A 57671-nucleotide genomic window follows, 5' to 3' on the forward strand; every position below is an offset into this window, starting at 1 on the left:
CACGTAAACTAAAAACTCCCACCATATCTGGTGTTATGGATTTTGGAATTTGAGGAGAACTTCCGGTAGCAAGGATTAGTTTGTTATACGAATGAGAATTGCCATTTGCATCTTTAACAATCTTTGCTTCCGGTAAAATCTCAGTCACAGAGGTAGAGGTATGAAGATTGATATTCCAAGAGACCACTTCTTCAGAGTCAGCACTTGAGAGTTCAAAAAATTCTTTTTCACCGCTAATAAAATCAGGAAGAAGGATTCGATTGTATAAAGGATTTTCTTCCTTACAAATTACGGTAATTTCATCATCGGGAGCTAGTTCTTTATAATTTTTGATAAAAGCGTGTGTACTATTTCCTCCACCAATGATAAGAATGCTTTCCTTTTCCTTGGCATAAGGTTTTACCTGCACCGCAGAAATTTTAAATCCCGGTTGTTTGGAAAAGGGATCAAAAGATTTACTTGTTAGGTTATTTGCCCGAGACTCATCGTTTTTATTTTTTTTCCCCCAATGCATGGGTAAAAAAACTGTCCCTTGTTTGATGGTATCAGTAATTTTTGCTCGAACACGAACCACACCTCTATCATTCGATACTTCCGCAATCGCTCCATCAATGAGATCCATTCGTTTTGCATCCTCTGGATGAATCTCCAAATACGGTTCCGATTTGTGTTCCATGAGTTTTTGTACTTTGCCCGTTCGGGTCATAGTATGCCACTGGTCACGAATTCGACCTGTAGTTAGTATGAAGGGGTATGCATCGGATGTTTTTTCCGAAGTATCTTCGGGGGAAACATCAAAGATCTTTGCCTTTCCATTCGCACGATAGAAGATATGATCCGAAAATAATCTCGGAGTTCCTCCGTGGTCTTTCTGAGGATAAGGCCACTGCACAGATCGTTTTTCTTTTAGAATTGAATAATCCAGTCCACTGATATCAATTTTAGTATTTTTTGTTAAGGCACAATGTTCTAGAAATACATCTTCTTCCGATTGATAAGTAAAAGAAGAACTAAAACCCATCTTCTCTGCAAACTTTTGAATGATCAGAGTATCTGCGAGCGCCTCACCAGGTGGTTCAAGAATTTTAGAAAGATAAGTCACGCGCCGATCGGAATTGGTCATGGTTCCTTGTTTTTCAGCCCAACCTGCTGCAGGAAGAACATAATCCGCATAAGGAATGGCAGAAGAATTCATAGATATATCTTGGACAACCACAAGTTCTGCGGCACGTAACCCTTGTTCTACCATCCGAGCATCCGGCATACTTGTGGTTGGATTTGTACAAATAATCCAGACTGCCTTCATTTTTCCCGTGCGAAGGTTTTCAAACATTTCCACTGCGGTAAAACCAGGTTTACTTTGGATGACTTCGGTTTCCACTCCCCAAAAGTTTGCTACTTCTTCTCTATGATTTGCATTACTCAAATCACGGTGTGCTGGTAACAAATTTGAAAGTCCACCGACTTCCCTTCCACCCATGGCATTGGGTTGTCCAGTAAGAGAAAAAGGACCACTTCCTGGTTTTCCAATTTTCCCAGTCAACAAAGATAAGTTGAGTAGAGCCAGGTTTTTATTAACACCAACTACACTTTGGTTCAGTCCCATGGCCCATAAGGATAAAAATCCTTTCGCATGACCTATGTAAGATGCTGCTAAATGAATATCGCTTGCAGGAATTCCGCAGGTCTTTGCTGCTGATTCTACGTCAAAGTTAGATAATAGCATTTTTAATGCTTCAATCCCTTCTGTATGGGATTCGATGAATCCAGAATCAATCCAATTGTTTTGGATTAGAACTTTGGCGATTGCGTGGAAAAGATAAATATCAGTTCCTGGATGGATTTGTAAATGTAAATCAGCGTCCTCACAAGTATCCGTCCTTCTTGGATCCACAACGATGATCTTTACATCAGGATGGTTCTTTTTATGAGCTTCGATTCTACGAAATATAATGGGATGGCACCAAGCAGGATTGGCTCCGGCAATGAGAAAACAATCAGCAAGCTCAATGTCTTCGTAAGCTACTGGCACACTGTCTTCGCCGAGAGCCATTTTGTATCCCACAACAGCAGAACTCATACAAAGCCTTGAGTTTGTATCAATATTATTGCTACCAATAAATCCTTTGATGAGTTTATTGATAATATAGTATTCTTCTGTAAGGAGTTGGCCAGAAACATAGAATCCCACAGAGTCTGGGCCATGAGTTTGAATCAACTTTTTGAATTTATCGGCAATTCCAGAAAGAGCACTATCCCAACTAACTTTTGATAGTGGAAGATTCTTATCTTTTCTATAGGAAGGATGGAGGATACGATCACTTCTATCCATCACCGTATAGTGCAAATTAAGCCCTTTCGAACATAGAAGCCCCTTGTTCGCTGGATGGTCCTTGTCCCCTTCAATAGAGATCTCTGTCGGGCCAGTTTTGTGAACGGTAACGCCACAACCAACCCCACAATAAGAACAAGTGGATGCATAGGTTTCTTGAATTTGCACACAAACAATCAGCAATAACTATGCCAATTGCTGAAATATTCACAAAAATGCTTATTCCCATAGGGATTTGAATTAAATCAGCCCAGATGGAAGTCAGGGGTTGCAAAAGCACGGAGAACTATTTAATAATTATGTACATAAATCGTACAGAATCGCTAAATTATAGTAGAAAGGATGAAAAAAAGTTCAAAAGGAAAGTGACTTATTTGGAAAACTCATGCACGAAAAGAAGGCAGATTCTCTTTTTTTATAGTGAAATTTATATTTTTTTGAGAAAGACCCTCTCTATTCCCTAAATACATCCCCAAATCAGTTCTATTTTTAATCTAGCTGCCTCCGTTAGGTACACTTCGTGCATATTGTAGGAAGATTGGAACCATTCTAGCGGTTCTTCTCAGAAAACTTTTGGGTCCAGGTAGGGTAACAAAATGATCAAGCGAAAGTTAATCGTAATAGGAAACGGGATGGTGGGCCACAGGTTTTGCGAAAAATTAGTGGAGTTCGGTGGCACAGACAAATTTGAAATCACAGTCCTTGGGGAAGAACCAAGACGAGCTTACGACCGAGTCCATCTCTCCGAATATTTTGCCGATAAGTCTGCCGACTCCTTATACCTTTGCCCTCCTGATTGGTACAGGTCAAATGGAATCAAATTGTTATTATCAGAACCAGCAGTATCAATTGATACCATCAAACGAAAGTTAGTTACCAATCTTGGCACAGAACTTGACTTCGATGAACTGATTTTTGCCACCGGTTCCTCTCCTTTTGTACCTCCCCTGGAAGGTTTAGATAAGGAAGGAGTTTTTGTTTACAGAACCATTGAAGATTTAGAACAAACAATGGAATACAGCAAAAAAGTAAAAAAGGCAGCTGTGCTTGGTGGTGGATTGCTTGGACTAGAAGCTGCGAAAGCACTGGTTGATTTAGGTAAAGAAACTCATGTTGTAGAGTTTGCTCCGAGGCTTATGCCAAGGCAGTTGGATGATGGTGGTGCTGCCATTTTAAAATCCAAAATTGAAGAGATTGGTGTTGAAATTCATTTAAACAAACAAACTGAAAAAGTCCTTGGTGAAGAAAAAATCGAAGGTTTTGAATTTAAGGACGGTGGTAGTCTTCAGTTTGATATGCTCATTGTTTCTGCGGGAATTCGCCCTAGAGATGAACTAGCAAAAGAAGCAGGGATTGCTGTGGGGGAACGCGGAGGAATCATCGTCGATGATGGAATGGGAACCAATGTGTATGGGATTTATGCGATCGGTGAAGTAGCCTTACATAGAAATTTTATTTATGGGCTTGTGGCCCCTGGTTATGAGATGGCAGAAACCCTTGCCTTCAACTTATGTAGCCCAGGAAGTAAACCAAAGGTTTATATTGGATCTGATTTATCTACAAAATTAAAGTTAATTGGTGTCGAAGTGGCTTCCTTTGGAGATGCCCTCGGCCAATCGGAACATATCCCAATTGTCTTTAAAAACCCAAGAAGTGGCGTTTACAAAAAACTAGTCATCTCTCCTGACGGCAAATACCTGTTAGGTGGAATTCTTGTAGGGGATGCCAAAGCATACGGAAACCTACTCTCCTTCTATTTAAACAAAATGGAACTTCCAGAAGAACCAGAAACTTTAATTGTTGGATCTGTTTCTGCTGAAAATCTTTTTGGTGCGGATGCTTTGCCAGATGAAGCAAAAATCTGTTCTTGTAATAATGTTTCCAAAGGAGATATCCTAAGAGCCATTCGCGAAAAAGAATGTTATGACATCACTAGTTTGAAGAACTGTTCGAAGGCCGGGAGTGGTTGTGGTGGATGTTTGCCGCAAGTTAACTCCATCCTCAAAGCAGAGCTAAAAGTCCAAGGAAAGGTAGTCACAGAACATCTCTGCGAACATTTCAAATTTTCTAGAAAAGAACTGTTTCAGGTCATCAAAGTCAAATCACTGAAAAACTTTCCCGATGTCATCAAAGAAGTGGGTCGTGGGAACGGATGCGAAGTTTGTAAACCAGCGGTTGCCTCCATCCTTGCGAGTGTCTGGAACGAACCCATCCTCAAACATAGAGAAATCCAAGATACCAACGACAAGTACCTCGCCAATATCCAAAGAGGAGGAACCTACTCTGTGGTTCCGAGAATACCCGGCGGAGAGATCACTCCAGAAAAACTCATTGCGATCGGCGATGTTGCCAAAAAATACAATCTCTATTGCAAAATCACTGGCGGCCAACGTATCGACTTGTTAGGTGCAAGGATTGACCAACTCCCTGCGATTTGGAAGGATCTAATCGAGTTTGGATTTGAAAGTGGACATGCTTATGGAAAGTCGATGCGAACGGTCAAAAGTTGTGTCGGTTCCACATGGTGCCGGTTTGGAGTCCAAGACAGTACTTCCTTTGCGATCAAATTAGAAGAACGATACAAAGGAATTCGTGCTCCTCATAAATTAAAGTGCGGAGTGTCCGGTTGCATTCGTGAATGTGCGGAAGCTCGCGGAAAAGACTTTGGAATCATTGCAACAGAAAGAGGTTGGAACCTCTATATCGGTGGGAACGGGGGAGTGAATCCTAAACATGCAATTCTTTTTGCAGAAGACCTAGACGAAGACACCTGTATTAAGTATATCGACCGTTATATGATGTTCTATATCAGAACCGCAGACAAACTGATGAGAACCTCTACTTGGCTAGAACAATTAGAAGGTGGAATCGACTACTTAAAAGATGTAGTGATCAATGATAGGCTCGGAATCAACTCACAACTAGATGAAGAGATGAATGCTCTTGTGAACACTTATCTCTGCGAGTGGAAGGATGTTGTGGAAGATACGGAAAAACAAAAGAAATTTAGACATTTTGTGAACAGTAATGAAACAGATCCGAATATCAAATTTATCGAAGAACGTGGTCAGATTCGCCCAGTGGATTGGGTAGAAAAAGATTTAGTCAATTCATAAACAGGAGAAACAAAATGTCAGTAGATACAAAAAACAAAGAACGAGTATTCATAGGTCCAGTTTCTGAATTTGAAAAAGAAGGTGGAGTCACAGCAAAAGTGGGCGAAAAACAAATTGCGATCTTCTACTTTGAATCTCGGAAAGAATGGTATGCCTGTGACAATGCATGCCCTCATACAGGAGATATGGTATTGTCTCGTGGGTTTCTCGGAGATACCAATGGTGATCCAAAAGTAGTATGCCCTCTCCATAAAAGAAATTATTCACTCACCAGTGGTGAATGTCTGAGTGGAGAAAATTACAAAGTGAATCTATACCAAGTGGTTGTGGAAAATGGATCTGTCTATTTGGAAGTGGAACCATCACTTCCGGGTAGCAACAGTTAATCGGTATCCATATGGACTCTACAAATAACCAATCAAACAAAGGTAAGGTGTATTTGGTAGGTGCAGGGCCGGGGGATCCAGAACTTCTAACCGTCAAAGCCTTGAAAACTTTGCGAAAAGCAGATGTAGTTTTTTATGATGATTTGGTTTCTCCGAGAATTCTCGGTGTTTGTAGAAAAAAAATCCAATTGGTTTATGTCGGGAAACGACTCGGAGTCCATAGTTGTTTGCAAGACGAGATCAATTCCAAACTCATTCAAGCGGCTAACGAATTTAAGACGGTCGTTAGGCTAAAAGGGGGTGATCCATCCATTTTTGGTCGAGTGGGAGAAGAGTTTGCCGCGCTTCTTGCAGAAGGAATCCAATGTGAGATCGTTGCTGGCATCACCACTGCATCAGGGGTTGCCTCTTCCTTAGGATTTCCTTTGACCCATAGAGACTATGCAAGAGAGATCCTTTTCCTATCGGGACACAAAAAGGATGGAGCCAACTCCGAAGGTTTTAAAAACCTCAACTGTGTTGGGAAAACCATCGTAGTTTATATGGGACTCAATTCGATTGGTCTCATTGTCTCCGAACTCCTGGATGCCGGAAATACAAAAGATACTCCTATTGCAGTCATTCAAAATGCAACTCTCAATACAGAACGAGTTTTTACAGGAAATTTGAATTCCATCCAATCCATCATTGAAGAGAACGAGGTCAAATCCCCTGCCATTCTTGTGATCGGGGAGATTGTTCGTTTCTATCGTGAGATGGAAAATTTGAAAAATGGCTGTTCTTCCATTCTCACACCCTGATAAGGGATAGGAATGAATGATATTACAGGCAAACGAACCACCCTTCGGTATGCAGAAGCGGAAGGGTATGTGTATTGTAAGGCGGAGACCATAGCCAGAGTCAAAGCCAATACATTACCCAAAGGGGATCTCTTTGGTGTAGCGAAAGCTGCGGCCCTTCTTGGATCTAAAAAAACCTCAGAACTCATCCCCCATTGCCATCCGGTACCCATTGATTCCTTTGTAGTTCAGTTTGAAATCCTAGAAGAAAAAAATGCAATTCGCATCCAAACAGAAGCCAAGTCCATTGGTAAAACTGGAATTGAAATGGAAGCACTAACGGGAGTTACTGTAGCGGCCCTTGTGATTTATGATCTCCTAAAACCGATTGATAAAGAAATAGAAATTTCTTCGATCCGACTCCTTGAAAAAAAAGGAGGAAAAACAGATGCCCAAATTTCCAAATTTGCAAAAGGGTCCAATGCAAAAATCTTAGTTTGTTCCGATTCTTGTTTTGCTGGTAAAAAAGAAGATGGATCGGGCAAAGTTATCGCAGACCTTCTCCTCCAAGAAGGGGTCGATGTTTTAGAAATTAAAATTGTTCCTGATGAACCATCGGAAATAAAGAACACAATCTCCTTATGGACAAATGAAAAAATTGATCTGATTGTCACTACAGGTGGGACAGGGCTTGGGCCTAGGGACAATACCACAGACACCATAAAACAAATGTTAGAACAGGAATTACCCGGTGTGACCGAGGCGATGCGCTCCTTTGGCCAAGATAGAACCCCTTTTGCGATGTTATCTCGTTCCATAGCCGGTAGGATCGGAAAGTCCCTCGTTGTTTCCGTTCCTGGAAGTAGTAACGGTGCCAGAGAAAGTATGACTGCTATTTTACCTGCCATTTTCCATGCCAAAAAAATGATGAGAGGAGAAGGTCATTGATTTCCTTTTCTGAAGCTCTGGATAAAATTTTATCGGAAGTGCGAATTTATCCGAGTGAAATTGTATCTTTAGACCAAACCTTGGGACGTGTGTTTGCCGAAGATATTGTTGCAGACAGGGACTATCCACCTTTTCATCGTTCGGCGATGGATGGATTTGCATTAAATTCTAAAGATTACACACCAAACCAAATTTATCCATACCACAGAGAACTTCCTGCGGGAATGAGTATGGATTTAGAACCGAACGAAAAGACGATCCGGATCATGACCGGTGCCCCGGTTCCCGAAGGTTTTGATTTAGTCATCAAAATTGAAGATGCCAATCTTACCGAATTGAATGGACAAAAACAAGTTTCGTTTTCGTTAAAAGATGTCAAACCTTGGCAAAATATCGCCAAACAAGGAGAAGACGTAAAAAACAACCAATTGGTTTTACCCAAAGGTATCCAAATCGGAACATCGGAATTCTCACTCCTTGCAAGTCTTGGTAAGGCAATGGTTCAGGTCATCAAAGTTCCTAAGGTTCATATCATCTCTACAGGAAATGAAGTGGTTCCCATCCAAACGTCCCCCCTTCCCTACCAAATTAGAGATTCCAATTCTTATACCATCACTTCCATTCTATCCAAGTACAAAATCCAACCGGAGTCTGTTACCCATGTACCCGATTTAGAATCAGAAATCACCGAACAAATCCAAAAAGGTTTGGAAGCCGACATTCTAATTCTTTCTGGTGGCGTTTCTATGGGAAGTATGGATCTTGTTCCATCCATTTTACAAAGATTAGGTGTAGAACTTATCTTTCATAAAACAGCGATCAAACCGGGAAAACCTATTTGGTTTGGAAAAAGAAAAAACACGATCGTATTTGGAATGCCGGGAAATCCATTTAGCGTACAAACCTGTTCTCGTATTTTTCTCGAACCATTTTTAAGAAAGTCATACGGCCAAAGTCAACTTCCCTCTTATAAACTTCCCTACTCCACCACCAAACAAAAAAAAGGTGCTCTTACGGAATTTTTTCCTGCCCGATTAGAAACAACAGACAAAACCTATCTCACACCGCTTACATTCAACGGAAGTGGGGATATCCGTGCCGGCATTTTCTCCGATGGGCTTGCGATCTTTCCTGGGGAACTCTCGCAAATCCAACAAGGGGATATGATCGAATTTCTGCCTTGGTGATCTCAATCTCCAAATTTTCTGTACAAGCAGTACGCAGATGATACGCTTTTTGGTCAAAAAAATTGCCGAATTGTAGTACATATTCTACATAAGGGAAAACCATAAGCGTAAAGTTTAGTTTTAAGGCGTTTTATCCCATTTTAGATCATTTCGTGCTCTGGTACGCTTTTTGCACTGTTTATCAGCATTAGGAGTACACTCACCGTGACCATTACACCTCATGCGAAAGCAACTAAAATCGAATTATTCAGCCTGGCAACACCCCAGATGCGCACCTTTCACCTAACATGGATTGCATTTTTTCTATGTTTTTTTGGATGGTTTGGAATCGCTCCCCTTATGGTTTATGTTAGAGAAGAGCTTTCTTTAACAAAAGCCCAAATAGGTAACATCATCATTGCCTCTGTCGCCATTACAATATTTATGCGACTTTTTATCGGTTGGTTGTGCGACAAAATTGGTCCACGGATCGCCTATACATTTCTTTTAACATTGGGATCCATTCCTGTAATGACTATTGGACTTGCGGATAGTTATATTTCCTTTTTACTTCTACGATTGGCCATAGGTGCCATAGGTGCTTCTTTTGTGATCACTCAATACCATACTTCTGTTATGTTTGCACCAAACATCATTGGTACTGCCAATGCAACCACTGCGGGATGGGGTAACTTAGGTGGTGGTGTGACTCAAATGGTGATGCCCATCCTATTTGGATTTTTTGTCGCTTTCGGATTTACTACAGGAGTTTCTTGGAGACTTGCCATGGTGGTTCCTGGTGCTGCTTTGTTTATCATGGGGGTCATTTATTACTTCGGAACACAAGACACGCCTGGTGGAAACTTTAAAGACATCAAAGAAACCTATCCTACCTTCCAAGGGGGAAAGAAAAATTCACTGAGTAACTTCTTACTCGTGATCAAAGATCCAAGAGTGTGGTTACTCTTCCTTGCTTACGGTGCTTGTTTTGGAATTGAACTTACCATCAATAACATTGCTGCCTTGTATTATGTTGACCAGTTCAAACTTTCTCCTGCCACTGCAGGACTCATTGCTGGACTTTTTGGACTTATGAATTTATTTGCAAGAACACTCGGTGGTGCTTTTGGTGATAAGTTCGGAATCAAATGGGGTCTTCGTGGAAGAGTTGTTTGGTTGTCAGCAGTACTTGCAGGGGAAGGACTTTGTTTGATTTTATTTTCACAAATGAGTTCTCTCATCCTTGCCATCTCCTCTATGATCGTCTTTAGTTTGTTTGTGCAAATGTCTGAAGGAGCCACTTTCTCTGTTGTTCCTTTCATTAACAAAAAAGCAATTGGAGCCGTATCTGGGATAGTCGGAGCTGGTGGAAATGCGGGAGCAGTGTCTGCGGGATTTTTATTCCGAGGGGACTTAACTTACCAAAACGCACTACTTATCATTGGGATCACAGTGACCATTGCATCTTTCTTTACCCTACTTGTAAGATTTTCAACAGAAGAAGAAAAGGAAGTGGGGGATGAAATGAATCAAATTCTACCAACGGGAGAGAAGAAGCCCACTTTGGTATCTGCTACATAGAACTTAAGTAGAGTCGATTTTTAAGAAAAATAGATTCATTTTAAACTTGTCTAAAGAAAAACTTTCTCTTAAGATTTCTGTCTTAGGAGAGAGTTATGGATCAAATTCATTATCGGTCTTGCAGTTTATGCGAGGCAATGTGTGGACTACAAATCGAATTGAAAGATGGCTCCATCCAAGGATTTAAAGGAGACCCAGAAGATAAGTTCAGCCGAGGCCATATTTGTCCCAAAGGACCTGAACTCAAAAGCCTCTACCAAGACCCCGATCGTATCAAATTTCCTCAGAAACGAACAAAAACTGGTTGGGAAACTGTTTCTTGGGTGGATGCCCTCTCCGATATCGCAACCCAACTTGTAAAAATTCAAACCACATACGGAAACGATTCTGTAGCCATTTACAATGGAAACCCAACGGTTCACAACTACGGATCGATGTTACTCGGTCAAAGATTTTCCAGTAGACTCAAAACCAAAAATAACTTCTCCGCAACCTCAGTAGACCAGTTGCCCCACCAATTACTTTCTTACTTAATGTTTGGCCACCAACTCCTAGTCCCCATCCCAGACATTGATCATACCGATTTTTTTCTAATTTTAGGTGGTAACCCATTTGCATCTAACGGAAGTTTAATGAGCGTTCCTGATGTCAAAAAAAGATTAAAAGCCATCCAAGACCGAGGCGGAAAGTTTGTAGTGGTGGATCCACGTAAATCGGAAACCGCAGTCCATGCCGATGAACATTTGTTTATCAAACCAGGAACGGATGCTTACTTTCTTCTATCGATCCTTCATGTCCTTTTTGAAAAAGATCTGACCAAACCGAATGAATTAGTTCGAAAAGACGACTTAAAAACCATCCAAACGATTGCTCAAGACTATAGTCCCGAAAGAGTATCTCAAATCACAGGTGTTTCCAAAGATAGGATCGAAAGAATCGCATTCGAATTTGCGAATGCACCTTCTGCGGTATGTTACGGAAGAGTCGGTGTTTCCACACAAGAATTCGGTGCGGTCTGCCAGTGGCTCATCAATGTCATCAATATTGTTACAGGAAATTTAGACAAAAGGGGTGGTGCCATGTTCACACTCCCTGCGGTGGACCTAGTGGGAGAAGGATCTGTGATGCGTTCTTCGCAAGGCAGTTTTAATTCCTACCAGTCAAGAGTTCGCAAACTTCCTGAATTCAGTGACGAACTTCCGGTCGCAGCACTCGCGGAAGAAATTCTCACCGAAGGGGAAGGAAAAATTCGAGCCCTCTTTACTTCTGCAGGAAATCCAGTTTTATCTACACCTAACGGAACAAAGCTTGATAAAGCATTGGCTAGTTTGGATTTTATGGTAAGTGTTGACTTTTATTTGAATGAAACAACAAAACATGCGCACTATATCTTACCTCCTACTTCTGCTTTAGAACATGACCATTATGATTTGATTTTTAATGTTTTTGCAGTTAGAAATACAGCGCGTTACAACCAACCGCTATTTACCCCGGAACCAGGGATGTTACATGACTGGGAAATTTTTTCTGATTTAACCAAACGATTGGAACTAACAAGAGCAGGTAAAGAACTCCCAAAAGACATCATCAAAACCAAACTAACACCCGCTAGTATCATTGACCATGCACTCAAGTCAGGACCTTATGGATCCAAAGGGCCTCATAATCAAGAGATGAGTTTGGAACTATTAAAAAATAGTCCACATGGTGTGGACTTGGGTCCATTACAGCCCAGTTTTCCGGAACGATTGTATACCGAAGACAAAAGAATCCATCTTTTCCCGGCGATTTTGAAAGAAGACTTACCGCGTCTTAGAAGTAAGTTTTTGGAATGGGAAAAATTTACCTCCGACAAATCACAATTTTTACTCATCGGAAGAAGGCATTTACGAAGTAATAATTCCTGGATGCACAATCTTCCCAAACTCATGACAGGGAAACCTCGTTGCACTGTTATGATCCATCCTAATGACGCCCATCATTTGGGGATATTAAACGATGAAGAAGTCATAGTAGAATCTTCAGTTGGTAAAATTCAAATCCACGCAGAAATTACCGAAGAACTGATGCAAGGTGTTGTGAGCATCCCCCATGGATTTGGACACAATCGAGGTGGAACCAACCAAAAGGTAGCCATCGAATTTTCAGGAGTCAGTATCAATGATCTGACTGATGACCAGGCCATTGATACATTTTCCGGAAATGCTGCCTTTAGTGGAATCAAAGTATCGATTAAAAAACAATCGGCCTAAAAGGAAGATTGGTTTTTTAGATATTGGGTATAGGCTCGTCTGCCACCCTTAAGGGAAAATATCTCTCCCTTGGTTTGTAAATAGGAAACGGCTTTTTGGGAACGAACTCCTGTTTCACAAATACAAACAATAGTTAGATCTTTATCAAAATCAGGTAGATACCCTCTTTCTAATTCAGACAGAGGCAACAAAAAAGTATTTGGGATTGGATTAGAATCAGTTTCTTCCTTTTCTCTGACATCGACAAGAAGAGTATTTCTTTTTTTCTGATAGGTTATGAATTCACTGGGATTTAGTTCTTTCTCATTCAAAATGATCTGGGTTTCTTTTTTTCCTTTCCCACAATTTGGACAATCTAAATCCGCTTCAATCTTGGATTGGTAAAGTGTAGGAGGATTCCATTCCATAAAGTAAACAGAAGATAATTCTGTAACCTTAGGATTTAATAGATATTGCAAAGCCAAGGAGGCTTGGTAAGTTCCTGCAAGTGCCGTCTGCACGCCAAGCACTCCACCCATCTTACAATTTAAAGTATCCCCTTCTTTTAAATTCGGAAACAAACAACGGTAACATGGTTGGCCTTTCTCAGAAAAAATGGCAAACTGTGCACTTGTACGAAAAACCGAGGCTGTCACTAATGGAATCGATTTTTGATTACAAAGATCATTGATTGTATACTTCGATGAAATGGTGTCCGTACAATCCAAAACAAGATCCCATCCATCAAGAATTTCGGGTTTTGTTCCTTCTGCTACCAATTCCGAAAAACATTCCACTTGCAACCAAGGGCAATGCTCCAACAAAACTTTAGAGACCACTTCTGTTTTGGGTAGTCCAAGATCTCGGAATGTAAACAAAGTTTGGCGATGAAGATTCGAAACTTCCACATGGTCAAAGTCAACAAGACCGATCCGACCAATCCCACCGAGGGCGAGTTGTAAGGCAGCAGGACATCCGAGGCCTCCAAGGCCAATGACAAGGACTGAAGAATCTCGCCATCTTTTTTGACCAAGATTACCAATTTCAGGAACTTGGATTTGGCGTTGGAAGAATGATTCCTCTTCTGTACCCATAAATGAGAGGAGAATTTAAGATTTAAGGCAATCAAGGAGAAATTAGACTTTAAGCAAAATAGTTTAATTACTAAATCCAAATTCCTATTTTTGTTTTCAATTGGGAAAACTAGATTAAACTCGACCTTAAGGTGAAACTAGAAACTAGAAAATTTGAAGTACTCCGAGTGAGCATTCTTTCTCATTGTAGTTTTGCCTGTGTTTACTGTGCGCCCAAAAACAAACCTGACCTTCCTAATTTCTACCCAAAAATTCATTACTTAAGTCCTGAACTTTTAGAATCAAAAATCAAAGCCCTCACATCTCACATCCAACTGAAGGAAGTGCACCTAACAGGAGGAGAGCCGACTCTCCACAAAGATCTTGTTTTATTAATTCAAAAACTGAAGGAAGTTTCTATTAATGAAATTGCCATTACTTCGAACGGATTCTTTGAGGATGGACTCATTCAAAAAATGAAACTCGCAGGACTTACTCGGATGAACTTTTCTCTGGATAGTTTTTCGCAACGAGGTTTCGAAAGACTTAGTGATCGGAAACTTCCCGTTGAACGATTATTAAATCGGATTTTAGAGGCAAAAACAGTTGGATTAGAAGTCAAAGTCAATTGTACAGTCTTAAAAGGTTATAATGAATCGGAAATTCTTGATCTCCTGCAATGGTCAGGGGAAAATGGAATACCAATTCGGTTTTTAGAATTTATGAAAATGGGTCCGCTGCAAGAGGAACACTCTGATTGTTTTTATTCGGCTGAAGAAATTCGTAACATCATTCAAAGTTGTTACAACATCCAACCTTACCCTACAGCACCGGACTCCACAGCCACCTATCACATCACAGACGAAGGTTTTATTTTTGGAATCATTGCCAACCATACAGAGCCTTTTTGTGAGGGTTGTAACCGTCTTCGAATGGATTCTCTGGGTAGGATTTATGGATGTTTGAGTGACGAGAGATCCTTCGACCTTCCTTCCGACCCTTCGGAGATTCCCTTTGTTTTGCAACAGGCAATGGATACTAAAAAAATGCAATTCACAGGTTCCGAACTTTCTATGAAATTTATTGGAGGATAAATGAAAATCCAATTGTTATCGTTTGCTGCCCTAAAGGATTTTTTTCCATCCAGACAAGAACTCACTTTCGATGGAACCAAATCAGTTTCTGAATTAAAGTCTTTCCTTATCGATCTAAATCCAGAGGCGAAAAACCTAATCAAAATCAGTCGCATTTCTATCAATCAAATCATTGCCAAAGATTCTGATTCAATCACGGAAGGGGCAATTGTTGCCATCCTTCCTCCATCAAGCGGTGGCTAAATGGAAACAAATATAGAATTCAAACACATTACAGAAACCAAAATAGAACTTTCCTCACAACTTCCACAACTTCCCAGCATGGGTGGGTATGTACTTTTTGTTGGCATTGTACGCGACATCAATGAAGGAAGGTTAGTCACTCATTTAGAATATGAAGCTTATTCCGAAATGGCAAACCAAATGATTTCTGATATTATACAGGATGCATTCAAAAAATGGGACTTACAATTTGCCGATTGTATCCATAGATTGGGAAAACTGATTTTAGGTGAAGTGGCAGTGATCGTAAGCACAGGTGCCATCCACAGAGACGAGGCATACAAAGCCAATCGTTACATCATCGACCGAGTCAAACATGAAGTTCCTATTTGGAAAAAAGAATATTATGTAGATGGAAGCTCCGAATGGTCACAAGGCTGCGTAGATGATACCCACAACCACTGATCCAACTTTCATTCTTCTCGCCGGCGGACAAAGTGTACGAATGGGAGAAGACAAAGGTTTTGTTCCAATCGGCAATAACTCTCATTTCCTAGGCCAGATTTTAGAAAAACTAAATCATTTAAGTAGATCCATTTATGTTTCGCTACGCATAGAACAAGTAGATTCTTATTCTAAGTATATACAAAGATCCGCACTCATTCTAGATCAGGACCTTCCTGTTGAAGGCCCATTAAAAGGGATTCTCTCTTCCTATTTCTACTTAAAAGAAAACAATCTACTAAATGATTTTATTTATGTATTACCTATTGATATCCCTTATATCGAAGAAAAAACCATTCAAAGGTTATTAGATACATTCCAAAAAAAAACAGAACCAGTATCTGGAATCTTTTATGAATCAATGACAGGTTTAGAACCGTTATGTGGAATTTATACAACACAAAGTTTATCCTTGTGGACAACATCTTTATCCCTTCCAGGAAAACAGGAATTTTCCTTGCAGAAACGAATTAGAAGTCTAGACCCAAAACCTATATTGATTAAACTTCCCTCCGAAGAAGAAATTAATTTCAAAAATATAAATTCAAAAAACGAATTATAAAGGAACGAATCGATGAGTTTTTTCAAAAGGAAAAAGAATTGGATCTTTGATATGGATGGCACCTTGACTATCGCCAACCATGACTTTGATGCCATCAAACGAGAACTAGAGATTCCTTTAGATACAGATATCCTCACTTCCTTATCAAAACTCTCCAAAGAGGAAGCGGAAAAGAAACATTTCCAATTAGGTGAAATTGAACTTAAAATTGCAAAGTTATCAATGCCTTCCCGAGGTTGTTCGGACCTATTAAAAGAAATCAAAACCCAAACAAACAACTTAGGCATTCTAACTAGAAATAGTTTTTCTAACTCGATTGAAACTTTGAAGGCAGCAGGTTTAATTGATTACTTTCAGTCTGATTTTATTTTTTGCAGGGAGCGGGCCTTACCAAAGCCAAACCCCGAAGGGATCTTTCGTTTGATGGATCTCTGGAAAGCAAATCCCAAAGAGACAGTGATGATAGGAGATTATGTATTTGATTTAGATGCCGGAGCTGCTGCTGGCGTCGATACCATTTACATTGACCCGGCAGGGCAGTTTCCATTCAAAGAATCTGCAACCCATTGCATCAAAGAGTTAGGCGAAATCCTAAGCCTATAAAGAAAACAAATAATACATCTGTTCTTATTAGAAGAAACAAGATTGTAGCGTTATTCGTGAATTTTTCTAGTTGAATGATTGATTTACACGACAACACAAACACTTTCAAATATTCGAATACTCTCAATATCAAAATTTTCTCCAAAACCAGAATTTCAGACAAATTTGTGAATCAAATATTTCCTCCAATTGTTAAGAGGTATAGATGCGCCTCTCTCTTTGTTTTCCAATTATAACTTTCTCACTTTTCATAGTTTCGTGTAACAGTCAGTCTACCAAAGGGGATCTTTCTGCCGTTGCACTTTTGAATTTTCTTGGGGTTCCCGCAAACCCTACCCTTGAAGATAAATTCCAATCCATACAATTAACGACCTTTTACAGAAAAGATGGAAACTTACAATTTCAAGATATCTTAATCGAATACCAGTTAAAAACACTGAAAGACAGTTCCGAAACTGTGGAAGCATTTATCGGAAATCCAAATGAAATTTCTTTTAACACACAAACGGGTCAAATCACCGGATATATCCAACATAAAGAAGATCTTTTTCAAACCAACTCTGTCGTATTCTCATATTCAGATTATACAAAAAAATTCAAAGTTTTCCTAACCCTAAAAAAAGAAGGAAAATTTATCTCCTTTCGTGAGTTGACGACCACCCCACCAAACCCTCCGACCATACCACCTAACTCCATCACTTTACCACCAATAAGTTATGAAACAAAACGTTCGTTTATCGGTGGAACTGAGTACCAGGTGATTCGAGTCAAATTCCAAGCAGGAGCCGATCTCTCCGCCTACAAACGATTAGATGCCTACATTGGTAGACCAAGTATCATTACTCTTGCAGCAGATAACTACAATGTGATTAATTATATTTCTGCAACGTTTTTCGATACCTCTTTTCAAAACTTTCTGTTTCTAACTCCCGAACTAAACTCATCTTATAAAATTATTGTTGTGGGTTCCACTGCTGATGCAAAAGGAAATCGAAGTATCGATACAGTTCCACCACCACCTCCACCATCTCCTTGTGCGGGTAGTGTGAATGCCCCAACCATCATTGGAAACTGTGCAACTCATTGTATGGTGGTCGATTTGGTTGGAAATCAGATGGAATATACTGCAAAAACAACAATCGGAAGTACAACGGAAGAATATTTTTACTTAGATTCGACCAGTGCAACCGTAAGTGGTAGTAACGGCCCGGCAGGTTTTGTATATACCGAACAATTTTCTCCCATTGGAATCGGAACGTACCAAACGGACCCAAGATCATTTGATGTCACTACTTATAATAACGAATGTGTTGTCCTATCATCCTATTTTGCCCAAGATGGACTTGCTGGATTTAGAGATAATTATATATCTGGAAAAATAAATGTTCCTTAACCATTGTTCTACAAGATATTAAATTGATATGATTTTCTAAATTTGAATCGCGTTTTCATTCCGAATAGGAAATCGGATTTCAAAACAAGTGCCATTTGTTTTTTCAGTAGCCAATGTTCCTCTAAGCTGTTTTACTAAGTTTCTAACAAGAGTGAGACCTATTCCTTTTCCATCCAAAAAATCAATTCCTATACCTAAACCATCGTCTTTCACCACAAGGATAAATTGGTCTCCCATTTTACCCAAACTAACTTCAATTTTTCCCCTAGAACGATTCATAAAGGCGTGTCGAAAAGAATTAGATACAAGTTCATTCAAAATCAAACCCATAGGAATGGCTCGATCTAAATCCATTTCCAAACCCTCTTCAATTAACTCATGCAATTCAATATTATTTTTTTCGTTTAAATAGGTTACTTTCAGATTACCTAATATAGAATTAAAGATAAGATTCAAATCAACATACAATAAATTTGGTGATCCATAGATAATTTTATGAACCGAAGCGATCGCCATAATTCTATTTTGGATCAAACCAAGTGAAGTTGTTAACTTAAGATCATTCTCTGACTCTACCTGCATTGCCAAAAGACCGGAAATGATTTGTAAATTATTATTCACTCTATGGTGAATTTCCGTGAGTAACTTAGATTTTAATTTTAGATCAGACTTGATTTGTCTTTCATGTTCAATCCGCTGCGTTTGTTCCTTTTTTACGGAATGAACATATAAAAAAATAAGAAAAAACATGGCGTATAGGTCTTTAAAAAAACCTTCGTACTCATCGAAATAGTCTATCGAATATCCATGCTCAAATACATTGGAAATACTCACATAACAAGGAATAATGGCAAGAATCAAAACGAATGTCCCCTCTCCCCGATAGTTAGGGCGACGGATCAAATTTTTCACTATGATAAAAATCGCGATCAGATAAACGAATAAGGAGAATAGGTTTAATAAGGTTACGAGATTCATATCAGTGATGTGACACCAAAATTTCTTTTTTCAAACTTACTAGAAATAGAACTGAGGAAAGAAAGTAAAAAGTGTGTTCGAGGAGATTAAAAAAATCTTGGAAAAAAAAACCCTCGATAACAGTAAAAATATTACTCAGCCAAACGCAAAAAAAACCTAAAATCAAAAAGTGAAATTTAGGAATTAACCCCAAACTAAGCAACCGTAAAGTTATTAATAACCCTACACTATCAAAAATAAGATTTAGGACTTCACTTATTTGATACATATTTTACCGATACTAGGACATACCTGTGTTTTCCTAGACGACAAACTATAACAGGATTTTGTTTATGGTAAAGTGATTATTTAGAAAAAAGGGAACATAAAATCCCAAAATAGAAAAGAATCCATTTATTCTTAAAAATTTGATTGATAGAATCCGGTTTCATTTCGTACAAAAACGGAATGTCCGATTTTCCTTTTTTACAATTTTCAGCAAAAATCGAAATCATAGGGATCAATCCTTTTGTATTTTTACCTAAACAAATTTTGGTATCACTCATGGAACAAGCAAAAACGGATAAAGGGAAAATTCGAGTCACTCTCAGAATTGATGGTTTCCAATTCACACAAACACTCGTTAAATATAGTGGAGAATGGCGTTTGTATTTGAATACACCTATGAGAAGAGCTGCAAAAAAAAATGTAGGAGACAAGGCCAATTTCGAAATTAGGTTCAATCCTGAAAAAAAAATTCACCCGATATCCTTGGAACTAAAAGAAGCTTTGGGGAAAAATAAAAAAGCAAAAGCTAAATTTGAAACGCTTAGCCCTTCTTTGCAAAATGAAATGATGCGTTATATTTCCGGTCTTAAATCCGAAAAAAGCAAAAAAGAAAACGTAGATCGCGCAATTTTATTTTTGTTAGGCAGCGGAAATTTCCTTGGTAGAGGAGCCTCATAGAGGTCTCTACCAAGGAAAATAATTTTCGATTTAAGATAAATCAGAAATACTACTTTTCGCCAATCGCAATACATCTGTTAGGAATTTTCTATGGCTTACGATCAACTCTTGTTTCGATTCCCGCGCAGGATTAAAAATACCTCGTTTACGAAAGACCTTCCAAGGATCCAACTGAATGTCCGCCCAAGTTCCAATCTCCAATGTAAGTGGGAGAAATCTTGATCCATTTGGTTTTGACTGAGCTTTTGTTTTTTGATACTGATTATATAAGCGATCCCAAAGGTCCCCATGGGTTGTATAGGTTTCACTTTGAGGACCAAATCGATACAAGATATGATTAAATTTTGTAGTAAGGTGGTTAGCAATTTTCTGAAATAACGATTCATCTACACATTGTTCATGTGTTCCTGCATAAGGCCACCAAACATGATCAACTGCACCAAATCCAGAATGAATATCGATCACAGGAATCATAGTGTTTTCGGCAGGTAACAGGTATTTGCTGTAAAATCGATCTAACACTTTTGATTCCGCTTGTAAAACATTACCTCTATAATACGGAAATACATTGGAAATTTTATGGCCACCAAAAAAGAAAGGGGCTTTCACCGCTTCCACTCCCGAGTTTCGCATCAAATCAACGCCACCTGGGTTCGACCTACGTTTCGTTGCCACACCACCCGGATTCAAAATTGGAATGCAGACAATTCCTAATTCCCCATCTTTAATTTCTCGATACAATTCCGACGTTTTGCGTGCAAACAAATCATCTAAAAAATCTAGCAAAACACGAATTCCGATCGTTTCTAAGCCATGGACTCCGGCAACTAACCCAGCTACATTTTGTTTGATTGCCTTTTCTTTTCCAATTTCTAAAACATAAATGGGGAACCGAAAACCTTCTTTCGTTCTTGTGGAAAAACCAAATTGTTTGAATCGAACTAGTTTACCACCTAACTTTACGATTTTCAGTATCCTATTTTCATATCGATTGAGACGTTTCATTCCTCTAAGCATCAAATATTAACCTATAAATCCTCGTAACATCATCATAAAAATGCGGATCCATCAATGAAAGGAACCGACAGTACTCACAATCTCAAATAGAATCCTTTTGGAGAAATTCTATTTAAGAGGATTATATTACAATTTGATTACGAAATATCCAAGTTAGAGAGGAGAATAGAAAAAGACGGAATCACCACCTCCTGTATAAAAACAATTTCCGAATTGCATTTACTATCAATCTGATTTTTCTAAAGTTTATCTGATGAACAGACCTGCAAAAAAAACCAATCTCAAAAAATACAAAGAAGAATCCATTACAACAAATGGGGTACATATCCGAGTAGGTATTTGGCCAGGAAAAAAACAAACAATCGTTTGTTTGCATGGATTGTCAGGAAATTTATACTCAATGAAACCTTTAGCGGAACGATTGAACCGTTTAGGATTTAGGGTTTTATCTTATGATTTGCGAGGTAGAGGTAAATCCGACAAACCTGAGTCTGGTTATGGATTTCAAAACCATATTAAAGATTTAAGTGGTATCCTATCTTATTATAAAATCAAAAATCCGATTTTTTTTGCACATTCATTTGGATGTATGATTGCTCTACGTTATGTAATTACCTATCCAGAAGTAGCCAAAGCTATGATTCTTATGGATGGCGGAGGCCTTCTCTCTCTTTCCAAAAGAATCCAAGTTTTGAAAGTTTTAAAACAATCGTTTGAGAGATTGGACATTACTTATCCAACTATATCCGAATATTTACAACTAATCCAGAACTCTCCTCTAGTGCCTCGTTGGTCAAAAGAAATAGAAGAATACTTTCGATTAGAGCTGCACAAAACAAAAGATGGTTATGTATGCCATATGCCTGGCTTTGTGATGGAAGAAGAGTTAAAAGAGATGGGAGGTTCTATGTATTTTACAAATATCTTCAAAAATTTAATTAAAGATCCCAAAAGGGTGATTTCTAAAATCAAAGAAAACAAATTTATTGAGTTCGAAAGAATACAAATCCCTACCCTCATCCTTCGTGCCACCGAAATGAATTTATTTCCTAAAGATGATTTATTGCCAAAAGATTCATTTGAATCCATGTTGGAACGAATTCCTAATTCTCAAGGGATAGAAATCAAAACAAACCATTATGGAATTCTTTTTGACAAACTAAAAGAAAGAGACTTGGCCATCGAAACATTTTTGAAAGGTTTGAAAGTAAAACAGGGAGTTTCTAGTTAACAAACTTCCCTGCCTGGCGAACGTCTACGGATGACCTTTCCCTTTACACTTTCCGCCCTTTACTGTAGAATCCCAATAACAATCAGGATTTTTCAAACACTTGTTACTGTCTGGTTTTTTTGTGCAAAGTTTATGTATTTTATCTTCCACCTTATCAGGGTTTAACGCCGGCTCATTTTCAGCCGTTTCTACTTTGCCTTGCATTTGGCAGGAGAGATCATTTTCCTCACAGTCTTCCGCTAATAGCGGAGAAAATGAAATTACAATTACCACAAGTAACTTTAGAATTAAGAATCGATTCATACCTACTCCTTATACTGTCCCAATTTCGTAGAGAGTAAGTTTAACAAAGGATACAACGGGAAGGCAATAATTTTTTTACTCTATTTCTTACACCACCCCAACATAGATTGATTAACATTTGTCGCCGAAACACCCATTGCAATTGCATTGACTACTTCCGTACAATTCCTAAGTTATGGTTAGATACCAAACCAATTGATTTCAAAATGGATCTCTTTGGTTTGTCTAATGGATCTCAACGGAATGAAAACTCAAGCCGAAAAGGAACGATGTTCCTGGTGTTTAAAATTTGACCAATACATCCAGTACCATGACGAAGAATGGGGAGTTCCCGTTCATGATGACCGAACTCATTTTGAGTTTTTAATTCTAGAAGGCGCCCAAGCCGGACTCAGTTGGTCGACTATCTTAAAGAAACGAGAAGGTTATAGAAAAGTATTTGCAAACTTTGACCCCATGAAGGTAGCAAAGTTCACTGATAAAAAATTAGAGACCATCCTACTCAATCCAGCAATTGTTCGGAATCGATTGAAAGTTTTTGCTGCTGTAAACAATGCAAAACGATTTTTAGAAATACAAAAAGAATTTGGTTCTTTTGATTTTTATATTTGGAGTTTTGTTGGTCACAAACCCATTCAAAACAAACGAAAGAGTTTAAAAGAAGTCCCGGCAACTACAAAAGAATCCGACGCACTGAGTAAGGATCTAATCAAACGTGGATTCAAGTTTGTAGGAAGCACGGTCATTTATGCCCATATGCAAGCCTGTGGACTTGTCAATGACCATGTAGACAGCTGTTTTCGTTACAAGGAACTCACCTCTTCAGGACTCCGTAAAAAATAACATTCACAACTTCCAATTGAAACTCATGAATGTTCAATGGAATTGTAATAGAGTTTTTATTACTTAGAAGCATTTCAATGGACGAAAGAAAGAGATGAACTGCCACCTCGGGCATAAATCCATCTCGAAGTTCTCCTTTCACTTTTGCCATATTAAAAATTTTTCCAATCGATTCTGGCATTTCTTTTTCTCTTCGTTTTCTGAATCGTTCCATTTGTACAGGAAACATTTCTGAGATTTCACGGATAAACAAATCATTTATCACATACGGAGATTCCTCAACGAGTGATCGGTGCATTTTAGAAAACTTTTGCACCGCAGTAAGAGTTTCGTCATTTGCAATTTCCAAAATGATCTTCTGAATCTCATTTTGTTTATACTCCAAATAAAATTCCATTAGGTCTTGTTTATTGGAATAGTATTTATACAAAGTTTTACGACTGATTTTCAATGAACTTGCAATCTCTTCCATTTTCGTTTTGGAATATCCATACTTTACGAAAAGTTCTTCTGCTTTTTCTAAAATTCTAATCTGCACCGGATCCAAAATTTAAACCCTCACTCATTCTTTCTTTTCATTAAATTGATCAATCGCGTAATGTACTGGTAGACCGCTGGGATCACATAGAGTGTAAGTATCGTAGAAGAAATAAGTCCACCAATCACAGTCACTCCCATACTGGTTCTCTGTTTAGATGCTTCGTTAAGTCCAATGGCAACAGGCATCATACCAGCAATCAGCGCGATCGATGTCATAAGGATTGGCCTTAACCTTGCCCTTCCTGCTTCAATAAGCGCAGTCCTCGTATCTACTCCAGTATTTTGTAAGTCTTTGGCAAAATCAATGAGAAGAATCGAATTTTTGGTAGCCAATCCGAAAAGTAAAATCATTCCAATATTAGCAAATATATCCATTGATTTCCCAGTAAGAAACAGTCCCAAAAAAGCGCCTGTCATTGCCAAAGGAATCACTACCAAAATGGAAATCGGGATCATAAAACTTTCATACAAAGACGCAAGCACTAGATAAATAAACACTACCCCGAGTCCAAGTGCGATGGCCATGTTCTTTCCCGTTGATTCCAAGTTTTCTGTTTGCCCACTGTATGATACTTTGATTCCATCAGGTGTCGGAAGTTCCTCTTTTAAGATTCGTTGTAATTCCGACATTACATACCCAGAGCCTCGTCCATTTGGATCGGTGTCGGCTGAAATTTCTACCGAACGATTCCTGTTTTGCCTTTGGATCGTAGCTGGTCCTGTTGTGGGAACACCTGAGGTAACGTAAGAAAGTGGAACTAAATAACCGTTGATATTTGGAACAGAAACATTGTGAAAATTCTTTTCAATGTTTCTTTGATCATCTAACATCCGAACACGAATGTCATACTCTAAGTTTTTTTCTCTAAACACTGCAGAAGTATCACCCTCTACTATGGTTCTTAGTTCTCTGCCGAGAGACTGTGGATTAACACCCAACTTTACAATTTGTTCTCCCTTGGGGACAATTTTGAATTCAGGAGCTCCTTCTCGGAGACTAATGTCAGGATCTGTTAGATCAGGAATTTTATTAATTTTTTCAAAGACAAGTTTGCTATACGATTCCACTTCCTCTGGATCATTTCCAGTGATGACAAAGGAAAAGGATCTTTGCCCACCGCCGATTGCATCATAGTTCTTTACTATCGGTTTTGCATAAACATACGGTGATAATTCTTTTCTAATGTATTCTTTAAACTGAGGGGTATTGAGTTTTCTTTTTTTGGTAGGCACTAACTCCACATAGATATCAATTTTATTTTGTTTTACATATCCGGCTGTTAAATGGACTTCCTTTTTCGATCTTAAAAGAGCATTCACTTCTTCGTTCAATGCCTTTGTAGCTTCAACACTAGAACCTGGTGGTAATTCAAAAGTGACTGTAAATTGTCCTAAATCTTGTGTAGGGATAAACTCAGATTTTAATGTTTTGGATACAAATATACTACTTACAAATATAAAGAGAGCAATCGATAAGACAAATAGTGGATGTTTGGTTGATACTTCCAGAGTTTTCACATAACCATTGGTTAATTTTTCTTGGAATCGATCAAAAGCACGAAGTGGAATCGATAAGAATCTTTCTATTTTTCCTGGCTCTTTAGGGTTATGTTCCCCACCGAAGTAAGCCGACATCATCGGTGCAATCGTTAAAGCATCGTATAAGGAGATGATCAAGGCAAAACAAACGGTTAGTCCGAAAGGACGCAGAATTTGTCCAATCACTCCATCGATAAAGGCAATCGGTCCAAAGACAGCAAGGATTGCAAACGTAGTGGCAAGTACAGCAAGGGTGACTTCTTTTGTACCATCAAGGGCAGCTTGTTTGCTATCCTTACCCATCTCTTTATGTCTATGGATATTTTCTCTCACCACAATTGCATCATCAATCAAAAGTCCTACCGCAAGAGAAAGTGCAAGTAAAGTCATTTGGTTGATCGTAAATCCAGCAAAACTCATCAGGATAAAAGATCCAAGGAGCGAAGTTGGTAAAGCGAGGCCCGTAATCAAAGTGGAACGAACACTTCCTAAAAAAAATAAAACCACAATAATTGTCAGTGCAATACCAATGTAAATGGATTCCTCTACATCCCAAACATTATCTTTAACAACTTTAGAAGAATCATTATAATAATCAAAGGTGACATCAGGAAATTCTTTCTTTAAATCACCAATTTTCTTTTTTACTGCTTCTGCTACCTGTACCGAGTTAGATCCTGATTGTTTATAAACTAGTAAAAATAGTGCCGGTTTTCCATTCCAATAAGCAAGGGAGGTTACATCTTCGGATCCAACTACAACCCGACCTACATCCGAAAGCTGAATTGGAATTTCGTTATTCAAAAAACTAATGGGAACATTTCGAATCTCATCAAAACTTCGGTATTCATTGATGGTTCGAAACGATAAATCAGAATGTTCACCTCGGACCTTTCCTGCAGGAATATTGGCACCACCCGCAGCAATCCTTTGTGATACTTGGCTAGCCGACAAATTCCTTGATTTCAACTTGTTTCGATCTAGTTCCACCCATATTTCTTTTTTCCTTCCTCCGACGATGTCAACAGAACCCACATTGGAAACAGATATTAACCTTTGTTTGATTGTTTCAGAAGCAAAATCATAAAACTCGTTCTCTCCCAATTTGGATTGAATAGAGATACTTAAAATCGGTTGGTCTGCTGGATCCAATCGTTTGATCACAGGTTCGTCTACTTCTGCTGGTAATTTTTTCTTAGCAAAAGCAACTTTATCTCTAATTTGTTGTTCCGCATAACTAATAACAGTCTCCGAAGAAAACTCAGCCACAATTACAACCGACCCTTCGTTACAAATAGATCTTAGTTTTTTTAATCCAGAAATTGTAGAAAGTTCATCTTCAATTGGTTTGGCGACCAAGGTTTCAATTTCATTGGGAGCAGCTCCAGGATAATTTACATTGATGGAAATAGTTGGGAAACTTAAGTCAGGAAAGTTCTCTACCCCGAGTTTTCCAAAACTCACAATCCCCACAACCACAATCAGAATTACGGTACAAGCTATAAATACAGGCCTTTGTATGGATAATTTTGCTAAATTCATTGGATTTCCTCTGTGTTAAGTAATGTTAGTTGCTCAGGATCTAGAGAATATTTCTCAAAGAAAGTACCTTTGGAAATTTCATATTGAACTATGGCAATGTTGTATGTGATAAGAGATTGTGAATGATTGGACTGGGATCTAACATAAGCATCCATTGCATTTCGGAGTACTAGAGAGGTGCCCCTTCCATTACGAAAAGCGGACAAAGCTTTATCATAAAAAAGTCGACTTTCTTCTTTATTTTTTTTTGCCTCTAAAAAGAGTTCATAACTAACAGTTAAATTTTCTCGTTTCGATAATAAATCGGCCCTTACTTTGTTTTGAGCTTCTGCCCACTCTAACTGTGCTTGTCTTTTTTCTGATTCAGCTTTTTTGTATTCAGCTTCCGCAATCTCATTTCCTAACGGATATTCTAATTTGAACTCTGCAGTGTTCTGATTGAACCTTCCCCCAAGGATACCATAAAAATCTTGAGGAAATTGTTGGTCATAATTTTTAAAATTATATGTCCCACCTACTGAAAATTTTGGCAACAAACCGTTGTCTGCTGACTTCAGATTATCTTCAGAATTTTTAAGTTGTAAAAGTGATGCTCGCACATCATATCGTTTTTCAAGAGCGGTGAGTAGCTCTTCTTCATAATTTGAAGTGACTGCAATTTGTTCTTCAATCAGAACTGGTAAAAAAGAAAAGTTTTCCTCCGGTTCCTTTCCGAGTGAAGCAAGTAAATCTCTTCTATTTTTGTTCCTTTCTAATTCCGAATTTTTGACGGCACTCGTCGCACTAAGAACAATAGAATTCCACTGGTGGATATCACCCGTGGTATCAAACCCAAAGTTTGCTTTTTTAGAATAAATATCCCTAATTATTTTTGCGTTTCCAAGAAGGGAGGAGTTTGTTTCTAAAATTTCTTCAGACAAACTCAAATTCCAAAACTCAATGAGTGAATTTACTAAACTTTTAGATAACGAATCCAGTGTATTTAATCTTTGGATGGAAGATGACCGCCTAGCAGTCGATAATTTCAACCTATCCTGGTATCCAAAAAAGTTTTTTAAAAGATCTTGGCTGATATTGATACCCACAGTGGCAAAATGATAAGAAGGTTGTGCAAAACTTGAAAATCCACTAGAACTTTGTGTTTTACCTGCATTCGTTTCATAACGATTATCAATTACCGCAATTCCAAAGGTGGTTCCTGTGCTAAACTTTTTATTAATTCCCGCCTGCAGGCTGTTATCCGTAATTTTTGTTCCTTGGATGGCATACTGCGGAAGGTTGAAGTTTGTGGTATTCTTGGCTGTTCCCTTCGCCTCCGCAGTCCATGCATAGGCTCCGTTTGTTTTTTCCCAATCGTAGTTTGAGGTTTTTAACTGCAACTTTAGTGTCTGCAGGCTGACTTGGTTCTCCCAGGCCATCCTCAGAATGTCATCCATTCGAAACGTGTTGGTTTTCACCGGTTCTTTGGCGGAAAGTGGCCCTATTGCCGCGAAAACTGCGAAAAACACAGCCGCGAGGCAAATGGTGGTAGGTTTTGGTTTGTTTTCTCTCATTTGCTTTGGAAACATTTACTGTATCCTTTGTTTCTTTAGGAAACAAATACAGTTTCCAATGTTTCCTGACAAGAAAAAAATACCTATCGATACAAATTGTAATTTTGCCAGTGATTGTACGAATTTAAAGCTCTTGCGTGTGGAGGGATTTATGACAAGTGATCGAGAGAACTACAATCCAGAGAGGTTTTTAGAAAAGGATCTGATCCCTTTCACTAAAAAACCTTCTGGACTGATTTTAATTGAATCTTATTTCTTTTCAGCAACCACCACTGCTTTGATTAGTTTCCATTCATTTTGGTCCAAATAAAAAGTGTACATAGATTGGAATTTCATAACCTTACTTTCCAAATCTGCTTTTACAAATCCAAATCGATCTAAAAAATCGATCGAGTGAACCCGGACATTTCTCTCCACGCCGCCGATCTTTCCCTCTTTTAGAGACTGAATATAATTTGTTTTATTGGAACTGAAAATTGAATCACTTCCTTTTATATAAACACTATCCGTATATTCCCCATGGAATTTAGATTCGACTTCAGCAACTTTCCTCTCATCAATATTCCTCATAACTGAAATAAATTCTTTTTCCAAAGAATCCCGATTTCCTTCTGCATTTGTTTGGTTTGTGATCATCATTCCTCCTAAAATCACTAAAATTCCGAATACTAAGTCTTTCATAGACACACTCAATTTGTTGCTATAGCAACAATATATATAAAAAAATCAATCCATCGATTCTTCATAAATTTGATCAATAATCCGTTTGAATGTTTTAAAATCTTGGGCCGAAAGTTTTTTAAACATTCGTTTTCGTTCTTCTGTCACTACAGCGACCATTAATTGATAGATCTCTGAACCTTTTTTAGTTGGATATACCTGATTTTTCCTTCGGTCATCTGGATCAGACTGAATTTTAATCCAACCTTTTTCCTCCATATTTCGAAGAGCCCGTGCCATAGATGGCCTATCATCAAAATCCCTTCCCAAGTCCGATTGGCTACAACCAGGTTGTTTCATCAGACGAACAAGAACAAACCACTGCTCGGGGAATAATTCCAACCCATTTGTAGAAGCCAACCTCATGAACTGACGTCGTAAGGATCGAACTGTCCTATATATCAAATAAGCGTAGGAATTTTCTAAATCGAAAGAATCTGACATTTGTTGCTATAGCAACATTATTTGGATTATATTTTTTGTCAAGAGGAATTAAACATGGGAAAGTTCAAAGGAACTATCCTTCTTGACAACATTAACACCGGATGAATAGTCTAAAGGTTTACGCTAATTTAAAGGAGCATTAAAATGAATACACAAAATAAAATTTGTCTCACTCATTATGACTACGACCGACTGAAAATGATGATTTCTGATCGTACAAAAAGAAATAAAGTGGAGACAAATGTGAAAGACCTATTGGGCGAAATAGAAAGAGCCCAAAAAGTAGACTCTCATTCAATTCCACCTAACTATGTTACTATGAACTCAGTGATTGAACTTAAAAATCTGGAGGAATTGGAATTTCAGGAATTTAGTTTAGTATTTCCGGAAGACGCAAACACCAACGAAAACAAAATTTCCGTACTAGCGCCGATAGGAACGGCTATATTAGGTTATAAAATTGGAGACGTAATCCGATGGAAATTTCCCGGTGGAGAAAACCAATTTCAAATTACCAACATCAAATACCAACCAGAAGCCAATGGAGATTATCATTTGTAGATGATAAAAAACAATGTGATCCAATCGCAAGAGGGAAAATAAAATTCCTTCTTGTGTGCGTTCCCGATCAAATGTAATATTATCATCTCATGATAAAAAGGGCCGGGCTCCTTCGGGGTTCGCTTCGCTCCCGTCTGCCAAATGGCAGACCAAGCCCTTCGTATCCCTAACGCTTGTCAAATTTCGTTCAAGACAGCCTTACATTGGTTTGAGATCGAAGCCTCATTTTGAAATAAACATTTTAAGATGCGACCACCACCAGGGATGATCCAACGGCAGTATTCGCTTACATCTTCTTTGCAAAACCCTTGTGATTTACTTTTCATAGCATCAGATAGTGCACTTTGGCCAGCCTCACAAGCATCGGAAAGATTTTTTCCACGTTCTTTCAAACATTGTAAAATCCTCGCTTTCGTAGGTTTTACTCCCTGACAATAGGTAGCAATCTCCGGCTGACAAACATCATAAATGGATTTTGTCTCTGCAAACAAAGGTAAGTTAAAACAGAAAAAAAGAATGAGCAAGTGTGGTTTCGGCTTCATATTTGAGTATTTCCTTATTTTTAATCATACGATGGTTTCAGAACCATTCCCGAGAGTCAATTTTCGAATCCGGGATTCTAGAAAACAAGTTCATTATATTGCAAAAATCTTCCATAGAAAGAACAAAAATACTTAATTTTATAGGTATCTCGGTAACGGGAACTTTCTCCGGCCAAAGTCCTCTCTGCATAAAACCATATTTTATAAAGTTTCCAAAAATCAATTAACAAGTATTATTTGGCGTTTTCCCCAAAAAAACAATACTCTAACCTAAAAATTGCGACAAATCCAATTAAAAAATTAAATTAAACTAACAAATGTAATGTTTATTGACTTGACTGTTATGCGACAAATACCATATTCATAAATATATAAACATCTATGAATATTTTAATTAACAAATATACCTTTATTCCACTCTATCTACTTTCGGTTCTTTATTCATGTACCCCAAAAAATTCCGACCAAGAAAAGGAAATTTTGGCATTACTTGTTTTACCTAAAACCTCGGGTACGGCTGCTAACTCTCCCACAGGTGTCTGCAATGGATATTCTATCTATGATCTAATTACAACTCCTGTTGATTTTAGACCAACAACTGGAATTATATATATGAACGTAATTGCGAAAATAGGCTCAGTATTAACGGTAAATTCAACGACCACCCCATTGAATACGGCTGGTGGTTATTTATTCAATCCGTTTCACTATAACCAGAGACTAACTTGTCCCATCAGTGGCTCTCCAAGTATGACGACAGTCTATAATGAAGCTCGGACTGCTACTAGAGTAACTCTGACATTTACGGTCGCTGGCACATACGGGCTTCAACTTTTTACAGGCACAAGCAGTTTGAATGCTGTCACGGATCTCAATGCCACATTTGTTGAATAAACTCTATCTTTGGTAAAGAGAAAACAGGAAAGACGAGGGTAGTTTTAGAAAATATCCGAGTTTCAGCAATTGATTCAGCAAAAACTGTTTGAGGATTCCTTTCTTTTCAAATCGATGTGCAGAGGTAATGGCAAGATAGGGTAAAAGAACTGGGAATGTAGTTTTTCTAAATTTTTGACTTAGTTCTGTATCTTCAAATAAATATGCTAAGCGCAAGTCCTCTGCCCAAAGTTTTCGATCAAAAAAAATGCAATGGTCTAAATAGACAATTCCCCTCCACTTCACACGAACCACATTAGAATACCAAGAAATAGAACGTAAAAGAAAATGTTTGTTATCAAATTGATGTTGGAACCCACCCCAAATCATTTCTTTTTCTTTTTGGCAACTTAACTTGATTAGGTGGTTAATTGCCTCTTTAGGAAGTTTTGTACGAGGGTGGTGAAAAAGAATCATATCCCCCTTAGATTTGTGAAAGCCTAGATTTAGTCTCTCTGCTCGAGTCAATGCTTCCGATGTATTTACTAAAATGATCTCGATTTCCGGATGGTTCCAAAAATCGACTAGAGAATCTTGAAATAAAGAATTTTCTCCATTATCTGTTGGGATGATAATACTTAGCATTTCACTATTTCTGTTGGTATCTTCATATTTTGAATCACCAAAAACAAGAAAAAAACCAGGAAAGCCAACAATAAACAATTCCTTTAAAAATAAATACGTTCGATTTTACAGTTTTCCTATATCGACCTAATAACAATTACAATTCTACCAAATAATCTAATAGAGTTCTGGTTACATTGAAACAAAGAACAAGAATATAATCTTTAATCTTCAAACTATATTCTTAAACCAAAATATCACTCGACGAACATTCAAAACGATTTCCAATATGTCAGAGGAAGCTTCAGTTATATGTTTTTATGGAATGGTATTAAATCTATTTTTATAGAAAAAAAAGGGGAAATTGATTCTTTAAATGGACTTAGGGCACTTGCTATATTGAGTATTCTTTTTTTTCATGTTACTCCTTCTTTAGAGTTTGCGGGTTGGGGTCAAACGATAACGGCTACAGTTTTCCGTACTTTAGATTCAGGAGTTTCTCTATTTTTCGTACTGAGTGGTTATTTGATCTCCAATGGATTAAAGGGAGAATGGAATCAAAATTCTAAACTCAATTTTAAAATGTTTTTCGTTAAACGAAGTTTGAGAATTTTCCCCGCTTATTATTTTTATCTTTTTATCACCTATTTAGTAATTACTGCTGCAATGAAAAAAACTGGAGAAATTTCACTAAATGGCCAAATAGTAGATCCCGCGGCCGCCATCAAGACAGCATATCAAAACTTCAAATATGATTTAGTGTATTTATCTGATTATTTTAGAAGCTATAACATCCATGCATGGTCACTATCTGTTGAAGAAAAATTCTACTTAATTTTTCCAATGTTTGCCGGATTCTTTTTATTTCCTATGAAAGAAAAAAGTAGATTCGCATTCCTAGTTTTCCTTTACATTCTTCCCCTTATCTTCAGAATCTATTCAACCATAAATAACGGACCAAGAATTGTTGCATTTCATGAATTTCATTTTCGCTATGATGATCTTCTTGCCGGCATATTAGTTATGGAAGTTCTAAACAAAAAAGAGTTAAAGGAAAAGTTATCAAAATATAAACATTTTATTTTAAGCATTGCTGCGTTGATGTATCTTTCAAATATTTATCTTTTGAACTCTCAATATGAGATCTATAAAAACACATTCTCATATAATATTTTTAGTATATCTTTCTCACTTTTCCTGATCGTTTCTTTATTAGATAAAAACTTCTACTCTAGTCTTTTGGGTAACCCTATCCTTCGTCCAATCTCTCGTTTGAGTTATACCATATATTTATGGAACCAACTATTAATTCCGATAGGATTCAGTTCTCTGGCAATCTCGCTAAAAACCACTGGCATAGTCACCAATTCCCAAATGATGATCGCTATCATCCTTTTTTTTATCTCTACATTTATAGTCTGCACGATTCTATATATTTTGATCGAATATCCTTTCTTATTATGGAAATCAAAACTTACTAAAAAAAACGAAGAAATTCCTTACCTTAGAAATTGATTCAAAACAAAACTTATAACCACTGTTCTAATTTCACTGAGCTGAATTTTCTAATACAATCGCTATCCCTTGCCCACCTCCGATGCAAAGAGATGCCACCCCGTATTTCAAATTCTTCCTACGTAACTCGTAAGCCAAGGTGAGTATCACGCGAGCTCCACTAGCACCGAGCGGATGTCCAATGGCAATCGCTCCTCCATTTACATTTGTTTTTGCAGGATTTAATTTAAGTTCTCTCATCACAGCTAGCGTTTGCGAGGCATAAGCTTCATTGATTTCGAATAAATCAACATCTTCAATTTGAATACCTGTATGTTGCAGTGCTTTCGGAATCGCAAATACGGGGCCAAGACCCATCATTTTTGGATCACAACCAACATTCGCGTATCCAACAATTTTTGCTAATGGCTTTAAATTTTTTTCTTGAGACCACCTATCAGACGCTATAAGTATAGATGCTGCTCCATCATTGATACCTGATGAATTACCAGCTGTAATACTTCCTTCTTTTAAAAATGCAGTTGGCAATGTCTTTAGTTGGTCCACACAAGAAATTCCTCGAATCAATTCATCCTTTTGAATTAGTTGACTATTTTTGCCTTTACTAGACACAGAAATGATCTCTTCAGAAAAAATGCCAGACTCTGTTGCTCTTTCTGCCCGAACTTGGGAGATCCCTGCCCATTCATCTTGGTCCATACGAGAAATTTGAAAATGTTTTGCAATATTTTCTGCCGTCATTCCCATAGTCAGATCCACATAACAATCGTTTAAACTTTGGGCTAATCGATCTTCAGCAACGGTGTTTCCATATTTATTTCCCCACCGTACATTTTTTAAAACAAAGGGAGCATTACTCATCGACTCTGTTCCTCCAGCGAGGATCAGATTGTTTTCTCTTGAAAGAATTTTACGTGATCCAATGATCACACTCTCCATACCAGAACCACAAAGTCTATTGACAGTAAGTGCACTAGAACTTTCTTTCAGTCCTGCCTTTAGCCCAATATGCCTTGCTAAATAGGCAGAGTCTTTATCATCTTGGATCACATTTCCATAGATCGATTCTTCTATATCTTCAGGGTTCAATCCAACTTTACGAATTGCCTCCTTTGCCGTAATCACTGCAAGTTCTGAAGAGGAATAATCTTTTAGCCCTCCTCCAAATTTTCCAAAAGGAGTCCTTGCTCCATCCAATATCACTACCATGTTTCACTCCTTTTATAGTGCATATACACTATAAATTCATCACTCTCTTAAATAATAAAATGCTTTTGCTTCATTCCTCCGCGGAACCTAAAAATAAGACGGGGAGATTTCGCAATTCGGCTAAAGTTTTTAGAGTTTGTTTGAATTCCGATTTTCCTAAATTTTCGGTAATTAAATCTTGTGTTTGTTTCCAAAGTTCAATTGCTTTTGCCAGCTTCGTTTCTCCCTTTTTTGTGAGGATTATACTACGGACATTTCCGATTTCTTTTTTTTCTATTTTAATCAGATCATCTCGACTTAGAATTTCTAAACTTCTTTGTAATGTGGTTCTATCTATATCCGTGAGATTTGCAAGATCTGTGATACTCAAGTCTTTTTTATAGGCAATACCAGCAAGAACAGTAAATTGTGTGATCCTAAGTCCAGATGGCTTTAACATCGAATCATAATAACTGGTAACCAACCGACTGGTTCTACGAAGGCTCAAATTCAAACAAGATACCCCAATTTGTTTTAAATCTTCATGCGAATATTTCACTAACGATCCACCTAAAACACAATATAGTGCATATACACCATATTGTCAATCAAAAAAGAATTTCAGGCAATCCATTTCCATTCCAAAGGATTCGCACAAACAAATTTACCTATTGATTTCTCTTCCTTATGATCCATTCCGCAAATAAAAAATTGATCAACCAACCAGCACCCATCATCAAATCTCTTGGGACTCCCGAAGGATCTCCTCCTACCAAAATAAACCAAGGCAAATGGGTAAATACCTGTGTGCCTGCGCCCATCCCAATCGCATAACCACGAATCATCCAATGACTATGTTGTGTGATTTTCTTTCGAAGCACAAAAACAAAAGCAACTAACAAACATATGGTCATCCAAATCCCAACGATCATACGAATTCCAAACAACCAATCTCCATCAGTCGGAACTCTAGGATAAACAAGAGTCAGCCATAAGCCAGAGATTGCCGAGATAAGTCCCATACAAACAAGAAACCTTCCGGAATTTCGGTGCCAAAACAAATGTTTTTTTCGAAACCCTGGGGCAAACTGAAAGGCACCCAGAATACTAAAAAAAATTACGCCGACAATATGAATCAAAACGGGAATTGGATCATTAAAGAACCTTTGGTTTTCCACCGTATAATCAACACCAGTCAACAAATGAAAAAATCGAATCCCACCTGCAATGCTAGGAACTACACTTAAAAAAAGAAGAGAGCCGATAATGATAAAATCTTTTTTAGAACTTGATGCCATTGTAATCTCTGGCTCATTCCCTAGAAAAATATGAATCCAGCAACTAAAAAAACTATCTCTTAGAATAGTTTTCTGGGCGCATCCACCTAGCATTCGCCAGGTGGCCGGGCTATCCGCTCCAATCTTCCCTTCAGGAAGGATTTTCGCTACTATCCCTTGCGCGTAAGAAGTTTTTTCCATCAGATTGGTCTATTCAATAAAAATAATATTGGACTGGATTTTTCCAGCCATCCAGAATGATTATAACAAACAAATGTTACATACTCAATTCTTAATCATTATATTCTGTTTTATAAACCTACTTTCTTGCCAATCAACAGAAAACTATCTTTCCAACAGAGGTTTGGATCTCGCCGATTCGTTTACCTTAGGTGTAGAAACAAATCATTACGGAGCTGGTATTTGGCTTTGGTGTTTGGGAGGAGGTTTACAATTAAACCAAGATGCAAAAGGAATTGGTATTCGAAATGGTCAATATGGTTTTTACAAGGCTGGTGGTGTAGATGACATTGGAATTATGGGAAAAACTGGTGACCGCTCCCCAACAAATCAAATGGGAAATTCATTTCTCATTATTAATTCCAATCAACATAGACCCGTTTACCCTGACTTAAAAAGAAGTCGAAAAAAATCTTATGACGCATCCAACGTATTGATGTTAGTCTTTTTTACAGATAAAAAATCTAGTTCCGGAAAAAAACATTGCAACCATCCTGCAAGTGTCGAAGTTTCTCTCGGACTGTATTTGGGTGTTCGTGCAGGTTTTAACTTCACTGAATTTTCAGATTTTCTACTTGGGACAACTACATATGATTTTATGGAAGATGATAAGGACGAATAGAAACTAATATCCAATCAAATGGGAACCAATCATTTCAGTGATGAGATTTAAGAATCATCACCACCATTCGTATATTAATCCATATAAATCGAATTAATTGCCAAGGCAAAAAAGTTCGAAAAAATATTGTTTTTACATTTGGTACTGCTGCAAAGTCGCCCGGCTTATAAGAGGAATTTAGTTCCTCTTTTTCTAATAATATCAATTCTACTGAGTCGTTTGTTTTCATAAATCACTCCTATCATTCCGGAATCAACCACCAACCGAACTTACATTTTGCTTTATACATAAACATATAATGCAAAATCATCTTAATCCAATGGCCAGCAAGCCCAATCTCCCCTGTAGTATAAGTAAGAGACCTTCCCCATTTCGGATATTGTTTGAAGTCCGGGACAATCGGATACACTGTCATAGAAACTGCAGTTCCTGAAAAAATTCCATTACCCGCAGAAGCAATACATGCAGCACCCATCGCCGCCATAGAAGCCTTGTGTTTTAATTCTTTCGATTTGGTTTTTATTTGGTGTGCAATATTTTGTGCCACCACTTTTCCCATAATGGCTGAAGGCATACCGGTTCTTGGAGGAGTTGGTGAAATTTGGATTCCTTCATTATTTTTCATTACTTTCGAAATAGGATGAGGCGGAGCAAATGCAATTCCCACTCCAAAAAGGTTAGAATAAAACGGAGACTGGTAAGTATTTGGCCAATCCTTGGCATCCCATTTTTCATAGGTTTTTATTTCATAGTTCGCATCTACCTTCATCATTCCGTTGGCAGCAAACAATGTCGTGGTGATATCCTCTCCAATTTTTCCAAATGCCTTCAACCCCACTCCGCTAAAGGGAGGGATTAACATAGAAAAATCAAAATTTATAAAGCCATTTTCACCATCGAGTGTTGTATAATGAATTTTATTTTTTTCAATCTTGGTTACATGTGCCCTAGTTTTCCATTGGATCCCTCTTTCGGTGAACAAAGATTCGGCGAATATTTTACTACTGGTTACATAACCACCCTGTTCTAAATGCATCCCTCCCATTCCAAAATCGCCTAACTCGTATTCATTGGATAACCAAAGAATTTTTGCTTGATCCCTTACTCCTGCTTTTCGTAATTCATGATCTACATTAAAAAGATATTCAAATGCAGCACCCTGGCATGTACACATACCATGCCCTGTTCCAAACACAAAGTTTAGTTTTTCTCCCGCCTTCATCCTTTGGATCAAATCTTGTAATTGATGATTGGCTTCTTCTGCATGAGCATATGTACAAACGGAGACCGTATTTCCTTCCTCTGGACCAAGTCCCGGTGTAGCAGAAAAATTAAGTTTAGGTCCAGTGGCGTTGATGCAATAATCATAAGTGATGTAGCCTATTTGGCCTTTGGAATCTGGTGCAGTTGATTCATACTCTACAAATGCTCCTTTTGATTCCGCATTCCCTTCAGGATACAAAACAGTTGCCTTAGCTTGGATGAATTGAATTTTCATTTTATCGTAAATAGGTTTTAACCCAAAGGTTACATCGTGAGTGACCATCGCACCAACACCTACCCAAATATTGGAGGGAATCCAATTCCAATTGGCATTTGGCGAGATCACCACCACCTCATGTTTATTCCCCAAGTATTTTTTCAGCAGGGTTGCTGCTGTATGCCCAGAAATCCCTGCACCTAAGATGACTACTTTCATTGCTTATATACCTATACCCCTATTAGTATATAGGCAAATAAAAAAGCAAGCGCGAGTTTCTCTATTTCTACTATCTTTAGTTTTTTTACTGAACATAGTTTAGACAAAAAGATTGAATGTTTCTAGATAAAGATAAACTAGGGATTTATACATAGAATCATTCTAATACGATTGCATACCGATAAACTCTCGTTATATTTTTTCTTCTCTAGTCGAAAAAGAAATTTCCGTTTTTCGAAATGCGGGAAGGGCAAGAATCCAATGAAGCAAAGCCACAATCACAGCTCCCGGCAATAGGTTTAAAGCAACTAAATACTCGTTTGGTGACGCTGCAAAAAATGTGGAGCCAGCGAAATTCCAAGCTTGCTCTGGTTTCGAAATGATATAAAGAAGGATCATCGAAGTGTGAAGAGAGGATAAAACAACATGTAAGATATATTCTAAGGAACTCAATCCCCCAAATCGCTTTCTTGCTTTATATTCTTCCCACATATCAAACCCCTGAATCACTAAATCGACAAAGGTCAAAAAAATCACACCGAGAAACAAAGGACCTTGTAGATCATATAAAAATAAGCCTAGCAGCAGCATTGGAAACAAAGTTGCACGAAGGGAATGTAATATATGTTCATAAATGGTATCTGAATATCGATACAATTGATACTTCCAAAGATGTAAGACAATACCGTCAAAAAAAGCCAAAAGGGAAAAACTGACCAAAAGTACTAACACAATATTAGAAATATCCATAAATCCTCCATCGCGTGCATATATATGCACTTATGCACACATGTTATTAGACCAAAGGATAGTCAAGAATAAAAAAGGAAAAAGACTGGACTGCTAAAATTTCCAATCAAATGGTAGGGAGAATGGTAACTAAAGTTCGGCCTAATTCCGAAAAGAAAAGGGAATCGGCCATTGATGCCTTGGACTATGTATTAGATTCGAAATTTTTATCTGCATTAGCAGAACCCAGCCGAATTCAAGTATTGAAACAGGTAATCCGGCTGGGGAAGGCTGATATATCAGCACTTTCCCATGGTCTCTCTCTGGATCGCTCCGTGATCTCAAGACATCTCAGTATTTTAGAAGACGTTGGGATTTTAGTTAGGGAAAAACAAGGCAAACATGTATTTTATTATTTAGATCCGAGCGGAGCAATCAAAAGGTTCCAATTGATTTTAGAAAGGATGGAAGAAGTAGTTGCAGTCTGTTGTCCTCCCCCACTAGAGCAAACGCTATCCATTACCAAGAAATAATAAATTTTTGTTTTGCCTTTCGATTCTCCATTACGCCAATAAAAAATCTTACAGTAGCAAATGTTAGGCAAACGACTAAACTAATTCAAAAGCAAAAATGAATCCAATGATTTTTATTTGCGTGATCATCATCTAACAAATGAATATCATTTTTTTATAATGTCAAAGGGATCCATCTGGTATATAATTACTCTATTTCGTTCCAGATTTAACCGCATCCAAAATTTCTAAATAATCATGTTCCCCTAAATGATAAATGATATCCGATTTACCAACTCCGTTTAAAAAATCTTCGAATGTCCAATCGTAACGATTGGGATCTTTTCCAGAATCAAACCAATCTTTGAATATTAAAAAATTATCTTCTAAAGAAACTTCCACTAAATGGTAGGGCTCGGAATTTCTCCAATATCGCTTTTCTGTCATAAAAATTGAATCACCTTAATCACAAGTATTTCCTTAGTATAGTTACTTCCCGACTTTTTCATAGAATTTTAAAAAAATTGATACACTATGTTCTGCATGTTTACGAATTTCTTTCGAATTTGGTAGACTAGGGTTTCCTAAAAACATGGCTTTGTTTAAATAAGCTGATAAAATCATCCAATTAAAATCTTCAGCGGCCTTTTTAATATCAACAATTTGAAGTAAGCCGCGTTTACAAAAAAAAGCGAATAGTTCAGAAAGTTTATCAAAAGCAACCTGCGGGCCATTTTTAAAATAAACGGCTGCCAAATCAGGGAACCGCTCGGCTTCTCCGATGACAAGTCTTCTCAACTGAATGACTTCTGGTGTAAGCAAAGTCGAGAGTTCTCCTAGAGCGTAATCAACTAAGAATTTTCTTACATCCCTTACCCCATCAACCAAAGGTAATCGATTATATGAATCCTCAGTTTTTCTAGTCGTAAGATTGGTAATAATTTCTATAAATAACGCCTCTTTACTCGTAAAATGTTTATAAACTGTTTGTTTGGATACAGCTGCTTCTGTTGCTATCTCTTCCATATTGGTACCAAGATAACCCTTCCGGAGAAAAACCTGAGTAGCTGCACTTAAGATCAATTGGTGTTTCTCATCATATTGGTTCATTCATCCGACCTCATTCACTAAAAAAACTTGACAGATCTTTTCCAGGCAATCAATTGTTGTCAATATAGTACTGGACGGTCTAGTACTATATTTTTTGACTGCCAGCTTAAGTCAAACTTTTCTAAAAGAGAGGAAAGAAATTATGAGAGAAGAAATCAGAAACTTACTAGCGACACTCACGAGTGTAACCATTGCTGTTACCAGCGCTGCTTGTAACACGGCATCTAATGAAAACGATCCATTTTCAAAAGTGATATCAAGAGACGGAACGGCCATCGCCTACGAAAAGATAGGTTCTGGACCACCACTTATCTTTATTTCTGGAGCTATCTGCCATAGAAAATTCCAGCCCATCATCGATGATGTAAAGATATTAAGTAAGGCGTTCACCGTTTACAATTATGACAGACGCGGTAGAGGTGATAGTGGCGATGCAGAAACATATTCAATCCAATCGGAAATAGAAGATATAGAAGCACTGATAGATTCTGCTGGAGGATCGGCATATATATACGGTCACTCCTCCGGTGCCATATTAGCTTTGGAAGCGACTTTAGTGATTCCGAATAAAGTAAAAAAAGTTTATATTTATGATCCACCATATGTTTCAAACGAAAAGGAATACCAAGAATATCAGCTGACAAAAGAGAGAATCAAATCATTACTCGATAGTGGAAAAAACTCTAATGCGATTCGAGAATTTTTAGTTTCGATTGGTATGCCAAGAATTTTTACATTCTTTTTACCGCTAACTCCTGGTTGGAAAAGAACTGTGCAACTGGCCCCAACACTATTGTATGACATTACTCTCACGGAAAATCCAGTTCCAACGGAAAGGTTAGCAAAGATTAAAGTCCCCATTTGTGTAGCTTATGGTGAAGAAAGTCCAAAAGAATTGAGAATAGTTTCAAGTTTACTCAATCAAACAATTCAAGGTTCCGAACTGCAAGGATTCCCAAAACAAGACCATATGGTAAATACAAAAATCCTATTACCAAAAATGATTCAATATTTCAATCTTTGAGAAACTATAAAAAATTCTAAAATCTAATAGAGTTCAATATGTATTTAGTAAAAATACATATTGAGTTATTTACCTATTGATTCACTAATCCAGCCATAGGTTACCAAAATAAAAAAATGAGACTGATGATCTAGATTTCCCTTGCAATTTTCGTCTCTTAAAAATATGAATCACTTCAACAAGAAGGATAAAATCTAATGATTATATTTCAATGCCCTACGGCAGTTACTGAGTACCTGGAAGATAAAAAGATCGTTGTTCTTACGCAAACAGGGAAAAACACTGGCGCCAATTTAAAGGACAGTTTAGACAAAGGTGTTGAGGCCCTAATCAATAACAAAGCGGTCAAATGGTTGTCCGACAATCGAAATATGGGCACACACACAGCAGAAGATGTAGAATGGCTGAACAACGATTGGACTCCGCGAGCCATTAAGGCCGGTTGGAAAAAATGGGCACTAGTACAACCACAGTCAGCCCTTTCTGCTATGTCTGAAAAGAACCTCGTCGATTTTTTTGCTTCCAACGGTATCGAAGTTAAAATCTTCGAAACTCCTGAAGAAGGATTCAAATGGTTGGAGTCAGTTTAGATTCCATTGATGAAATTCAACAAACCAACTCAATACATAGTCTTATCGATTTTGGTGGTTACAACTCAGGTTGTAACCTTACTTTATCCTCTACTTGGAAACTCTGGTCCAAGTTGGATTCTGATGATCCTACAATCGATAGGACTTCTGGCTTCTCTCTTTGCAATCTTCTTAGTGATGATGCAACTGAAAAAATATAACCAACAGTTTTCAGTAATTAAAAATACTCTTACGAATGCGATCAAAGGTAATTTGAGTGTTGAATCTTCAGTTAAATCAAAACTAAAAAAAAGCAACAAAGTAGATTCAATCTTACTTTCATTATTTGAATTATTGCATATTTTTCAAGACATCATCACACTGTTAAAAGATGCTACAGCTGGTTTATCAGCATCAGTTGATAATGCAAAAATAGCAGACGACTCATTTCATTCAAGTTTAATCAGGCAAAAAGATTACTCTCAAAATTTAGATTTAACTGTTCGTAAAATGACGGACAACATGACAAATATTGAAAATGCATCTACGAATAACTATGCAACACTCATTCGAGTTTCTGACAGTATCAAAATACTTTCAGAGCATATCAATGAGTCAGAAAAAAACAGTAACCTTTCCAAAAGATTGACCTTCGGTATCTCAGACAAAATCCAAAAAGGCAATAAAGCAATGGAAGAAATGGGAAAGGTGATTGAAAACATTGCAATCAGTTCAGGAAAAATCGAAGGGATGGTGATCGTCATAAAAGAAATTTCTGAACGAGTCAACTTACTCGCTCTAAATGCATCCATAGAAGCAGCAAGAGCCGGGGAATATGGAAGTGGTTTTGCTGTTGTTGCGCAGGAAGTTTCAAAACTTGCAACGGAAACCTCGAAAAGTATCAAAGAAATTGACAACAATGTTAAACGTAATAAAGAAGAAGTGACTCTCAACCGCCAAAAAATCAATGAGACCAATCAACTCTATAAAGAGATTATTGGCGAAGTGAAACAAATTTTTGAAAAAATTGATTTCATCTCAGATTCTGCTACAAATCAAATTGAAATCAAAGAGAAACTTATATTTGAATCAGAGCAACTTTCACGAATGTTAGCTGAGATCAAAGAAAACATTGCAGATCAAAATAACTCGCAAAAATTAATTTCCGATGTTGCACAAGCAATGGACTCAAGTGTAAAGGCAACCTTCTCGGAAGGGGAAAATCTATCAAAGTTATTAGAAAAAATAAGATCCACTACAGATGATATAGGTGGTGTAATTCTATTATTTAAATAATGGATACATAGATTTAAATTTCAAATATCCTTGGTGAGTTGTGTAAGATGCCAAGGATATTCTAAGTACCACTTCACGACAGTTATATTTTTATGATTGCCAATATTAAAATTCAATGATGTTCTTTCTTTTTTATCTTTTCTGTCATCACTTTGAAAAAAGATGACCCAAAATCAACCCGAATTTGGTCAAAAATAGAAGAAGGAAAACGGGAACTATCTCTCCAACCAACATCGATTAATCGACTTCTCTCAGAAGTTGTTACGACCTACTCACATATTGCGACTTAGGACAAGGTTACTTCATCGCAAAACCTATGAACTTCGATGATTTTTTGAAATTTTGTGATCAAAATTTGGTTCATCCAGCCTAAATTTAAATCATCAACTTTTCTCCCAATAAAATGATCGAAGAAACGATTATTTTCAACAATTGCTGAAATCTTTATAAAATGAATCTATTTACAACAATAAGATTAAAAAAAAATATAAACCTTATATTACCTTCATAACTTTGGTTGGAACCAGAAAATGCCCACAAACATAGAATTAGAGACATTAGAAGCCGTACAAAATTATTATGGAAAGGTCCTCCAAACAAATAAAGATTTAAAGACAACCGCTTGTTGTAGCATCGAATCACTACCTCCGGCCTATTTACCTTTTATTACAAAAATTCATCCTATTGTAAAAGATAAATTTTATGGATGCGGCTCTCCCTTCCCACCTGCATTATCCGGAAGATCGATATTAGATTTAGGTTGCGGGTCGGGCAGAGATGTTTATCTATTATCTCAACTAGTTGGTGAATCGGGATCTGTCATAGGAATTGATATGACAAAGGAGCAGTTGGATGTGGCCGTAACCTATCTTGAATACCATCGCAGTGAATTTGGTTACCAAAAATCCAATGTTTCTTTTCGAGAAGGTTATATCGAAAACTTAAAGCCTTGTGGTATTGAGGATAATTCTATTGATCTAGTTGTATCCAATTGTGTCACAAACTTATCACCAAACAAAAAACTTGTGTTCTCGGAAATATTTAGGGTTTTAAAACCAGGTGGTGAATTATATTTTTCAGATGTTTTCTCTGACCAAAGAATTCCAGAAGAATTAAAAGAAGATCCTGTTTTACTTGGGGAATGTTTGGGCGGTGCCTTATATACAGAAGATTTCAGAAGATTACTCTTACAATTGGGTGTAAACGATTATCGTGTTGTATCACAGTCCAAAATTAATTTACTAAACCCTGAGATTGAGAAAAAAGTGGGGAATATAAATTTCTATTCCATTACATTCAGAGCATTCAAAATCCCCTTAGAAGATCGCTGCGAAGACTACGGTCAAGTTGCTTATTATAAAGGAACAATAGACGGCTTCCCACATTCTTTTACGTTAGATGATCACCATGTTTTTGTAACAGGCAAACCAATGTTAGTTTGCGGGAATACGGCGGATATGGTCTCAACAACTCACTATAAAGACCATTTCAAAATTGTTGGGGATAAATCAAAACATTTTGGGCTCTTCGATTGCGGCCCAAACCCAGTGGTGTCAACATCTAGCGATGTAACACCCGGTGCTTGTTGTTAAAGGTTAAATCCTCTATGGAAATTCTTGAAGCGAAGAATAAAGGTTCAGTCTTTTTGCAATTTTCGGGAGTTCTTTTGTTCTTCAGAAATTTGCATTTTTTTAATAGCATCCTTAGAATTTTTATTGAATGACTGCTTCATTTTCGAGGAATCCATCGACTTTTCAGCATAATCTAAGAACTCTCGCTCTTTTATGAGAGATTTCACTTTTACTGAAATTGCATTTGGATCACTTTCATAGTATTTACTAACATACGATTTAATCGCAGACTGTCTTACCAATCTGTGCTGATTCGAGTTAGACAAATTATTTTCCAAACTGGATTTTGCTTCTGGTGACTCAAATTCAGAAAGAGCTTTCACCGCGTTTACTTTTACATATACGCGTACGGGGCTATTTTCAATAATCTCTTTTAGATAAGGAACTGGATTGGGGTCCACAGCAGTGGCTAACTTTTTGAAATCAACGTCGCCTGGATGCCTACTAAGAGATAAACTTGCAATTAGTTGATCCAGTTTTCCTTGGTCTAAACCTTCAGCAAACACTGGTAAAACGAAACTAAACAAAGAAAGTAAAATTATAAAAACTAATCTTATCATTATTTTAATACGCTAAGGGATTTCTTCGAATGATCCAACCCTGCTCTCCTGTAATCTGATTTTGATTCGTAACCCCATCACTTGCCCAAAACATCATATTATAACCACCTGCGTCGATGGTTCCTGTCCCTACACATTCTAGAGGTGCAATGTAACCATCGCTGACCAAAAAATTTACTCGAGCATTACCACAATAGGGAGTTTCAATCAGTGGATCCTGGGTATAATTCAAACCAGAGGTACTTGTCGATCCAGTACTCTCTGAAGTATGGAAAAGTCCCAGAAAATGCCCTGCTTCATGGGCCATTGTATTTCCAACAAATGTTAGGTCCGAGTTTGAAAGTAAACTCCCTGCACCACCAGAAGTACGATGAGGCTCGATGAATACAGTCATTGCGGAGGCTTTTGTACCAGTAAATCCCGGAAGTCCAGGAATCCCACCTGCGATTCCTAGTAAACCACCTTCACCAGTTGCCTCGCTGGCAATATAGATGTTCAATGCCTTCGGATCTTGTAAGGAGGCGGTCGTTGTATACAATCGAAGCAGTCCTCCCGTGAGAGAAGTATCTTCCGAAGACACATCGGAGATAGCATTAAATTCAACGTCAGATGAAGTTTTAACTGAAAATACTAGTTCAACATTCACTGTGTTTTGTATATACAATGCTTTAAAACGATCGAGTGCAGGTTTAATTGCTTCCAAAGTTTTCGTTTGATAAGAATTGTTTAGAAAGATAATGTTTACATTGATTTTTTTTGTTTTTGCCCAGGTACGAGTAAGTCCGTTAGTTGCACTTCCGCCAACATTCGCAGAAAAGAACCTTTCCTCATCTGTCAAAGGTTTACAACCGATGGTTTGTTTGAGCTGAAAGTTTGTTCCCACGGGACCATTTAAATCAAGATACCAATTCCCTGCTAAAGAAACACTGACATAAGGGGCCCCACCCGCAAGGTAATAGAAAGGATTAGAGCCATAACCAAACATTGATGTTGCGTGTTGACCTGCCAGGATTCCTTCCCTGTTACTAAAAGATGTACCGCCACTATTATAAAAATAATAATGAACAGGCCGAAAATCGGCACCGGTAAAACTATGACTCTGTTCTATATAGAATATCGCATTTGGGTTTGAAGGACCCACAGAAAAAGACTGTACATTAGAATAATAAAGCGACTTCCCCGTTCCGTAATAGTTTGCAACTGGACCATTGCTTGCCGCAATTGTTCTTTGTGTACTAATCATACAAGGTTCGGTTCCAGAATCCCCTGCACCTGCACCAGCAGCAGCACCTGCAGCAAGAAGCATCAGTAGAGCCGAAGAATCTCCGCCACCTCCACCACCGCAGGAAATCAGTAACCCGAAAAAAGTAGAAACCAAAGAACGTTTCAACTGTGACATTTCCATTATTTTATTTTTGAACATATATTGTTTCTGCTATTATGACCGAGAGTTAGGTGAATTAATAGAACGATTGAATTTTAAAGCTTTTCTACAATCAGATTCTACCTCCGGACTCCAAAAAAAATGAGAAATACCGTTAGAAACGTTTGAAAACAGCCTAAAAAACGTTCTGGCTGTTTTAGAAATTATTTCTAAAACATTCTCCAAATTTTAGCGAAATCACCAAATCTAAAATCTCCATCAGAGATTCCCGTAGATTGGAAACGGATCCCTCGAATTTCGCAGTGATGATGCCAAAAAAATGTCGCAATCCAGAAGCAGACCAATTGTTTAGCGCCGATTCCTTTCTCCGAAATATCCTCCGACCCTCTTTGGGCCTATGGATATTGGATCTCCGTTGATTACGAAAAAACGGGCAAAGAGAATCAATTCCCTTCCCGACATTTTCGCCATATCCCTAATTTTTTTTATTAGCTTTGTGCTTACAGAAATTACATTCCGCTTATTTTTTCATGAAATAAAGAATATTCATAAATCAGAATTTTCGTATTTACTATTTTACGATACCATATAACTTCGTCTATGCTATGAAACCTATCCTTATCATAACTATTCTTCTGTGCCTGTTAGGCTGCAAAAAGAAAGAATCTTCGGATACTGAGACATTCCTCCTTGGTATGCTCCTCCTCGCGCCTAATGAGGTTGTTTTTGAATGGGGTTATCCCGGCTCACAAAACCAACTTCAGAATGCGGAACTTGTCGGCAAAACTTCAGGTATCACTATAAAAGTCGGTGGAGTAGCCGCTACTGGAGTTTCCGCAGTAGCCTCCGATACGATCCAATTTACAATGCCAGTCATACCCGGGATTAACGAAAATACAGCAGTTGATTTTGCTCTAGAAAAAGATGGAGCGGTTGTTTATAATACAAAGGTTCGATATCGACCTCTCGTAAGTTGGAATGTCAATGAACCCAATGGAATTTATAGACCCATTGATAGTAGAGATAATAAGAATTTTTTTCAAATCACCGCGACGACCGCAACCCATGTCTTCAATACTTTTGGACATGCCTTATCCGATTTAGATATATCTTATTTTACGAGTTTGAATGGAACTCCTACTCCTTTCGCAACAAAAAGAAGGAATGGGGCAGAGTTCAACAGGGTGGCGTTGAATGCAGGTACTGTTTACATAATGGTACAACATATCAGTGGATTTGGTGGCACCTATAATTTACAAGTGGCCAATAGTGGCGTTGTTGCAAGTACTTCGGCCACACTTTATACTCCACCTTCTCTTTGTTATGATACAATGGGGGTAGGCCCAGCTACGACAAATCACTGTGCTGTTCTTATGGATGCTGTCATCCAAGCTGGCTTCGCTCGTACTGGTCGCTGTACTTATCCATCAGATAATGGTCTTACTACGCGTAATTATTACCAGAATGGATTTGGCACTGCTTATGCAGAAAGCACTTGCCTCTTTCCAGGTGGTGGATCCCAAAACGAGGCTGAGTCTATTTTTATTGCAAACTAAATCAAATTAGACAATAGTTTTGATGCCGATTTGTGAAGAAGTCGATTTTCCCTAAGTCTCCTTCTTCACATCTGCAGGTTCGCATAATCTTTGTTTATCGTTCTGCGTAAATCCGTGTTTGATTTTTGGTTTCATACATCGATTTAATTAGTGTTTCATATTTTGCCGTAATAACATGTCTTTTAATGGAAAGTTTTGCCGATAATTCGTCGCCAACTTCAAAAGTTTTGGGAATGAGTCTTACCTCAACAATCCTTTCGAAACTTTTGAATCCATTCTCTGTACGAATCATTTTCTTTACTTCCTGTTCGATTCTCTCCTGGACGGCTCTTTTTGCTGCCAACTCTTTGTAAGTAGATCCATATTCTGTAAACTTTTCGAGCGAAGGCAAAATCAAAGCACCTAAATATTTCTGATCTTGACCTACAACCATTACATGATCAATCCATGGTGATTGTATGAGTCTGTTTTCTATCGGCACAGGTTCGATATTTTCTCCATTGAGTAGGACAATAGTTTCTTTGGTTCTACCAACAATTTTTAGTGTATCGTTGTAGGTCATGATTCCCAGATCTCCAGTGTTAAACCAACCATCGGCTGATAGAACTCTAGCGGTGACTTCAGGTCGTTTATAATAACCTTTCATGATCTGAGGCCCACGTACATACACTTCACCTTTGAGTCCTCTCTTGGGAGGGTATAATACTTCGCCTGATTCTATATCTTTCAGCAAAATTTCAGTTTCAGGAAACATCTGCCCTACGCTACCAACAACAAAACGTTTTGGCGTGCGGAAAGCAAGTCCTGGAGAGGTTTCTGTCAATCCATATCCCTCGAACACAGGAATCCTGATTGTATTAAAAAATTCATCGATATGAAAGGGTAACGACCCCCCACCAGACACGGAACCCCGTAATTTTCCACCGGTAACCTGTCTTAGTTTTCTTAATACAATTAGATCAAGAAAAAGATAAGGAATAAAGAATACAGTGATTGAAAGTAAAGATAAGATAGATAGTGCGAAGGATTCAAAAAAATTCCTACCATCAAGATCCAATCGATTCCCTTTCAAAAAATGGATCGACCTTTGTATCTTCAGCGCAGATCCAAACGCTAATTTGAAAAATACCTGTCTTATCAAAGAAGCTGTTTGAATCTTAGATTGTATCCCTTGATAGATGCTCTCCCAAAGTCTTGGTGCTGATGCCATAAAGGTAGGTTTCACAATCATTAAGTCTTCTCGAATATTTCTTACATTAGTATAATATTGTGCGGCCCCCATAGCGATGGTTCCCATTTGAAAAACTCTTTCGAAACTATGCCACACAGGCAGAATGGAAAGGAATCGATCTTTTGGGCCAATCTCAATCGGAATATTTCGTAACTGTGAAATCATGTTTCCGTGAGTTAACATAACTCCTTTGGGTTCTCCTGTTGTTCCAGATGTATAAATGATTGTAAATAAGTCTTCCGGTTGAATTGCGGCAACCCTATCTTCGACCCTTTTGTCACCTAACCTTCGCAAACCTATACCTTTTGCGATAAGATCATTCATACTCATAATTTTTGGATAGGAATCAAATTGAATCTTCCCATTCCTATTGCCTTTTCCATTTAGGACATTAACATTAGGGTCGCTATCCATGAGAATAATATGTGTTATATCTTTTAATCCGAAAATATTTTTCTCAATCCTTTGAAGAACACTTTCGTTTTCGACAAAAACCATTTTTGAATCCGAATGTGGAAGGATGTATAAAATATCGCCATCTGTTACGTCAGTTCCTCGAGGAACATCTGCAGCACCGCAAAGTAATATTCCATAATTGCTGATGATCCATTCTTTTCGATTCTCGGAGAGAACTGCTACATGATCATGTGCCTTCAAACCTAGATCAATTAAGCCAGTCGCCAGGGCAACTCCCGTTTCATATACATCACGAAAGCTGATCGTAGAGAATTGTTTTTCTTTGTTCCTTGTTCCAAAAGCGGGCTTATCCCCAAACCTTTTAGCACTATCGTAAAACAATTCTGCTAGATTTTTTGCTGTGACTTTAAAACTCATTGATTCTTTCTCCAATACGCTAAGCATACCAGATTTTGAATCATGGTCTTGAACGCAGCGGCTACTTCGAAAAGAAAATGGCTCGGAAAGGTTCTTTCTTTTTTGTAAAATCAGAAGGGCCGATTCCAAAGGAACGGCGGAAAATACGAGTGAAGTGTGATTGATCCGCAAACCCACCCTCATAGGCAGCATCCAATAAGTGAGAATGATTTGCCAAATAATCGACTGCCTTTTTTGTTTTGAGCCAAAGTCGATACGCAGAAAAGGGAACACCTGTTTCCTGCCGAAAAAGATGGCGGAACCGTTCCACAGATAAAGAGGCTTCTTTTGCTAGGTGGGTGAGTGAAAAATCCTCTAGTGCAACATCTCTAATACTTTTTTGAATACGTGCATCCAATTTTCGCTTCGTAGTGTGAAGAAAATTTTTATTAATCATGTCTAGAATTTGTTTGCGGATCTTAGTATTTGATGAGTTTAAAACTTCCTTAATCGTTTGTTTCACAAATTCGGTAAATACATCTCCCACTTCGAAAGGAGAATGATTTGCGGCCAAACTTTTCTCATGAAAAAGTTCATATCCTGTTGTCAGTGGATCCAGATAAAGTAAAGTCAGATTACCTTCCGTAGATCTCATCTCGTGACTCACACCAGAAGGAATACAAACTGCATTATAAACTTTCCAAACACCATCTAACGTTCGCAATTCAACTCTACCGGAATCTGGCAGACTGATTTGGATAAAGAAATGACTGTGTCGGCTGGTTGAAAATCCATCACCCCGATAGGTAGCAAAATCTTCCCAAATTAAAAATTGTTTCATGGATATAAATTCAGAAATACACTTATTCAAGAGTTTCCGATCTTTCGATAAAGAATCAAACTACGAATCACAAAGTAAATGAAAAAAAGAGAAGAAAAAATGTCACCAAAGAACCTACAAAGGATTCATCATTTTTGCTACTGGAATTTCAAAATCGTAGGGTATCAAATGACAGACGTTAGTGTTTATTAACCATTTCCGACCAGTAAACAATTTATTTCTCCGAATTCCCGTCCCAGGACGACAATTCTTTTTATTCAAGCTAAGGTAAGTATAACTTAATCAATCTGATTGGATTCAATCCATCAGAAGGAGAATCCATTGTTAAAACCTTTAATAAAAGAAAATAAAATAAGGAATCAGTATTTATCGATTCTAATCTGTTTGCTTCTGTTGTCATTGTTGCACTGTGCTGGCGACGGTTATGGTAAAAATAAAAGTGAGTCTAACGATTTATACACTGCTATTTTATTAAACCTCTCAAATACAGACGGAAATTTACCCCAACCAGCAATCAATACGGTAGAGATTACAGTCGGAGATACAAAGTTTACCAAAGCACTTGGTGTTTGTCGTGGCGATTTGAACGTGAATGGAAATGATAATATTATGGTTCCAGGGAATGACCAAACGTTACCTCTTTTCTTTCTACATAAAGTTGATTTTACGGCAAATACAAATGTTTTCCTTACCCCACTAGGACCGACCTTTATATTTAACATTGATATGCCTGGAGGCGGTGGCTATGATCCAATCAGTACTTGCGAAACAAAGATCATCGAAAACACAGCAACGATCTATGACATCCAGGTAAAAAATTGTGCCGTAGACAAAATCGCTGGTGCGGTTACTCCTCCTACAAATACGATTTCTTTTCGAGCTCGTTGCACCAAGGGACTGTAATTAAAAACTGACAGTAAAACGTCACCTTTACGATGTTTTACTGTCCTTTAAAAAAGAACAAAATCGTCTTTGATTGCAAAAGCAATTATCTCGGTGCGCTTATTTGAATACAAAAAGAGGAAATTAAAGAAATAAAACTCTAGCATTTCCATAGATTTCTGTTTCATTTACCTCCGAGGTATTTAAAATGAATTTTATCTTTTCCCATATAAAATGGATTATGCTCGTTTCAGGAATCATTACTTGTTCCATGATCCTTTCCGCCTTACATCCTAGTTTAGGACTTATGTTAACCTTTGGTGACACTATTAGTGGTGATTTGTCCAATATCATTGTTCGAAATTGGGGGGCCTTAATTGCCCTTGTCGGAGGAATGCTTGTTTATGGCGCCTATAACGAACCAAATCGCAATTTAGTTCTCGTAGTTGCTTCGATTAGCAAAAGTACGTTTGTGATCCTCAATTTGATTTACGGAAGTGCCTACTTCGCAAAATCAGGAGTGGCTTTAGTATTTGATTCCATTCTTGTGATCATCTTTGTTTTATACCTTCTCTTACACAAAGCAAACAAATAAGAGAACGAGAAACTAGAGAAAAACTAAAAAAAGAAATTCGATCGGTTAATCAATGGGTAATCAATAAATTAAATTTTGTCTTTATTTTTTACCCATCGCCTCTTCCAAAAATTGATTCAAAGGATATAAGTTCCGAAATGATTTTACAGTTTCTTTTGCAAAGTCATTGGAAGTTAAATTGGAATTTTTTATTTTTTTGGCAACGGCGAATCCTTTGTATTTTAAAAGTTCGATCACAGGATGGTCCTTAGCAAAACCTTTTGGTGCCGTTTTTAATTTTTCAGCATAAAACTCTGTTCCAAAATCCTGGACAAACTTACGATCGTTCAAAATTTTTTGAAAAGTTTTAGAATCAGAAATCATTCTTTCTCTTATTTTAAATAATGATTTTGGATCCGGTTGGTAACAACCACCTCCAATTAAGGAATCATTTGGTTCTATGTGCAGATAATAGCCAGTGCCTTCGATTTTTTTACCCCCACCTCTAATAAAAATTCCGAAGTGAGTTTTATAAGGACTTTTGTCTTTTGAGAAACGAACATCTTTATAAATTCTAAAAATACAAGACTTAGGATCTACACCTTGTACAGTCTTATCAAACTTTTCTATTTCAGATAACAAATATCCAGTAAGTGATACCAATTCACTTTGAATTTCGGTAAACCTATCTTTGTTTTCGAGAAACCAGTTTCTGTTGTTATTTAATTTTAATTCAGACAAAAAACTTAGTATATTTTTACTAATTTTCATAACGAATGAACTCCCTATTTTGTCATTTTGTTTTTCACTGAAACATTCGTAAAATAGAATGAAATGATCACGTAACAGACTTTATAAATCTATTTCACCAGAAAAAACTCTCCTATGGCAAACCAAATAACAGAATACAATTACCTTGCTAATTTTATAAATCGATGTAACAGAATTATAAATTCAATATGGATCGACTACGATAGGCACCGGAATTCAAAAAACTTGGGAAAAAGTCTGTGCGAACAGACACCAAACCGAAAGGGTTTGCACCCTGTAAAACAACCAAACCCTTTTGCCTATGGAAAACGAACAAAGCATTGGCCCAAATTAATAGTGCCAAACGCACATTAAATTCACAAAAAACATTCGTTAATCGATATTTTTTAAAAATATCCTTGCCAAAGTATTCTAGATATATATTAATGGTACTTGATTCAAAGCATTATCGTTCATTTAACCACTAGAGTAGTCCCCACTTTCTTGCATTCTGATCTCTTTCTTAAGTTTTCCCCTGCATTTTCGTTGAGTTTTTACCCGATCTCCCGTATGGGTTAGTTGTATTTAAATTTTCAATACTGAAGAATCAAAAATAAAATTTTGAGGACATCACATGTCAGTAAACATATACGTAGGTAACCTTTCTTATGAAATGACGGAAGGAAAGTTAAACGAACTTTTTTCCGCACACGGCGCAGTAACTTCTGCAAAAATCATTATGGACCAGTACTCTGGTAATTCTAAAGGTTTCGGTTTTATCGAAATGAAAGAACGTGGTGATGCAGACAAAGCAATTAGCGATTTGAATGGAAAAAACATTCTTAACCGCGAAATGAAAGTAAACATCGCAAAACCAAAGACAAACAACTGGAACTAAGTTCCCGTTAAATTTTTGATCTCAGTCTTTAGGATTTAGATTCTAAGACTGGGATCGAAATGAAATTCTTCACCGATTTTCTTCCTATAAAAACAGACTGTTTTTAAAAATCTCTCATCAAAGCCCACATTAATCCAAGTTAGTTACTATACTTTGCAGTAAAGTGTTGTTATGCCCTGCTCCCCTGGATTTTAAATAGGTCAATAAATTTCAGAACCATCCCTTTTTTATAGAACAATGAAATTGAGATGCAACTTTAATTTAACTTCAACTACTGTCTGCCACTCCGCTAAATTCCAATTTCCGCAGTGATGATAATAGACACTTGGTAGGTTTAAATCAAATCCATTGTTGAAAATACTGAGTCGTTTTTACTTATATTTAAAAGTTTAAACTTAGAAAATTAGTTCTGCAGAAATTTTTGAAAACAAATTTGCCATTCCATGTTTGCTTGGCGATAGTACGTAAATTATAATTCCACCTCCAGAGGAAAATTTATTTCGATTAGCTTCTTTCTCACTCCATGCCAGTCCGAATCAAAATGATAACGATTGCCAAATAGATTGTCCAATTTACCCGAATTATCTCTGTTAGTATAAACAATATCTTCGATTTCCCGTTTGCGACTTTCCAAATCTGGATTGATTTCTTTTCTATGAGTGATCATTACTTTTACAATTTTCTTTTCTAAAATTGTGACTTTGTTGAAAATATACTCTGTTTTTTTGAATCTGTTTTTTCGTTTGAGAAACCAGCGATTCGCGTCAGGATACTTTTCCAATAGTCGCCAATATTGCCGCTTTTCCAACATTATCGGTTCAGGTTCCATTTGATGGACTTTTCTTAAATTTTTCACATGTTTGGTTCTAGAAAATGTATTGATGATATAAAGGTATGCCTCTTTGTACTTCGACGATTGTAATTTCAAAGTCCAAATCAATCCATAGGAATGAAAAATTGGTTTCTTTAATTCGATCAAAGGTAGAGAACTAATTTTATCACGAATTTGATTCAGTTCCCGGTGCAATCGAATCAATTCTTTTTCTTTTGACTTAATATTGATTTTTCGGTCTACTCGCATTAATAATAGACTATGGATTGATCATGTTTTCATTTAAAAACGGGAACAGTGGTCGCCACATTCATAAAGAGGAATTGCCATGTCAGAATCAAATTCATTTATCAAACGAGGCCTAAAATCAGCCTTCAGCATATTTTTAACACAAACCAAAATATCAAAAATCGAATCGCTGTCTAAGAATTTCGTTCTGATCGAAATGACGGGAACAAAATTAAAAGATTCAAAGTGGGTTCCTGGAGGAAAAGTGCAAGTTGATGTAGGAAATCTTACTTACCGAACGTTCACTCCGCTTACTGTTGATCGAGTCGTAGGCAAACTTTCCATGATTTGTTACAAGCGAAATGATGGCCCAGCTTCCAATTGGATCAGTGCGTTAAAAGTAGGTGACCTTTGCGAAGTTTTCGGACCACGCGAGTCTTTGAATTTTTCAAATATTGAGGGAGAGGCCATTCTTTTTGGTGATGAGACTTCTTTTGGGATCGCAAAGGTTCTGCAAAACAAAGTGGGCAATCAATCTCATATATTCTTTGAATTGACTTCGGCTGAAGCTGGCAAAGAGGCTCTCGCGTCATTGGGAGTTACGGGGCAGAGAATGATCGAACGATCCCTTGATGGATCGCATCTCCAAAAAGTGGCGAAGGAAATTCTTGAGCGCCTTTCGCAAATCCCTGACGCAAAAATATTTTTGACAGGCCGAGCAAAATCAATCCAACAAGTCAGAACCTATTTGAAGGATTCTGGAGTTCCAACTAACAAACTAAAAGTTCGTGCCTACTGGGCGGATGGAAAGATTGGTCTAGATTGATTTGGGATTTATTTTCGGGGCATAAAAATAACAACTGACCTAACACCTGTGACCCGAAAGTGTAAGGGTCACACCTTCTTCGCCTGGCCCACTTGTTTTTCCGTCAAATTTTCTTCTTGCGAATCAAAGAAATTCGATCTAAATCTTACATTGGATATACGAAAGAAAATGACTCCCATTAAAACTTATTTACTCAGCCTTTTTCTTTTGATTGGATTTGGAATTCCATTAAATTCAGAACCATTATCGGAGACTAACCAAAAAGCCATTGATGCCTTTTACCAGAAAAACTGGTCTCAGGCCGAAATCTGGTTCAAAGAAAGTTTAAAGAAAAATCCGAATGACCCATATGCAAACTATAACTTGGCCTGCGTTTACACCATTCACTTAAGCCAATGTGAGAATTTGACAGAAGAACAAGACGTTTTTCAGTTATTGCAAAATGCCGTCACATATAAAAAAACTTACAAACGTTTGATGCTTAAAGACAAAGACCTTTCCTTACTTCGGAATACATACAGATTCAATGAAATTGCAGGTTTAAACACAAAAGAAATCTTTACAAATATTATTTGGTATGGTCCAAGTCCAGGTGCTTATGGATCAATAGCGGAAATTAAGTTTGATTCAAATAGTTCA

58 protein-coding genes (1 of these 58 running past the window's edge) are annotated in these 57671 nt (G+C 37.6%); 32 read left to right on the forward strand and 26 right to left on the reverse strand.

The window, feature by feature from the left end; translation table 11 throughout:
- Positions 1-2500, reverse strand: a 2500-nt coding sequence (locus JWG40_RS13235) for a molybdopterin-dependent oxidoreductase (protein WP_205286267.1), incomplete at its 3' end; no start/stop codon positions are given.
- Between the two features lie 428 nt (positions 2501-2928).
- Here JWG40_RS13235 and nirB point away from each other — a divergent pair.
- The 7 genes from nirB to JWG40_RS13270 all read left to right on the forward strand — a co-directional run bounded on the left by nirB (position 2929) and on the right by JWG40_RS13270 (position 12560).
- On the forward strand, positions 2929-5448 hold the full coding sequence (nirB, locus tag JWG40_RS13240; RefSeq protein WP_205286268.1) for a nitrite reductase large subunit NirB: 2520 nt from the start codon (positions 2929-2931) through the stop codon (positions 5446-5448).
- Positions 5449-5462: 14 nt separating this feature from the next.
- Positions 5463-5834, forward strand: a complete 372-nt coding sequence (nirD, locus tag JWG40_RS13245) for a nitrite reductase small subunit NirD (protein ID WP_205286269.1) — start codon at positions 5463-5465, stop codon at positions 5832-5834.
- An 11-nt stretch (positions 5835-5845) separates the two neighbouring features.
- Positions 5846-6634 carry a uroporphyrinogen-III C-methyltransferase gene (gene cobA, locus JWG40_RS13250; protein WP_205286270.1) on the forward strand — a complete coding sequence of 263 codons (789 nt, stop codon included), beginning with the start codon at positions 5846-5848 and terminating at the stop codon, positions 6632-6634.
- Positions 6635-6646: 12 nt separating this feature from the next.
- Positions 6647-7561 (forward strand): bifunctional molybdenum cofactor biosynthesis protein MoaC/MoaB, encoded by a 915-nt coding sequence (gene moaCB / locus JWG40_RS13255; protein ID WP_205286271.1) that lies wholly within the window; start codon positions 6647-6649, stop codon positions 7559-7561.
- Positions 7558-8748, forward strand: coding sequence for a molybdopterin molybdotransferase MoeA (locus JWG40_RS13260; RefSeq protein WP_205286272.1), 1191 nt, complete (start codon positions 7558-7560; stop codon positions 8746-8748). Before moaCB ends, JWG40_RS13260 begins: the two co-directional genes overlap by 4 nt.
- A 204-nt stretch (positions 8749-8952) precedes the next feature.
- Entirely contained in the window at positions 8953-10308 is a 1356-nt protein-coding gene (locus JWG40_RS13265) for an MFS transporter (protein ID WP_205286273.1), read from the forward strand.
- A gap of 95 nt (positions 10309-10403) precedes the next feature.
- Positions 10404-12560: a molybdopterin-dependent oxidoreductase gene (locus JWG40_RS13270; protein WP_205286274.1), complete on the forward strand. Its 2157-nt coding sequence runs from the start codon at positions 10404-10406 to the stop codon at positions 12558-12560.
- On the opposite strand, the gene JWG40_RS13275 is transcribed toward JWG40_RS13270, so the two are convergent.
- A complete protein-coding gene (locus JWG40_RS13275) occupies positions 12557-13633 on the reverse strand; it encodes a HesA/MoeB/ThiF family protein (protein WP_205286275.1) in 1077 nt (358 codons plus the stop codon). The genes JWG40_RS13270 and JWG40_RS13275 overlap by 4 nt on opposite strands.
- Positions 13634-13764: 131 nt before the next feature.
- On the opposite strand from JWG40_RS13275, the gene JWG40_RS13280 reads away from it, so the two are divergent.
- The 6 genes from JWG40_RS13280 (at position 13765) to JWG40_RS13305 (ending at position 17990) form a co-directional block, all read left to right on the forward strand.
- Positions 13765-14706: a GTP 3',8-cyclase MoaA gene (locus JWG40_RS13280; protein ID WP_205286276.1), complete on the forward strand. Its 942-nt coding sequence runs from the start codon at positions 13765-13767 to the stop codon at positions 14704-14706.
- Positions 14707-14949 carry a MoaD/ThiS family protein gene (locus JWG40_RS13285; protein WP_205286277.1) on the forward strand — a complete coding sequence of 81 codons (243 nt, stop codon included), beginning with the start codon at positions 14707-14709 and terminating at the stop codon, positions 14947-14949. It abuts the gene before it with no gap.
- Positions 14950-15393 (forward strand): molybdenum cofactor biosynthesis protein MoaE, encoded by a 444-nt coding sequence (locus tag JWG40_RS13290; RefSeq protein ID WP_205286278.1) that lies wholly within the window; start codon positions 14950-14952, stop codon positions 15391-15393.
- The gene (locus JWG40_RS13295; protein ID WP_205286279.1) at positions 15374-15994 is read left to right on the forward strand and encodes a molybdenum cofactor guanylyltransferase; all 621 of its coding nucleotides are present in this window, start codon (positions 15374-15376) and stop codon (positions 15992-15994) included. The genes JWG40_RS13290 and JWG40_RS13295 overlap by 20 nt, the downstream gene beginning before the upstream one ends.
- A 12-nt stretch (positions 15995-16006) precedes the next feature.
- Positions 16007-16597 (forward strand): HAD family hydrolase, encoded by a 591-nt coding sequence (locus JWG40_RS13300; protein WP_205286280.1) that lies wholly within the window; start codon positions 16007-16009, stop codon positions 16595-16597.
- A gap of 205 nt (positions 16598-16802) precedes the next feature.
- Positions 16803-17990, forward strand: coding sequence for a hypothetical protein (locus JWG40_RS13305; protein ID WP_205286281.1), 1188 nt, complete (start codon positions 16803-16805; stop codon positions 17988-17990).
- 36 nt (positions 17991-18026) lie between these two features.
- Here the strand turns inward: JWG40_RS13305 and JWG40_RS13310 are convergent, their stop codons facing one another.
- Entirely contained in the window at positions 18027-18968 is a 942-nt protein-coding gene (locus tag JWG40_RS13310) for a sensor histidine kinase (protein WP_205286282.1), read from the reverse strand.
- A gap of 447 nt (positions 18969-19415) precedes the next feature.
- Here JWG40_RS13310 and JWG40_RS13315 point away from each other — a divergent pair, with 447 nt between their 5' ends.
- Positions 19416-19913, forward strand: coding sequence for a YdeI/OmpD-associated family protein (locus JWG40_RS13315; protein WP_205286283.1), 498 nt, complete (start codon positions 19416-19418; stop codon positions 19911-19913).
- 30 nt (positions 19914-19943) lie between these two features.
- Here the strand turns inward: JWG40_RS13315 and JWG40_RS13320 are convergent, their stop codons facing one another.
- Positions 19944-20930, reverse strand: a complete 987-nt coding sequence (locus tag JWG40_RS13320) for a M14 family zinc carboxypeptidase (RefSeq protein WP_205286332.1) — start codon at positions 20928-20930, stop codon at positions 19944-19946.
- 253 nt (positions 20931-21183) lie between these two features.
- Between JWG40_RS13320 and JWG40_RS13325 the strand changes: the two genes are divergently transcribed.
- Positions 21184-22161 carry an alpha/beta fold hydrolase gene (locus JWG40_RS13325; RefSeq protein WP_205286284.1) on the forward strand — a complete coding sequence of 326 codons (978 nt, stop codon included), beginning with the start codon at positions 21184-21186 and terminating at the stop codon, positions 22159-22161.
- Positions 22162-22185: 24 nt separating this feature from the next.
- Here JWG40_RS13325 and JWG40_RS13330 read toward each other — a convergent pair whose 3' ends face one another.
- Positions 22186-22464 carry a hypothetical protein gene (locus JWG40_RS13330; protein WP_205286285.1) on the reverse strand — a complete coding sequence of 93 codons (279 nt, stop codon included), beginning with the start codon at positions 22462-22464 and terminating at the stop codon, positions 22186-22188.
- 243 nt (positions 22465-22707) lie between these two features.
- On the opposite strand from JWG40_RS13330, the gene JWG40_RS13335 reads away from it, so the two are divergent.
- The gene (locus JWG40_RS13335) at positions 22708-23307 is read left to right on the forward strand and encodes a DNA-3-methyladenine glycosylase I (RefSeq protein ID WP_205286286.1); all 600 of its coding nucleotides are present in this window, start codon (positions 22708-22710) and stop codon (positions 23305-23307) included.
- Here the strand turns inward: JWG40_RS13335 and JWG40_RS13340 are convergent.
- The 5 genes from JWG40_RS13340 to JWG40_RS13360 form a co-directional block, all read right to left on the reverse strand.
- A complete protein-coding gene (locus tag JWG40_RS13340) occupies positions 23279-23845 on the reverse strand; it encodes a TetR/AcrR family transcriptional regulator (RefSeq protein WP_332470755.1) in 567 nt (188 codons plus the stop codon). The genes JWG40_RS13335 and JWG40_RS13340 overlap by 29 nt on opposite strands.
- Before the next feature lie 20 nt (positions 23846-23865).
- Positions 23866-26928, reverse strand: a complete 3063-nt coding sequence (locus tag JWG40_RS13345; protein ID WP_205286288.1) for an efflux RND transporter permease subunit — start codon at positions 26926-26928, stop codon at positions 23866-23868.
- Positions 26925-28496, reverse strand: coding sequence for a TolC family protein (locus tag JWG40_RS13350; protein WP_205286289.1), 1572 nt, complete (start codon positions 28494-28496; stop codon positions 26925-26927). Before JWG40_RS13350 ends, JWG40_RS13345 begins: the two co-directional genes overlap by 4 nt.
- 234 nt (positions 28497-28730) lie before the next feature.
- Positions 28731-29162, reverse strand: a complete 432-nt coding sequence (locus JWG40_RS13355) for a nuclear transport factor 2 family protein (RefSeq protein ID WP_205286290.1) — start codon at positions 29160-29162, stop codon at positions 28731-28733.
- Between the two features lie 45 nt (positions 29163-29207).
- Complete coding sequence (locus JWG40_RS13360) at positions 29208-29645, reverse strand: MarR family winged helix-turn-helix transcriptional regulator (RefSeq protein ID WP_205286291.1); 438 nt, start codon at positions 29643-29645, stop codon at positions 29208-29210.
- A gap of 144 nt (positions 29646-29789) precedes the next feature.
- Here JWG40_RS13360 and rnk point away from each other — a divergent pair, with 144 nt between their 5' ends.
- Positions 29790-30206 carry a nucleoside diphosphate kinase regulator gene (rnk, locus tag JWG40_RS13365; protein WP_205286292.1) on the forward strand — a complete coding sequence of 139 codons (417 nt, stop codon included), beginning with the start codon at positions 29790-29792 and terminating at the stop codon, positions 30204-30206.
- 176 nt (positions 30207-30382) lie between these two features.
- Here the strand turns inward: rnk and JWG40_RS13370 are convergent, their stop codons facing one another.
- Complete coding sequence (locus JWG40_RS13370) at positions 30383-30748, reverse strand: cysteine rich repeat-containing protein (protein ID WP_205286293.1); 366 nt, start codon at positions 30746-30748, stop codon at positions 30383-30385.
- Positions 30749-31129: 381 nt separating this feature from the next.
- On the opposite strand from JWG40_RS13370, the gene JWG40_RS13375 reads away from it, so the two are divergent.
- Positions 31130-31642 carry a hypothetical protein gene (locus tag JWG40_RS13375; RefSeq protein ID WP_205286294.1) on the forward strand — a complete coding sequence of 171 codons (513 nt, stop codon included), beginning with the start codon at positions 31130-31132 and terminating at the stop codon, positions 31640-31642.
- Between the two features lie 3 nt (positions 31643-31645).
- On the opposite strand, the gene JWG40_RS13380 is transcribed toward JWG40_RS13375, so the two are convergent.
- Complete coding sequence (locus JWG40_RS13380) at positions 31646-32266, reverse strand: hypothetical protein (RefSeq protein WP_205286295.1); 621 nt, start codon at positions 32264-32266, stop codon at positions 31646-31648.
- A gap of 291 nt (positions 32267-32557) precedes the next feature.
- Between JWG40_RS13380 and JWG40_RS13385 the strand changes: the two genes are divergently transcribed.
- Positions 32558-33760: an acyltransferase family protein gene (locus JWG40_RS13385; RefSeq protein ID WP_205286296.1), complete on the forward strand. Its 1203-nt coding sequence runs from the start codon at positions 32558-32560 to the stop codon at positions 33758-33760.
- A gap of 33 nt (positions 33761-33793) precedes the next feature.
- Here JWG40_RS13385 and JWG40_RS13390 read toward each other — a convergent pair whose 3' ends face one another.
- The 3 genes from JWG40_RS13390 to JWG40_RS13400 all read right to left on the reverse strand — a co-directional run bounded on the left by JWG40_RS13390 (position 33794) and on the right by JWG40_RS13400 (position 36246).
- Complete coding sequence (locus JWG40_RS13390; RefSeq protein ID WP_205286297.1) at positions 33794-34969, reverse strand: thiolase family protein; 1176 nt, start codon at positions 34967-34969, stop codon at positions 33794-33796.
- Positions 34970-35039: 70 nt separating this feature from the next.
- Positions 35040-35507: a MarR family winged helix-turn-helix transcriptional regulator gene (locus tag JWG40_RS13395; RefSeq protein WP_205286298.1), complete on the reverse strand. Its 468-nt coding sequence runs from the start codon at positions 35505-35507 to the stop codon at positions 35040-35042.
- A gap of 109 nt (positions 35508-35616) precedes the next feature.
- Positions 35617-36246, reverse strand: a complete 630-nt coding sequence (locus tag JWG40_RS13400; RefSeq protein WP_205286299.1) for a DUF2306 domain-containing protein — start codon at positions 36244-36246, stop codon at positions 35617-35619.
- Between the two features lie 208 nt (positions 36247-36454).
- Between JWG40_RS13400 and JWG40_RS13405 the strand changes: the two genes are divergently transcribed.
- On the forward strand, positions 36455-37087 hold the full coding sequence (locus JWG40_RS13405; RefSeq protein ID WP_205286300.1) for a hypothetical protein: 633 nt from the start codon (positions 36455-36457) through the stop codon (positions 37085-37087).
- A gap of 34 nt (positions 37088-37121) precedes the next feature.
- Here the strand turns inward: JWG40_RS13405 and JWG40_RS13410 are convergent, their stop codons facing one another.
- From JWG40_RS13410 to JWG40_RS13420, 3 genes are all read right to left on the reverse strand, one after another.
- The gene (locus JWG40_RS13410; RefSeq protein ID WP_205286301.1) at positions 37122-37316 is read right to left on the reverse strand and encodes a hypothetical protein; all 195 of its coding nucleotides are present in this window, start codon (positions 37314-37316) and stop codon (positions 37122-37124) included.
- Between the two features lie 12 nt (positions 37317-37328).
- The gene (locus JWG40_RS13415; protein WP_205286302.1) at positions 37329-38786 is read right to left on the reverse strand and encodes an NAD(P)/FAD-dependent oxidoreductase; all 1458 of its coding nucleotides are present in this window, start codon (positions 38784-38786) and stop codon (positions 37329-37331) included.
- A 192-nt stretch (positions 38787-38978) separates the two neighbouring features.
- Positions 38979-39536: a hypothetical protein gene (locus tag JWG40_RS13420; RefSeq protein ID WP_205286303.1), complete on the reverse strand. Its 558-nt coding sequence runs from the start codon at positions 39534-39536 to the stop codon at positions 38979-38981.
- Between the two features lie 122 nt (positions 39537-39658).
- On the opposite strand from JWG40_RS13420, the gene JWG40_RS13425 reads away from it, so the two are divergent.
- Entirely contained in the window at positions 39659-40048 is a 390-nt protein-coding gene (locus JWG40_RS13425) for an ArsR/SmtB family transcription factor (RefSeq protein ID WP_205286304.1), read from the forward strand.
- A 192-nt stretch (positions 40049-40240) separates the two neighbouring features.
- On the opposite strand, the gene JWG40_RS13430 is transcribed toward JWG40_RS13425, so the two are convergent.
- Together JWG40_RS13430 and JWG40_RS13435 are read right to left on the reverse strand one after the other, a co-directional pair.
- The gene (locus tag JWG40_RS13430) at positions 40241-40474 is read right to left on the reverse strand and encodes a hypothetical protein (protein WP_205286305.1); all 234 of its coding nucleotides are present in this window, start codon (positions 40472-40474) and stop codon (positions 40241-40243) included.
- Between the two features lie 42 nt (positions 40475-40516).
- Positions 40517-41137 carry a TetR/AcrR family transcriptional regulator gene (locus tag JWG40_RS13435; RefSeq protein ID WP_205286306.1) on the reverse strand — a complete coding sequence of 207 codons (621 nt, stop codon included), beginning with the start codon at positions 41135-41137 and terminating at the stop codon, positions 40517-40519.
- 142 nt (positions 41138-41279) lie between these two features.
- On the opposite strand from JWG40_RS13435, the gene JWG40_RS13440 reads away from it, so the two are divergent.
- The 5 genes from JWG40_RS13440 to JWG40_RS13455 all read left to right on the forward strand — a co-directional run bounded on the left by JWG40_RS13440 (position 41280) and on the right by JWG40_RS13455 (position 45618).
- Complete coding sequence (locus JWG40_RS13440; protein WP_205286307.1) at positions 41280-42161, forward strand: alpha/beta fold hydrolase; 882 nt, start codon at positions 41280-41282, stop codon at positions 42159-42161.
- A 197-nt stretch (positions 42162-42358) separates the two neighbouring features.
- Positions 42359-42751 carry an STAS/SEC14 domain-containing protein gene (locus JWG40_RS13445; protein WP_205286308.1) on the forward strand — a complete coding sequence of 131 codons (393 nt, stop codon included), beginning with the start codon at positions 42359-42361 and terminating at the stop codon, positions 42749-42751.
- Positions 42733-42951, forward strand: a complete 219-nt coding sequence (locus JWG40_RS19940; protein WP_232369368.1) for a hypothetical protein — start codon at positions 42733-42735, stop codon at positions 42949-42951. The genes JWG40_RS13445 and JWG40_RS19940 overlap by 19 nt, the downstream gene beginning before the upstream one ends.
- Positions 42929-44026 (forward strand): methyl-accepting chemotaxis protein, encoded by a 1098-nt coding sequence (locus JWG40_RS13450; RefSeq protein ID WP_232369369.1) that lies wholly within the window; start codon positions 42929-42931, stop codon positions 44024-44026. The genes JWG40_RS19940 and JWG40_RS13450 overlap by 23 nt, the downstream gene beginning before the upstream one ends.
- 530 nt (positions 44027-44556) lie before the next feature.
- Positions 44557-45618, forward strand: a complete 1062-nt coding sequence (locus JWG40_RS13455) for a methyltransferase domain-containing protein (protein ID WP_205286310.1) — start codon at positions 44557-44559, stop codon at positions 45616-45618.
- Between the two features lie 44 nt (positions 45619-45662).
- On the opposite strand, the gene JWG40_RS13460 is transcribed toward JWG40_RS13455, so the two are convergent.
- Together JWG40_RS13460 and JWG40_RS13465 are read right to left on the reverse strand one after the other, a co-directional pair.
- Positions 45663-46163, reverse strand: a complete 501-nt coding sequence (locus JWG40_RS13460) for a HEAT repeat domain-containing protein (protein WP_205286311.1) — start codon at positions 46161-46163, stop codon at positions 45663-45665.
- 58 nt (positions 46164-46221) lie between these two features.
- Positions 46222-47640, reverse strand: a complete 1419-nt coding sequence (locus JWG40_RS13465) for a hypothetical protein (RefSeq protein ID WP_205286312.1) — start codon at positions 47638-47640, stop codon at positions 46222-46224.
- 656 nt (positions 47641-48296) lie between these two features.
- Between JWG40_RS13465 and JWG40_RS13470 the strand changes: the two genes are divergently transcribed.
- Positions 48297-49157, forward strand: a complete 861-nt coding sequence (locus JWG40_RS13470) for a hypothetical protein (RefSeq protein ID WP_232369371.1) — start codon at positions 48297-48299, stop codon at positions 49155-49157.
- A 94-nt stretch (positions 49158-49251) separates the two neighbouring features.
- Here JWG40_RS13470 and JWG40_RS13475 read toward each other — a convergent pair whose 3' ends face one another.
- Positions 49252-51222, reverse strand: a complete 1971-nt coding sequence (locus JWG40_RS13475; protein WP_205286314.1) for an AMP-dependent synthetase/ligase — start codon at positions 51220-51222, stop codon at positions 49252-49254.
- Between the two features lie 61 nt (positions 51223-51283).
- On the reverse strand, positions 51284-52042 hold the full coding sequence (locus JWG40_RS13480) for an AraC family transcriptional regulator (RefSeq protein ID WP_205286315.1): 759 nt from the start codon (positions 52040-52042) through the stop codon (positions 51284-51286).
- A gap of 321 nt (positions 52043-52363) precedes the next feature.
- On the opposite strand from JWG40_RS13480, the gene JWG40_RS13485 reads away from it, so the two are divergent.
- Together JWG40_RS13485 and JWG40_RS13490 are read left to right on the forward strand one after the other, a co-directional pair.
- Complete coding sequence (locus JWG40_RS13485) at positions 52364-52945, forward strand: hypothetical protein (RefSeq protein WP_205286316.1); 582 nt, start codon at positions 52364-52366, stop codon at positions 52943-52945.
- Positions 52946-53132: 187 nt separating this feature from the next.
- The gene (locus JWG40_RS13490; RefSeq protein WP_205286317.1) at positions 53133-53519 is read left to right on the forward strand and encodes a hypothetical protein; all 387 of its coding nucleotides are present in this window, start codon (positions 53133-53135) and stop codon (positions 53517-53519) included.
- Positions 53520-53600: 81 nt separating this feature from the next.
- Here the strand turns inward: JWG40_RS13490 and JWG40_RS13495 are convergent, their stop codons facing one another.
- A complete protein-coding gene (locus JWG40_RS13495) occupies positions 53601-54269 on the reverse strand; it encodes a DUF2461 domain-containing protein (RefSeq protein ID WP_205286318.1) in 669 nt (222 codons plus the stop codon).
- 613 nt (positions 54270-54882) lie between these two features.
- On the opposite strand from JWG40_RS13495, the gene JWG40_RS13500 reads away from it, so the two are divergent.
- Positions 54883-55146, forward strand: coding sequence for an RNA recognition motif domain-containing protein (locus JWG40_RS13500; protein WP_039938281.1), 264 nt, complete (start codon positions 54883-54885; stop codon positions 55144-55146).
- 469 nt (positions 55147-55615) lie between these two features.
- On the opposite strand, the gene JWG40_RS13505 is transcribed toward JWG40_RS13500, so the two are convergent.
- A complete protein-coding gene (locus JWG40_RS13505) occupies positions 55616-56227 on the reverse strand; it encodes a hypothetical protein (protein WP_205286319.1) in 612 nt (203 codons plus the stop codon).
- A 79-nt stretch (positions 56228-56306) separates the two neighbouring features.
- Here JWG40_RS13505 and JWG40_RS13510 point away from each other — a divergent pair, with 79 nt between their 5' ends.
- Positions 56307-57032, forward strand: a complete 726-nt coding sequence (locus tag JWG40_RS13510) for an SIP domain-containing protein (protein ID WP_205286320.1) — start codon at positions 56307-56309, stop codon at positions 57030-57032.
- Positions 57033-57200: 168 nt separating this feature from the next.
- Positions 57201-57671 carry the 5' portion of a hypothetical protein gene (locus JWG40_RS13515; protein WP_205286321.1) on the forward strand. It continues 234 nt past the right edge of the window, so 471 of the gene's 705 nt are visible here — the first part of the coding sequence; it begins with the start codon at positions 57201-57203; the stop codon falls past the right edge of the window.

Source organism: Leptospira abararensis (assembly GCF_016918735.1).
Classification (GTDB): Bacteria; Spirochaetota; Leptospiria; order Leptospirales; family Leptospiraceae; genus Leptospira_A; species Leptospira_A abararensis.

Bases quoted from the DNA above. Each gene is read 5' to 3' on its own strand.
- nirB (WP_205286268.1), top strand. From the start codon at position 2,929: ATGATCAAGCGAAAGTTAATCGTAATAGGAAACGGGATGGTGGGCCAC.
- nirD (WP_205286269.1), top strand. From the start codon at position 5,463: ATGTCAGTAGATACAAAAAACAAAGAACGAGTATTCATAGGTCCAGTT.
- cobA (WP_205286270.1), top strand. From the start codon at position 5,846: ATGGACTCTACAAATAACCAATCAAACAAAGGTAAGGTGTATTTGGTA.
- moaCB (WP_205286271.1), top strand. From the start codon at position 6,647: ATGAATGATATTACAGGCAAACGAACCACCCTTCGGTATGCAGAAGCG.
- JWG40_RS13270 (WP_205286274.1), top strand. From the start codon at position 10,404: ATGGATCAAATTCATTATCGGTCTTGCAGTTTATGCGAGGCAATGTGT.
- JWG40_RS13275 (WP_205286275.1), bottom strand. From the start codon at position 13,633: ATGGGTACAGAAGAGGAATCATTCTTCCAACGCCAAATCCAAGTTCCT.
- JWG40_RS13285 (WP_205286277.1), top strand. From the start codon at position 14,707: ATGAAAATCCAATTGTTATCGTTTGCTGCCCTAAAGGATTTTTTTCCA.
- JWG40_RS13290 (WP_205286278.1), top strand. From the start codon at position 14,950: ATGGAAACAAATATAGAATTCAAACACATTACAGAAACCAAAATAGAA.
- JWG40_RS13295 (WP_205286279.1), top strand. From the start codon at position 15,374: ATGATACCCACAACCACTGATCCAACTTTCATTCTTCTCGCCGGCGGA.
- JWG40_RS13300 (WP_205286280.1), top strand. From the start codon at position 16,007: ATGAGTTTTTTCAAAAGGAAAAAGAATTGGATCTTTGATATGGATGGC.
- JWG40_RS13305 (WP_205286281.1), top strand. From the start codon at position 16,803: ATGCGCCTCTCTCTTTGTTTTCCAATTATAACTTTCTCACTTTTCATA.
- JWG40_RS13310 (WP_205286282.1), bottom strand. From the start codon at position 18,968: ATGAATCTCGTAACCTTATTAAACCTATTCTCCTTATTCGTTTATCTG.
- JWG40_RS13315 (WP_205286283.1), top strand. From the start codon at position 19,416: ATGTCCGATTTTCCTTTTTTACAATTTTCAGCAAAAATCGAAATCATA.
- JWG40_RS13320 (WP_205286332.1), bottom strand. From the start codon at position 20,930: ATGCTTAGAGGAATGAAACGTCTCAATCGATATGAAAATAGGATACTG.
- JWG40_RS13325 (WP_205286284.1), top strand. From the start codon at position 21,184: ATGAACAGACCTGCAAAAAAAACCAATCTCAAAAAATACAAAGAAGAA.
- JWG40_RS13330 (WP_205286285.1), bottom strand. From the start codon at position 22,464: ATGAATCGATTCTTAATTCTAAAGTTACTTGTGGTAATTGTAATTTCA.
- JWG40_RS13335 (WP_205286286.1), top strand. From the start codon at position 22,708: ATGAAAACTCAAGCCGAAAAGGAACGATGTTCCTGGTGTTTAAAATTT.
- JWG40_RS13345 (WP_205286288.1), bottom strand. From the start codon at position 26,928: ATGAATTTAGCAAAATTATCCATACAAAGGCCTGTATTTATAGCTTGT.
- JWG40_RS13350 (WP_205286289.1), bottom strand. From the start codon at position 28,496: ATGTTTCCAAAGCAAATGAGAGAAAACAAACCAAAACCTACCACCATT.
- JWG40_RS13355 (WP_205286290.1), bottom strand. From the start codon at position 29,162: ATGAAAGACTTAGTATTCGGAATTTTAGTGATTTTAGGAGGAATGATG.
- JWG40_RS13360 (WP_205286291.1), bottom strand. From the start codon at position 29,645: ATGTCAGATTCTTTCGATTTAGAAAATTCCTACGCTTATTTGATATAT.
- rnk (WP_205286292.1), top strand. From the start codon at position 29,790: ATGAATACACAAAATAAAATTTGTCTCACTCATTATGACTACGACCGA.
- JWG40_RS13370 (WP_205286293.1), bottom strand. From the start codon at position 30,748: ATGAAGCCGAAACCACACTTGCTCATTCTTTTTTTCTGTTTTAACTTA.
- JWG40_RS13375 (WP_205286294.1), top strand. From the start codon at position 31,130: ATGAATATTTTAATTAACAAATATACCTTTATTCCACTCTATCTACTT.
- JWG40_RS13380 (WP_205286295.1), bottom strand. From the start codon at position 32,266: ATGCTAAGTATTATCATCCCAACAGATAATGGAGAAAATTCTTTATTT.
- JWG40_RS13385 (WP_205286296.1), top strand. From the start codon at position 32,558: ATGTTTTTATGGAATGGTATTAAATCTATTTTTATAGAAAAAAAAGGG.
- JWG40_RS13390 (WP_205286297.1), bottom strand. From the start codon at position 34,969: ATGGTAGTGATATTGGATGGAGCAAGGACTCCTTTTGGAAAATTTGGA.
- JWG40_RS13400 (WP_205286299.1), bottom strand. From the start codon at position 36,246: ATGGCATCAAGTTCTAAAAAAGATTTTATCATTATCGGCTCTCTTCTT.
- JWG40_RS13410 (WP_205286301.1), bottom strand. From the start codon at position 37,316: ATGAAAACAAACGACTCAGTAGAATTGATATTATTAGAAAAAGAGGAA.
- JWG40_RS13415 (WP_205286302.1), bottom strand. From the start codon at position 38,786: ATGAAAGTAGTCATCTTAGGTGCAGGGATTTCTGGGCATACAGCAGCA.
- JWG40_RS13420 (WP_205286303.1), bottom strand. From the start codon at position 39,536: ATGGATATTTCTAATATTGTGTTAGTACTTTTGGTCAGTTTTTCCCTT.
- JWG40_RS13425 (WP_205286304.1), top strand. From the start codon at position 39,659: ATGGTAACTAAAGTTCGGCCTAATTCCGAAAAGAAAAGGGAATCGGCC.
- JWG40_RS13430 (WP_205286305.1), bottom strand. From the start codon at position 40,474: ATGACAGAAAAGCGATATTGGAGAAATTCCGAGCCCTACCATTTAGTG.
- JWG40_RS13435 (WP_205286306.1), bottom strand. From the start codon at position 41,137: ATGAACCAATATGATGAGAAACACCAATTGATCTTAAGTGCAGCTACT.
- JWG40_RS13440 (WP_205286307.1), top strand. From the start codon at position 41,280: ATGAGAGAAGAAATCAGAAACTTACTAGCGACACTCACGAGTGTAACC.
- JWG40_RS13445 (WP_205286308.1), top strand. From the start codon at position 42,359: ATGATTATATTTCAATGCCCTACGGCAGTTACTGAGTACCTGGAAGAT.
- JWG40_RS19940 (WP_232369368.1), top strand. From the start codon at position 42,733: ATGGTTGGAGTCAGTTTAGATTCCATTGATGAAATTCAACAAACCAAC.
- JWG40_RS13450 (WP_232369369.1), top strand. From the start codon at position 42,929: ATGATGCAACTGAAAAAATATAACCAACAGTTTTCAGTAATTAAAAAT.
- JWG40_RS13455 (WP_205286310.1), top strand. From the start codon at position 44,557: ATGCCCACAAACATAGAATTAGAGACATTAGAAGCCGTACAAAATTAT.
- JWG40_RS13465 (WP_205286312.1), bottom strand. From the start codon at position 47,640: ATGTTCAAAAATAAAATAATGGAAATGTCACAGTTGAAACGTTCTTTG.
- JWG40_RS13470 (WP_232369371.1), top strand. From the start codon at position 48,297: ATGCTCCTCCTCGCGCCTAATGAGGTTGTTTTTGAATGGGGTTATCCC.
- JWG40_RS13475 (WP_205286314.1), bottom strand. From the start codon at position 51,222: ATGAGTTTTAAAGTCACAGCAAAAAATCTAGCAGAATTGTTTTACGAT.
- JWG40_RS13480 (WP_205286315.1), bottom strand. From the start codon at position 52,042: ATGAAACAATTTTTAATTTGGGAAGATTTTGCTACCTATCGGGGTGAT.
- JWG40_RS13490 (WP_205286317.1), top strand. From the start codon at position 53,133: ATGAATTTTATCTTTTCCCATATAAAATGGATTATGCTCGTTTCAGGA.
- JWG40_RS13495 (WP_205286318.1), bottom strand. From the start codon at position 54,269: ATGAAAATTAGTAAAAATATACTAAGTTTTTTGTCTGAATTAAAATTA.
- JWG40_RS13500 (WP_039938281.1), top strand. From the start codon at position 54,883: ATGTCAGTAAACATATACGTAGGTAACCTTTCTTATGAAATGACGGAA.
- JWG40_RS13505 (WP_205286319.1), bottom strand. From the start codon at position 56,227: ATGCGAGTAGACCGAAAAATCAATATTAAGTCAAAAGAAAAAGAATTG.
- JWG40_RS13510 (WP_205286320.1), top strand. From the start codon at position 56,307: ATGTCAGAATCAAATTCATTTATCAAACGAGGCCTAAAATCAGCCTTC.